Raw genomic sequence first — 55804 nt, 5'->3', positions numbered from 1 at the left:
AGCCGATTGACCAGACTTCGGTCGAGGAATCAGAGTGGGTGATCGATCTGAACTTCAAGGGAGTCTATTACGGCGTCAAGTATCAGGTTGAAGCCATGCTGCGCAGCGGCGGCGGCGCCATCGTCAACAACGCGTCGATCTTCGGCCTGCGCGGCATGAACGGGATCGCTCACTACGTTGCAAGCAAGCACGCGGTGGTCGGGCTGACCCGCGCCGTGGCGAAGGAGTACGCGGACCGCAACATCCGCGTCAACGCGGTGTGTCCGGGCGCGACCGAAACACCGAACTATATGCGATCGACCCATGGCGACGTTCACTTGCTCGACGACATGATTCCGATGCGCCGGATCGGCCAGCCTCACGAGGTGGCCGATGCGGTGCTCTGGCTACTTTCGGAGCAGGCGGCATACGTGACGGGCACCACGCTGTCTGTCGATGGCGGTATGACGATCTGATGCTGTCGCGTCAGGTTCACAGGACAAGAACATGAAATCCATTCTCGTAGCACGTTATATCGGTGGCGCGCTCGTCGCGCTGACCGCACTCACCGCCTATGCACAGGGCGGCAGCGAAGCGGCTTCAGCGCCGCTCGCGAGCGCCGCTCCAGGCTCGAGCGCGGCGCGGACCGCCAACCGGCAATTGCAGAAGCAGGTGCGTCGCGCACTGGCCCATACGAAAGGTCTGGCCACCTCGGGGATCGCCGTGCGTGCGCGCGACGGCGTGGTCACATTGCAGGGCTGGGTGCCGGCGCAGTCGCAGGTGGCGCTCGCGTTGAGCACGGCGCAAGGCGTGCCAGGTGTGACAGCGGTGAACAACCAGTTGATCGTGCGCCCCGTCGGCCAGTGATGCGTCGTCCGGGGCGGCGTCGTTCTGTATCGAAGGGCCACGCCCCGGCCAATCAGTCAGACGGTCCGTGCCCTCGGACACACTCGCCAATCCCGCGACGTCGCGGATCAGTGTGGATGATCGCGCAACGGTTGCGCTGCGCGAGCGGCAAAACCGCATCGCAGCGAAATCGTCATACGTATAAAGTCACGTGTCATAAAAGCACAACGAGAGTCTAGAAAATCTGGATCGCATCGCCTACGCTTAAACGAGCCGGCCTTTTGGGGACCAGTGCATCACCTCGTTCGCCTGTGCGGAGCCGACCCGTCCTGACAAAGCAATCAACGGTACTAAATCGTACGCTTTTGTTGTTTGAGAGGGTTGCGCCATCCTGCCTTTCCACGCCATCGGGCGCGTGAATGAATGTCGCACTCCTGCGCAGCGGTTCTTGAACAATAAGAAGCCAAGGAGACGCTCATGCCATTCAACCGTATCCCCGGTGTCGTTGGCCTGCCCCTGCTCGCCATCGCATTCGGCTTACCCGCCGCTTACGCCGCCGACGAAGTTCAAAACAGTTCGACGACGACGACCTCGCCAGTACCCTCGACGCTTCAACCCGTGAGCCAGGAACAACTCGACCGCGCCGCCACTGGGTCGGCCGACTGGCTGCATTCGAACGGCTCGTACGCGCAGACACGCTATTACCGCGGTGCACAAATCAACCGGACGAACGTGTCGAAGCTCAGACCGGCGTTCATATTCCAGACCGCCGTCAACGAGTCGATGGAAACGGCGCCGATCGTGACGAACGGTGTGATGTTCATCACCACGTCGTTCAACCATGTGTACGCGCTCGATGCCGCAACCGGCAAGGAGTTCTGGCATTACAAACATAAGATGGGTCCGGTCACGACGTTCTGTTGCGGGCCTAACAACCGCGGCGTGGCCATCTCGGGTGACCGGCTCTACATGGGCACCCTCGATTCGAAACTCGTCGCGCTCGACGCGAAAACCGGCAACGTGTTGTGGCAAAGCACGATCGCCGATCCCGATCAGGGCTACTCGGAAACGATGGCGCCGGCGGTCGTCGACGGCAAGGTACTGATCGGCACCAACGGTGGCGAATATGGCATTCGCGGTTTCGTCAAAGCGTTCGATGCGAATTCCGGCCAATTGCTGTGGACGTTCTATACCATTCCGGAAACCGGCCAGGAAGGCGTGTGGGCCACCAAGGACGCAACCGGCCGCGATGAAAAGCGCGACATCGATGCGGAGAAGAAGCAACTTGCCGCGAAGGGCGGCGACTTCTACAAGACGCTCGGCGGCGGTGTCTGGATGACGCCGGCAATCGACCGGCAAACGCATACGGTGTACTTCGTCGTGGGCAATCCGTCGCCGGACCTGTATGGCTCGATCCGTCCGGGAGACAATCTCTATACGGATTCGCTCGTCGCGATCGATCTGGACACCGGCAAATACAAATGGCACTACCAGTATGTGCCGCATGACGTCTGGGACCTGGACGCCGCGAGCCCGCCGATTCTGATCGACGTGCGCGACAACGACGGCAAGATGATTCCAGGCATCGTGCACGCCGGCAAGACCGGTCACGTGTACGTTCACGATCGCGCCACCGGACGGCTGATCCGCTATTCGCAGGCGATGATTCCGCAAGAGAACATGTGGACGTTGCCGACCGCCGCCGGCGCGCGCATGTTGCCGGGCGCGAACGGCGGGGTCGAGTGGTCGCCGATGGCGTTCGATCCGCAGACGCGCCTCGTCTACGCGGCCAATCTGCATCAGCCGATGACGTATCAGGTCGAGGAAGCGGCCTATCCGGGCGGCAGCAAGCTATGGCTGGGCGGCGCGTTCAAGGTGATTCCGTCCGAACAGCAATGGGGCAAGCTGTCCGCCGTGAACGTCGACACGGGTAAGGTCGCGTGGGACTACAAAACCGAACAACCGCTGATCGGCGGCGTGCTCGCGACGGCGGGCGGCCTCGTCTTCAACGGCGAAGGCAACGGCCTGTTCCGCGCGTTCGACGCCTCCACCGGCAAGAAGCTCTGGGAGTACCAGTGCGGCGCCGGCGTCAATGCGCCCGCTGTGTCGTACACGGTGCACGGCAAGCAGTACGTCGCGGTCGCGGCGGGCGGCAATACGCAACTCGACTTCAAGCGCGGCAACACCGTGCTCGTCTTCGCGTTGCCATGACGGTGCCGACGCTGCGGGCAGCGCCTCGTGCGCCGCGCCGCCGCACATGGGTAGCCCTGCTGTGCGGCTGGTTCACAGCCGCATGGCTGCCGCTGAACGCGCAAGCCGACGCCGAGGCGGGCAAGGCGAAAGCGCAAGTGTGCGTGGCCTGCCATGGGCCGATGGGCAATTCGACCAATCCGGACTATCCGATTCTTGCAGGTCAAACGGCGCGCTATATCTATCTGGAACTGAAGGACTTCAAGGAGGGACGGCGCAGCGATCCGCGCATGTCGCCGATGGCGGCCAACCTGTCGCGCGAGGACATGCAGGACCTCGCCGACTACTTTGCCGCGCAAACGCTGGTGCCCGTTCCGTTCAAATCGGATAGCGCGAGCATCGAGGCGGGAAGGAAGAAATCCGCCGAAGTGCTCTGCACGATGTGCCATCTGGGCGGCTTTTCAGGCCAGAACGAGATTCCGCGTGTGTCCAGTCAGCTGTATCCGTACATCGTCAAGCAATTGCGGGACTTCCGCTCGCACACGCGCACCAACGATGCGGGCAACATGGCCAGTGTGACGCGCAATCTGACCGACGAAGACATCCGCAATCTGGCCGCCTACGTCAACAATCTCCAGTAGCAGGAAGGAGACACACGATGAAAGAAACGCTCACCCGCTATATCGTCACTGCCGTTTTGCTTGCCGCTGCATCCGGCGTGTGCGCGCTCGCGCATGCGCAGGTCGACGCCGAGACGAACCGGCAACTGCTTGCCGCCGCAAAAGACGACGACCAGCAGTCGCTTCTGTCGGCACTCCAGCGCGGCGCAGCGGTGGACTCGATGAACCGCATCGGCGACACGGCGTTGATCACCGCGTGCAAGAAAGGCGATGCGGCGATGGCGCGCACGCTGATCGAACACGGCGCGAACGTCCAGCACGCGAGCGCGCCGGGCGTCACGCCGTTGATGGCGGCGGCATTCGGCGGCTTCGATGAAATCGTCGCGCTTCTGCTGGCGCATGGTGCGGATCTTCTCGCGACGGATCGCGTCGGCAAGACCGCGATGGAGTATGCGGCCGGCCAGGGACAAACGAAGGTTGTGAATCAGTTGCTCGATGCCGGGGTCGACGTGAATCGCATCTACAAGAACGATCTGACTGCACTGATGTGGGCCGCCGGATACGATCGCGCGGATACGGTCCAACTGCTGCTCGCACGCGGCGCGAACGGGTCGTTGAAGGACAATCGGGGAATGACGGCAAAAGATATCGCGGTGCAAACGAAATCGGAGCGGGTAACGGGTCTGCTGTCCGCGAGCTAGTCACGGCATTTAAAAAAAAGCCGGTACACGAGGTTCAAACCCGGCCGTTACTACGAGTGCGTCGTGAGCCGCCTCTGCGCAAGCATCGCCGGCAACGCTTCGAACGAGTCGATCAGCGCATCGCCGCGCAATGCGCCGGCGCCGCTCTCGCCGGCGTAACCATAGCTGACGATGAATACAGGCAGACCGGCTGCGCGTGCGGCCGCGACATCGACAGGCGAATCGCCAACCATAGCGCAGTGCCCGGGGTCGACATCGAGCAGGCGGCACGCGTGCCACAGGGGCTCGGGAGAGGGCTTCATGCTGGCTAGCGTATCGCCCGCGACCAGCACGTCCAGATAGTTGGCGAGGCCGGTTCTGGCGAGTAGCGATGCAGCCAGCGCCTGCGGTTTGTTGGTCACACAGGCGCTCCGATACCCTCTTAGCCGCAATTCGCGCAGACCGGCCGTCACGCCTGGAAACACCTGGCCCAACTGTCCGTTGGTATGGGCATAGTGCTGTTCAAACACGAGCTGGGCTCGCTCGATGTCGAAGCGCTTGTCGATGTCTGCCGTTTCCAGCGAGCGCCGCACGAGGTTGGTCACCCCGTTGCCGATAAATCCGGTCACCGTGTCGAACGGCAGCGGCGTTGCACCGAAGTCCTCCAGCATACGGTTGACGGCGGCGCCGATGTCCGGTGCTGTGTCGACCATCGTGCCGTCCAGATCGATCAGTACTGCGTTGCTGTGGCTGCCCGTTACCATGGCGAACTCGTTCATGATAGATCCGCGTTGAGCGCCACGAAGGGAGTCGGATCGACGCGCGACGCAGCGTTCCAGTGCCAGCGGCGCAGCGTCGCCAGATTCACCCAGCGATGCGGTTCGCCACGCACGGGCTGAAGGATCGGCGTCTGCGGATCGCCGAGGTGAGGCAGGACGGCCAGCGCGCCCTCGAAGCAGTCCTGCGATGTGTACCCCGTCGGCGTGACGACGGTCGGAACATTCGCGGCGCGGGCCGCAAGCAAACCGTTGCTGGAGTCCTCGAAGGCGAGACAAGCCTCTGGCTGCAGACCGAGCTGCGCAAGCACATGCTGATAGACGTCGGGGGCGGGCTTCTTCGCATGCGTGGTGCCGGCATCGCCAATCGCCGCGAAGCGCGTGCGCCAGGCTGCGCCAAAATGGACTTGCAGCAGTGCGTCCAGGTTGGCGGGTGTCGTGGTCGTCGCGATGGCCACACCAATGCCGGCCGCGTTCGCCTCCTCCATCAGACGCGCAATGCCGGGGCGCAGCGGCAAGCCACCGGCGCGCACCCGCTCGGTGTAGTGGCGGGTCTTGATCGCGTGGACTGCCTCGACGACTTCCAGCGCCTTCGCGCCCTCGGTCTCTTCGCGCTCGACAGTGCGCCAGTAATGCAGCAGGCGTTCCTTGCCGCCGGCCACCTTGAGAAGGCGTGCGTAGAGCGCCTCGTCCCAGAACCAGTCGAGCCCGGTCTCCGCGAAGGCGGCATTGAATGCGTGCAGATGAGCGGTCTCGGTGTCGGCGAGCGTGCCGTCGACGTCGAAGATAAGGGCTTGCATCGTCCGGTCCTCGCCAGGGTGATATGCCGTTCAGACACGCATCACGATAGCGGAGCCATAGGCCGATTTGAATTCAGAGATTCTTTCGCCTTCGATAAGCCACTCTTTAGGTGCTCACGTCGACAAGAACGTGCGAGGAGGCGCCGCGCTATTTCCTCGGCTGCGGGTTGGTCACGAAGCCGATCTTCGTCAGACCGCCTGTCTGCGCGGCCGACATCACATCGGCGACCCGTTCATAAGGCACTTTCCGGTCGGCACGCAGATGCAGTTCCGGTTGAGGCGTCGCATGGGCGGCCTGCGCGATCCGCGCGCGCAAGCTGTCGTCGGTGACAGCCTGACCGTCCCACAGAATCGAACCGTCCGCGTCTATTGCAACGTCCACGTGCGCGGGTTTGACTGCTTCCGGCTGACTGCTCGCCCGAGGCAGGTCGATCCTGACCGCATGCTGCATGGCGGGAATGGTGACGAGAAAAATGATCAGCAAGACCAGCATGACGTCCACCAGCGGCGTCATGTTGATCTCGTTCATCAGGCCTTGTTCGTCATCGTCGGAGAACGGGCTCATTGCCATCTGAAGGCTCCGTCATGGGTTGCGCTTTCGCTGCGCGGCACGGCGTGCATCTGCGGGCCGGCACTCGACGGCAATTGCGACCCGGTCAGGAAGTACGCGTGCAGTCCATGCGCGAAGCGCTTCAAGCGGGCGACGATCGTGCGGTTTGCGCGCGTCAGGCCGTTGTAGCCGAGCACGGCGGGAATCGCCACGAAAAGCCCGAAAGCCGTCATGATCAGCGACTCGCCGACCGGTCCCGCCACGTGGTCGATCGAGGTCTGGCCGGTCTCGCCGATCACGATCAGCGCATGATAGATGCCCCAGACGGTGCCGAAGAGCCCAACAAACGGCGCCGTGCTGCCGATCGACGCGAGGATCGCGAGGCCGCTTTGCAGGCGCGCGATCGTATCGTCCATCGTGTCCTGCAAGCGCCGCGTGATCCAGTCGGATACGTCGATACGGTCGTGCAGATGCTGCTGGGTCTGCCGATGGTGCGTCGCGGCTTCGTGGCCCGCGAGCGCGAGTGCGAGCAGAGGATTGTCGCGCGCTGTCGAGCCGGGATGACCGAGACTGCTCAACCCGTCTTCAAACCGGTCCGCGCTCCAGAAGCGTGTATCGCTCTGCCGGGTCACGCGCCTGAGCCGCATCACCTGCGATAGCTTGACGATGATCACCGTCCATGACATGACCGACATGATCAGCAACACGCTCAGAATGCAGCGCGTGACGACATCACCCGTTTCCCAGACATTCGCGAGTCCGTAATGCTGCATGGTCGTTTCCTTTGTCCTGTGACTCAGTGGCGGAATCAGTCGGTCAGTCCGAAGACGAACGACTGCGAATACGCGGCCCGAACCGGGGCGCCGTTTTCGCTATAGGGCTGGCAGACGCTCGCGTGAACGGCGGCGAGCGCGGCCTCGTCGAGCCGCGCATAGCCGCTGCTGGTTTGCAGTTGCACCGTTTCGATACGGCCGGTGAGGCCCACGACGAATCGCACGATGGCGGTGCCGTTCTCGCCACGCCGCTTCGAGATGTCGGGATAGTCCGGTTTCGGGATCGTGCAATCGACATGCGAGACGTTCTTCGGCGCAGTGGATGCGGGAGCCGAACGTTCGGCAGCGGGCGCGGATGCCGCCGTCATGGGCGCCGCAGGCGCAGGGAGCGCTGCAACGGGGGCCGGCTGCGTGGTGGCGGATGGCGCGGCGCTCTGGGGAGGGGTGACTGGTGCTGGCGTTGGTGCGCTGCGTGGCACGCGCGGCTGCGGTTGAGGCTGCGGCGCCGGCCTGACGCGAGCGACGGGATGCGCGACCGCCGGCGGTATCGGCGGTGTTGGAGCGACAGCAGCGGCGGGCGCGGTCGGTGCCACCGGTTCGGGCTCGGCGCTCAACAGCACGGCGGTGATGGTTCGCGGTTCGACAGGCCGCTCGACTGTTCTGTCGCGTGTCGCCAGTGTGGCGAACAGCAAAACCAGATGCGCGCCGATCACAGCGACCAGCACGATCACAACACGACGGTAACGCGTCGCGGGGATCATACGGTTTCCAGGGTTTGCTATCGCAAGTTGCAGCATCACTATCGCGGCCAGGCAAGGGCTCAATCGCCAGCATGATGCGCGGGATCCGTGCAGTTCGAAACCGATGGCCACCTCCGCAATCATTGTCCTCCCGCGCCCTGGGTTTTAGAACCGTTGGCAGCCGTGTCGAAGCAATTCGGGAAAATCTCCCGCCCGATGTTCGTTGTCAAACAAGCGCCCGGTGGGATACTTTGAACGGATGACGCGAGCTATCGCGGAGCAGCGATTTCACCACGGAGTACAAAACAATGCTGGAGACACGCAATCCCACCAGAAGACCACGCCGTTCCATCGCGCTGGCTGCCGCGCTCGCGCTGGCCGCGAGCGCCGCGCACGCCGCCGCGCCGCTTGCCTATGTGACGAGCGAGAAGGCCGGCGTCGGCGTGATCGATCTCGATCAGATGACGCTTGCCAAAACGTTTCCGGTCGGCGCGGACGGCCCGCGCGGCCTGAGCCTGAACGCGGACGGCACACGCCTTCTGGTCGCCAACAAGAACACGGGCGATCTGGCGGTGATCGACACGGCGTCGGGCGAGGTCGTCCAACGCGTGAAGATCGGCAAGAATCCCGAGTATGTGCGGGTGCACAACGGGTACGCCTACGTGACGTACGAACCCGGCGAAGATGGCGGGCCGCCGGGAGCCAAGGCGGGCGGCAAGCCGGATGGAAAGCCCGGAGCGGACGGCGACGACGCCAACAAACCGCCCGCGGAAATCGCGATCGTCGACATGAAAACGTGGCGCGTGATTCGCTCGGTGACGAGCGGTCACGAAACCGAAGGCATCGAATTCTCCCGCGACGGCCAGACGATGCTCGTCACCAACGAAGGCGACGATACCGTGTCGGTCTACCACGCGCGCACGGGTGCGCCGATCCGGACCGTGAAGCTTGCCGCCGGCGGCCGTCCGCGCGGCATCCGCCTGTCGCCCGACGGCAAGCACTATGTGGTCACGCTGGAGTCGCTCAGCAAGTTCGTCGTGATCGACGCGCACACTTTTCAGGTGCTCAACACCATCGATACCAAACTCGGACCGTATGGCGTAGCGTTCGGTCCGGACGGCCAGCGGCTTTTCGTTGCCGCGGCGCGCGACAAGACGGTGCAGGTTTTCGACGGCCACACCTACGAACATGTCGCCGATGTGCCGGTCGGGCAGCGCTGCTGGCACTTCAGCTTCACGCCTGACGGCGCGAAGCTGATGGTGGCGTGCGGGCGCTCCGATGCGGTCTATGTGCTCGACGCGAAGAGCTATCAGCCGATCAAGCAGATCGGCGAGTTACCGCTCGCGTGGGGCATCGTCACGTATCCACATAGCGACGGCTCGATCGAATCGCACTGAACGATTCGATCTTGCGCGGCGGCGCTATTTCCACGCATAGCGCAACCCCACCCATACGCCTCTCGGCGCACCCGGGCCGACGAATTGCTCGTTGACCGGGTTCGCGCCGTCGAAGGTGTGGTTGGGGCCGTTGAAGAAGTTGTGACCGAGCGCGCCGAAACTTGCGTAGCGCTTGTCGAGCAGGTTCGTCACGGATGCGAAGACCTTCAACTGCCTGGTCACCTGGTAGGACGAGTCCAGATCGATCAGCAGATAGCCGGAGATCCTGCCGTTCACGTCCTGGTTGTTTTCGTCACCTTGCGCGTAGATGCTGCCTCGCCATGTGAGGTTCGTGCCGATGTTCCATTTCGAGGTAGCCGAGTAGTCGAGCCGCAGCTTCACCGTAGTCGCCGGGATGCCCGGAATATGATTGCCCGGCTTGACGGTGATGTTGCCGGCGGCGTCGGCACTGGAGTTGCTTGGGCTGCTTTCGGTAAAGGTCGACTGATAGGTCGCGTCGACGTAGCTATAGCTCGCGCTTACGGCGAGCGGACCGAACTTGCTCTGGCCGGCCAGTTCGACACCTTGCCGGCGTGTGCGGCCGACGTTCTGGAAAAAGCCCAGCGAAGTCCCCGCACCATTGCTGCTGATGAACTCGATATCGTTGTCGAGCGTCGTGCTGTACGCGGCGGCGCTCCAGGTCGTGGCCGCGCCGACTTTGCCGCGCGCGCCTATTTCATAGGTCTTCGAGATCACAGGCTTGAGCGCCGGGTCGGAGATGAAGTCGTTCGGCAGCGAACACGGCGCGGCCGGATCGGCGCAGGCCAGCTCGATCGCGGTCGGTGAACGCATGCCCTCGTTGTAGGTCGCGTAGGCCGTCAAGGCCGGTGTCGGATTCCAGTTGATGCCGACGGCCGGGTTGAACCGCGAAAACATATGGTGGCCGTCGAGCTGCGGCTGCAAGCCGCTCGAATCGCCGATCGTGGCGTCCGCCCAGTTGTAGCGTCCCGCGAGCGTCAGCGACCAGTGCGGGGTCAGCGACAGCGTGTCCGACAGATAGATTCCGTAGTTGCTGTTGTGCGTTCGGGCGTCGGTCTGCTGCACGAAATCGCCGATACCGACCGTCGCGCGCGAATCCGTGAATGCCGCATCCTGCGACGCCTGGGTGAAGTGCGAACTGGCGATATCGGCGGCCACGCCGGCGATCAGCTGGTTCTCCATGCCGCCGAGTTTGCCGAGCAGCGTGAGTTGCAGGCTCGCGCCGTAGCCGTCGGTCGACACGGTCGACTTTTCGTTGGTCGCCTCCACCGTGTCGACATTGCCGTTCTCGTCCACCGTGCCGAAATCGTTGTTGACGTTGCTGCTGGTGTTGGTGTTGCGGAAGTGCCGGTAATACGCGTTGCCGCTCAGCTCGACATGGTCGTTGAAGTAATGCTCGCCCGCGAGCGTCACATAACCGACGCTGTTCTGATTCTGGTCGGGATAGGTGTAGGGCTGCTTGAAGTTGTTAAGGAACGAGCGCGGAATGGTTTGCGTGCCATGCAGATCGTTGTCCGCGCCGCCCGCGGACAACGACAGCGTCGTATCGGCGTCGGTATAGCGCAGTTTGCCGAACGCCTGCCGCACGCGGCTCGAGTTCTGCTCGGCCCAGCCGTTGTCGTTCGCGGCGTTGGCGGTGAAGTAGTAGTCGAGGTTGTGGCCGATGGTGCCGCCCTGTTCGATCTGCGCGGTCTTGCGGCCCCACGATCCGGCGGTCACTTCGGCCTCGCCGACGGGGTTGGTCTTGCCGTTTTTCGTGGTGATCGAGATCGCCCCGCCGAGCGTGTTGAATCCATAGGTCGGATTCGAGCCGGGAATCAACTGGATCGTGTCGATGGCCTGCTGCGGAATCAGGTCCCAGTTCACCACGTCGCCGAACGGTTCGTTCACCCGTACGCCGTCGACGAACACGGACAAACCTTGCGGCGTGCCCAAGAGCGGCGACGCGGTGAAGCCGCGATAGGTGAGGTTCATCTGATACGGATTGCCTTGCGCGTCAGCGATATCGACGCTCGGCAGATTCTTCGCCAGATAATCAGTGATCGTCGCGCGACGCTGCTGTTCGAGATCCGCTGCGTGGACTGTCTGCACATTGGCCGGCACTTGTGTGAGTGGCGTGCCGATGCCGAGCAGCGGCGTGGTGCCCACCACCACAATCGGCGCGAGCGTGGTTACCGGGGTAGCGCTGGCTGCGGCGGTATCGGACCCGGCAGGCGCTGCGGACGCTGCGGGAGCCGTGGGCGACGACGCCGCGACCGCCGGCTCGGCCTGCGCCCATGCAGCCGCGGACAGACTCGCGAGGGCGCCGCCGAAACAGAGGGTGATGCCAGCGCGTCGCTGAAGGCGGCGTCGGCGGCGTGCTTGTGAGCGCATGCTCATTGATTGTCTCCCGCCGGCTCGGCGCTTCCGCGCGTGGCGCCGCCGCGAACCGGCATCGGCGCGTAACGCGTTCTGTTGGTGTGTGTGTAAAGCTTCGCATACGCGGCTGTAAGCCGCGCGGGAGCTTTTCCCGATCTCTCAGGGAGACGTTCCCAAAAGCCCCGCAAAAGTCCACTGCGCGCGATTGCGCTGGGTAGAATGCAAACGTCATGTCAAGCGACCCGATCCACTCATCCTCCGCTGGCCGCCCACCGCCACATTCGACGATATGGCGCGATCTCGCGTGGGTGGTCGCCGTGACCGTACTGGCGGCGGTGTTCGGCGCCGCGTTCGATATCAGCGAACGGGCCTATCGGTTCACGCGCGGCCTGGAGCGCTTCCAGCTCGACGAATTGCCGGGCACGTTGTTCGTACTTTCCATCGGCCTTGCCTGGTTTGCGTGGCGCCGCTACCGCGACGCGCGCCGCGAGTTGGGCCATCGCCGCATGCTGGAAGAGCAGGCCGAACGGCTGTTGGCCGACAACCGGCGTCTCGCCAATCAGGCGCTGCAGGCGCAGGAACTCGAGCGCCGTCATCTGGCGCGCGAACTGCACGACGAACTGGGCCAGTATCTGAACGCCATCGGGCTCGATGCCGCGCGTATCCGCGACGTATCCAGTGGGCGCGAGCCGGAGATTCACCGGATCGCCGTCGGTCTGATTCAGAGTGCGAACCATGTCTACCGGCAGATCGGTGACATGATCCGCCGCCTGCGGCCCATCGGTCTGGACGAGTTCGGCTTGCCGAGCGCGCTCGAACATTGCGTTGATGGCTGGCGCGAGCGGCTGCCCGATGCTTCGTTCTCTTTGACGATCGAAGGGGATTTCAACGGCTTGAGCGATGCGCTGACCATCACGCTCTACCGGCTCGTGCAGGAAGGGCTGACCAACGTGTCGAAGTTTGCCCGCCGCTCACGCGTGGAAGTGTTCATGGTGCGCGCGCCGCGAGAAACGCACAGCGCGGACGCGGCTGGCGCGCCTATCGACGAAATCGTCGTGACCATGGCCGACGACGGGCCCGGCACGGATCTCACGCAGCCGCGCGCCGGACTCGGGCTGATCGGCATGCGCGAGCGGGTCGAGGCGCTCGGCGGCGAATTTCATGTGGCGAGCAAACCGCAGGGCGGTTTTCTGTTCTGCGCGCGCGTGCCGGCTCACGCGGGGCTGGCCGAACCCGTGAACTGAAGTCCGAGCCGGCTGGCCATCTGCGCGAGCTGCACGCCGTTGTCGGCGCCGAACTTCTGGCGGATCACCGATTGATGGTTGGCCACCGTCTTCTGACTCAGCCCCAGCTTCTCGGCGATGCTCGGCAGCGTATAACCCTGCACGAGCAGACGCAGCACCTCGAACTCGCGGGCCGACAACTGACGCCCGGGCGGCCCTTCGTTGAAGGCCGTGCGCATCGCGAGCGCCTGCGAGATATCCGGGCTCAGATAGCCCGCGCGTCTTGCGATGGAGCGCACCGCTTCCACCAGCACATCGGGCGCGCTGGCCTTGGTCACGTAACCGAGCGCGCCGGCATCGAGCGCACGGCGCACGAAGATCGATTCCTCATGCACGCTGAAGATCAGCACGCGGGCCTCGGGCTCGCGTGCGAGCATGCGCCGCATCGCTTCGATGCCGCTCGCACCCGGCAGCGAAACATCCATCACGACCACCTCGGGCCGCAATACGCAAAAGCGCTGGTAGGCCTGCGCGGCATCGCCGGCCTCGCCGCATACCTGTACGTCGGAGTTCAATTCGAGTAGACGCCGGTAGCCTTCGCGCACGACCGCATGGTCGTCGACGAGCAGGACAGAGATGGTTCCCGCAGTCATGGTTGTGCTCCGCTGCCGCTGGCGACGTCAGGGACATTCGGCTCGCGGGCGGCAGCCGCGAGCGTGCGCGAGTTGGCGTCGTTACGAAACAGGATCGGCTGCTCGCGCGGCCCGCTTGCGACGGTCGATGCCGATGCCGCGCGTTGCACGACCTTGACCACGCTTTCGTGAAACGGCGACTTGTCGCAAACGGGATCGGCATTGGCCGCGTCGCCCGTGAGCAGATACGCCTGGCAGCGGCAGCCTCCGAGGTCGCGTTCCTTTTCGTCGCAACTGCGGCAAGGTTCCTTGAGCCAGTGCAGACCGCGAAAGCGGTTGAACGCATCGCTGTCGTACCAGATCTCGCGCAACGGCGTCTCTCTCACGTTCGGCAGCGTCAGGCCCGGCAGGCCGCGCGCGGCGTGACAGGGCAGCGCGGCGCCGTCGGGCGCGATGCCGAGAAAGACCGCGCCCCAGCCATTCATGCAGCGCTTCGGACGGCGTTCGAAGTAGTCGGGAACGACGAAGAAAATCTTGCAGCGCTCGCCGTGCGTGCGGCGATAGCGCGCCACCACCGCTTCGGCTTCGTCAAGCTGCTCGCGCGTCGGCATCAACTGCGCCTCGTTCACGTGCGCCCAGCCGTAGTACTGCGTGTTGGCAAGTTCCAGGTATTCGGCGCCCATCGCCAGCGCCATCTCGATGATCTTGTCGACGTGCGGCAGGTTATAGCGATGCAGCACGCAGTTGAGCACCATCGGAAAGCCATGCCGTTTGATCGAAGCGGCGACGCGCTGTTTCAGATCGAAGGTGCGCGTGCTGCTCAGGAAGTCGTTCAACTGCTGCGTCGAATCCTGAAACGACAACTGGATGTGATCGAGACCGGCGGCCTTCAGATCGCCGAGCCGCTGGTCGGTGAGGCCGACGCCGGAGGTGATCAGATTGGTGTAGAAGCCGAGTTTGTGCGCCTCCTCCACCAGCGCTTCGAGGTCGTCGCGCACCAGCGGCTCGCCGCCTGAAAAGCCCAGTTGCACCGCGCCGAGCGCGCGCGCTTCACGCAGTACGTCGATCCATTGCGCGGTACTGAGCTCGCGGCTGTGATCCGTATAGTCGAGCGGGTTGTAGCAGAACGCGCAGTGCAGCGGACAGCGATAGGTCAGCTCCGCGAGCAGCCAGAGCGGCGGCGGCACGCCGTCGGCGCTGTCCTCGGGCTGCGCGCCGGCAGCGGGTTGCGAGCCGGGTTGCGAAAGATCGGTCATCGCGCTACTCCAGCCAGCCGCGCCCGTGCGCGTCGGCAATGAAGGCCCGCACCTCGGTGCCGAGCCCGGTGGTGTTGAACGCCTGCTCCAGATCGGCGATCAGCGTGTCCATGTCGCGTGTGCCGTCGCAGCGTTTGAGAATTTCCCCTGCGCTTTGATTGAGCTTCACCATCCCCTCGGGGTAGAGCAGCACATGCGCGTTCTGCACGGGTTCCCATTGCAGGCGAAACGGCTTGGCGATCGTCAGCGGAGTAGCGGCTTGCGTGGCGCGGCCGGCGCGTATCGGGTCGTTCATTGCGGAAAGGCCTTTTCGATCGAGTCCAGCATGGTCCACAGAATGTCGAGCTTGAACTGCAGAATCTCGAGCGCCCGTTCCTGCTGATCGCGCCGCGTGAAATGCGCCAGCGTGACTTCGAGTCCGTGCTGCACGTCGCGCTGTGCGAGCGAAATGCGCGAGCGGAAATACGCGAGGCCATCAGGTTCGATCCACGGATAATGTTCCGGCCAGCTCGCGAGGCGGTCGCGATGAACCTGCGGTGCGAACATCTCCGTCAGCGACGAGCAGACCGCTTCCTGCCACGGCGCGCGGCGCGCGAAATTCACATAGGCATCGACGGCGAAGCGCACGCCCGGCGTCACGTGTTCGAGTGACCAGAGCTCGTCGCGCGACAGGCCGACCGCGTCCGCGAGACGCGCCCATGTTTCGATGCCGCCTTGCGCGCCGTCGTAGCCGTCGTGGTCGAGAATGCGCAGCACCCAGCGGCGGCGCGTCTCGCGGTCCGGACAGTTCGACAGCACCGCCGCGTCCTTCAGCGGAATGTTGATCTGGTAGTAGAAGCGGTTGGCGACCCAGCCGCGAATCTGCTCGCGCGAGCAGCCACCGCTATTCATCTTCACGTTGAATGGGTGATGGATGTGATAGGCGGTGCCTTTCGCGCGCAACTGCGCTTCGAATTCGTCGCGGCTCCAGGCGGGCGCATCGGCGCCCGAGGTCCGGGTTGGGCCCGCGCCGCGCATCGGCGTCGTGTCATGGGTGTCTTTCGCGTTCATACCGTCTCCGTTTTTTGTCCTGCACAGCCGCGCCTTCCCACTGCACTTCAAAGTTCAAAGTTCGAATCTCATCCCGTCGTACGCCACCTCGATCCCGTGTTCGGTGAGGACGCGGCGCTCGGCGCCGTCCTCGACCAGGATCGGGTTGGTGTTGTTGATGTGGATGAGCACCTTGCGAATGCCGCCTGTTTTGCCGGCGCGCTCCGCGTCGAGCGAGTCCAGCGTTTCGATCATGCCGCCTGAACCGGTCTGCGGCAGATGCCCCATGTCGGCGGACGTCTTCTTCGACAGGCCGAGGCGGATCATTTCATCGCCGGTCCACAGCGTGCCGTCGACCAGCAGCAGGTCGGCCTCGCGCATTGCCGCGAGCACATGTGCTTCGATAGCGCCGAGTCCCGGCGCATAGAACACGCGCTTGCCCGATTGCAGGTTGGTAAAGACGAGCCCGATGTTGTCGCCCCGCTCGGGCGCATGGCGGTGCGGCGAGTAGGGCGGCGCCTTGCTCGACAGCGGCAGTGCGTCGATCCGCACGCCGTTCAATGCAGCGACGGCAAGCGGCGCGCCGTCGAGCGCAATGCGGTGATGCTCGACGCCGCAATAGTGCGAGAGGATCGGCGCGACCGGAAAGCCGGAGCGGAGGTCTTGCCACACCGCATCGGTGGCGTAGAGCGGCAGCGGCGTGTCGCGCTCGCGCAGCATCAGCAGGCCGGTGACATGGTCGATCTGCGCGTCGATCACGAGCACGGCGGCAATGCCGCTATCGCGCGTACGGCGGGCGGGCTGAAGCTCGGGGTTCGCCGCGATCTGCGCGAGCAGGTCGGGCGACGCATTGACGAGCAGCCAGTCTTCGCCGTTCGCGCTCACCGCGATCGACGACTGCGTGCGGCGCGTGGCCTTCAGCGTGCCGCGGCGCACGCCGTCGCAATTGCGGCAGTTGCAGTTCCACTGCGGAAAGCCGCCGCCAGCCGATGAGCCGAGTACCTTGATCTTCATGCCGCGCGGCGCAGGCTGCGCCCCTCCTGAACGGTTGAGATGAACATCGCGGCGAGCGCGTGTGCGACGCGTTCGTGCAGCGCCGGGTCGCTCGCCAGATGACCGGCGTTCACGCACTCGACATGCGCCGCGGGTACCGCGCGCGCCAGGCGCCGCAGATTCCCGGACGGACAGACCGGATCGCGCGAGCCATGTACCGCGGCAAGCGGCACGCCGGCCGACGCTGCGCGGCGCGCGAGCGACAGCAAACGGGCTTCGCCGAGCCAGCAGCGATGCGCGAGGTAGTGAGCCTGGATCCGGTATTTGCCGATCAGCTTGCGAGCGTGCCGTCGCGAGTCTCTTGCGGCTGGCTGTGCCGCGCCGGGCGGCGTGGCGCTCGCGAGCACCGCGTCCTCGTAGCCGCGCCATGCCAGCGCGAGCGCGCGTTGCCGCGTTTCGCTCGCGCCGTATTGCAGGGCGGCGGCGCAGCGGGCGGCCAACCCGGCAGGCCGCTTGCACTGAGCCGCGGCGCTCAGTCTGGCCCATGCGCGCGGCGCGCGTTTGCGGGACGCGATGCACAGACCGCGAATCTCGCGCGCGGACGTCAGGAACAGCCCGCGCAGCACGACGCCCGTGACCGATTGCGGACACTGCCCCGCATACGCGAGCGCCAGCGCCGCGCCCCACGATCCGCCGAGCACGCCCCAGCGATCGAAGCCGAGCCGCGTGCGGATCGCTTCGAGATCGGCGATCAGATAGTCGGTGCGGTTGTGGCGCACGCTGCCGTGTGGCGTCGATGCGCCGGTGCCGCGCTGATCGATCAGCACGACCCGGAAGCGGCTCAGATCGAAGAGCCGCAGCGCGCTTGGCTGACTGCCGCTGCCTGGGCCGCCGTGCAGGACGGCCACCGGCACGCCGTCGACCGCGCCGGCCACCGCGAACGACACGCGATGACCGTCGCGCGTGCGCAGCGTATCGGCTTCGAGCGGCGGTGGGGTTTGCCGTGAACGGCGCTTTGCGCTGAGCATCGTCATGGCAGCATCCTCGCGAGCAGGTTGTCGCGATCGATCCATTGATGCTTGAGCGCGCCCGCCACATGCAGCACGATCAGCGCGATCAGCATGTATCCCAGTGCCTGATGAATGCCGAAGAAAAGCTCGCGTAAATGCGCATCGTCCCAGCCCCACTTCGGCAGCGGGATGCCCCAGAAGCGCGTCCCATAGCGGTTGAACGACGAGCCGAGATAACCGGCCAGCGGCATCGCGACCATGCCGACATATAAAAGACCCTGCGTAGTGCGCGCGGCGGCGCGTTGCCACGTTCGCATCGGTGGCAGGGGCGGCCGGTGAAAGGCGGCCAGCGCCACGATGCGCAGAAGCACCAGCAGGAAAACCGTCAGTCCGAGCGACTTGTGCAAGTTGATCAACGTCGCTTTGACAGGCAAACCCTTCGGCAGCCCGACCATGTAGAGTCCGACTGCAAGCAGGCCGATGATGCCGAGCGCAATCAGCCAATGGAGCGCGATCAGCATGCCGGCATAGCGCGGCGCGCGGGCATTCGCGTTTGCGTCCGGGTTCGCGTCCGTCTTTGCGTCGATCCCTCGCTTCGCGTCCGGAGAATGCGCTGTCGTCATCCCTGTCTGCTCCTTTGTCGACCAGAGTTGGCGCTTTAGCGCCTACTCTGGTCCCATGCACCTGTGCGGTCGACCAGAGTTGGCGCTTTAGCTGCCGACCAGAGTTCGCGCTTCAGCGCGCTACTCTGGTCCCATGCAAAGCACCTACTCTGGTCCCATGCAACATGGTTGCCGGCTGGGTGTCTCTTGTCGAACACCGTTTCACTCCGATCAACGGGCCGCGCGGCCCTACCCGGCGATCAGTATTTCGCCTCGACCGTCGACCGCGAGGTCGCCCGAATAACGGGTCGGCAAGCGGTCCGCGCGCCACTGCGAAAAGGGGGCGATTTCATCCGCCAGACTGCGCACGAGCAGTGACCAGAATACGTCGAAACCGTGGCCGCCGCCGGTGAATGTCGCCGGCAGATGCGTGGGCTGTTGCGCGAGCAACAGCGTGCCGCGCCTCATCCCATAGGCATAATGCGGGCCTGGTCGGCCCGCGACGCCGACAGTGCCGGCCACCAGCCGCGAGACCGCGAATTCGCCCGCATTGCCGCCGACCAGCACGAGGCCACGGCGCATCCGGTCGGCCAGCCGCGCGCCCGCGTTGCCGTGGATCGTCAGCGTGCCGCCGCTCATGCCTTCCATGTCGCCAGTCAGCGCGCCGGCGGCGAAATCGCCACTGTCGCCGGTCACCGTCAGGCGGCCGCCGCGCATCTCGCAGCCGGTGAAATGCCCCGCGTTGCCGTCGATCTGCAGCTCGCCGCCTGTCATCCTGAAACCGCTGTAGTCGCCGACCGAACCGCGCACGACGAGGCGTCCGCCGTCCATCTGCGCGCCAAGCCGGTCGAGCCATGGCGCGGCGCCGTCGATGACCAGCGCGGCAGTGTCCTCATCGGTGACAGCCTGTGACACAACTGCTCCATCACGCAACACCTGAAACAGGTCGCCGACGGCGCAGCTATCATTGCCGGCCGGCAGAACGATGCGCTCGATCTCAGCAACGCTCATCCCCGCGAGCGACGCCGGCCGCAAAGCGGCGGCATCGACGCGAAAACCGGGCGGCGCCTTCACGCGCAAAGTCGTCGTGCTCATGCGCGGCTCCCGTCGAGACCTGCCGCAAGCGTATGCAAATGGAAGTGATACGGCCCGAGCTTGCCACCGTAGTTGCCCGCCGAAATCCGCAGCACGCCGGCCGCGAGGCCGAGCCCGGCGGCCGCACCGATGCCGGCTGTCATCGCCGCGCCGGCGCCGGCACGAGCGGCGTCGAATGCTTCGTCCTCCGAGCGGACGCTCGCGAGCAATGCGGTCATCGGTATTCTCCGGGAAGACTAGTGGTGTTCGGCAGCGGCGGGTTGGCCGCCGGACGCTTCGAGACTCGCCCGATGCCGCGCGACCGCGGCGACGAGCCACGCCCATGCCGTGCGCTCGTTGTCGCCGGCAGTCTTGTCGATCGCGATCTGCAGGTAAGCCATCTCGCGATCGACCTTGTCGGCCGGCAGCATGAAGAGCCGGCTCACCAGAATCGCGCCTTCGACCACCGCCGACTGCGCGCGGTTGTAGCCCGCGAACGGCGCGTGATTTTCGCGCTGCACGCATTTCATGAACAGCACCGGACGCTGCGCGTCGTCGCGCAATTGGTCGAGTTCGAGTTCGGCGTGCGCCAGCGATTCGGCCAGACGCACGCTGGCGACGCGGCTTGCGGCAACGGTCGGCCAGTCGGTCGCGCAGTGCGTGACGCAGCCCGCGAAGACGCGCACGTCGGTCGTGAAGTTCAGGACCGCCGCGCGCGACGCAACGATATTGTCGAGCGTGGTGGACGGACGAAAAGGGGCAAGGATGACATGCTCACCCTCGTACCGGGCCTCCATCGGGGCGACATGAGGACGGCCATCGCACGCTGCCGTGGTGACGATCGTTTCGTGGATCATGGATGGGAACGCGTGTCCTGACAACGCCGAAAGGCCGGCCGGTTAGCTAAAGACAAATACGATCCACAAAAGGGCCGCGGCGTGCGGCCCTTTTGCGGGTTTAACGCGTAGCGACATACATCACGATTTCAAAACCGAGACGCACATCGGTGTAGCTCGGAGTCGTCCATTGCATACGTGCTTCCTCCATGGGTTGACACTGCGTTGCGCCGTCGGCCCGGCGAAATGCCGGACTTCATCGGCATCCGGCATCACGCAAGCTTTATGCCCAAGCGCAATACCGAAGGAGTGCGCCGGCGTGCGTCCGACCGGTAATACAGCGCCTGCCGAATTACGCCGGTACTACGGCCACGCAGCCTGGCTGGCGAAGGCCGCCGCGCGGTGTGGCGAAAACGAAGCAAAGTGTTCCACGCGCTCTCGTGAACTCCATTGCGCTGTCACGTCGTCCTCGCATCGCCTTAGCGGACATTCTGCACCGAATCCCGGCGCGGGTCGCGAAAATCCGCTTCGCAATTTGCAATCGATAACGGATCGGTTAAGTCTGCCAAATAAAATCGTGAATTCCCCTTGGCGACGTCCGTGCCTACTCATGCATTGGCGCGACCGCTTTCTGTTTTCGATGGACGCGGTGAATCGCGCGCAAGCGGAAACCGGCGAGGTCAAGGGTCACTATCTGAACGTGACGGCCGGCACGATGGAGGACATGTATGACCGCGCCGCCGACGACGCTCCGCAGGTCCGCCTGGCACGCGCGACGGCACTGTCGAAAGCGGGCGCCTACGATACGGCGGCCAGGCTCTACGATGGCTTGATCCACGCCGACCGTCTCGACGATCTCGGCCGCGCAGCGCTGTTCGATCTCGGCAACATGTACCTGCGCGAGGGAAGGGGAGACGGCGCTGCGGGCACCGTCAAGTCGCTCGTGATGATCGGCGAGGCCAAAGCGCGCTACCGGACGTTGCTGCGCGCGGTGCCGGACGATTGGGACGCACGCTATAACCTCGAGCGGGCGCTTTGGCTCGCGCCTGAAACACATGGCGCGCTCGATGAGCCTGACGTGAAATCGCAGCACAACGTGAAAGTGCGGGATCCGCAGAGCAAGGACTTGCCGTGAACGCCGGGATCCGGGAGCGCGGCTTGCCCAGGCTGCGTCACTGGTTGACGCCGCTCGCGCTCCTCGCGTTGATCGCCGCGGTCGTGATGCCGGCGGTGACGCTGCCGCGCCATACGTTCAGCTACATCGTGACTTTCGATATCACGCAAAGCATGGACGTCGAGGACGTCAGTCTGAACGGCGTGCCGGTGAGCCGGCTGAAGTTCGCGCAGGCCGCGATGGGCGACGCGCTGGGGCAATTGCCTTGCGGCTCGAAGGTAGGCTGGAGCGTGTTTACGGGTCAGCGCACTTTGCTGTTGCTGGCGCCCGTCGAGGTGTGCAACAACTACGACGCGCTGCGGGTGTCGCTCGATGGTATCGACGGGCGCATGCGTTGGACCAACTGGAGCCGGATTGCCGAGGGCGGCGTTTATTCGGCGGTGCGCGTGGCGCAGGATGTCGGCCAGGGCGCGGCCGTCGTGTTCATCACCGATGGGCAAGAGGCGCCGCCTGTTCCGCCGTCGCGAGCGCTGATGCGCGATATCAACTCCGCGCGAATCAAGGGCTGGCTGATCGGCGTGGGGGGCGACCAACCCGCGGCCATTCCGAAGACCAACGGCGACGGCAATCAGGTTGGATACTGGCAGGCCGAGGACGTGATACAGGTGCCTGCTACGCCGGGGTCTGATAGGCCGGCTGAGACACATGAGGAGCTTTCCGAGTTGCGAGGCCAGTATCTGGGGTCCGTGGCTGAGCAAACCGGGCTTGGTTATCGTCGCCTTTGGACCACGACAGCGTTGGGCGATGCGATGGTGGATCAGCGCTTCGCTCACCGCGAACCGGTGCCGACCGACTTGCGCTGGTGTCCTGCGCTGTTCGCGTTGCTGCTGCTCGCAGGGCGGTTCGCGCCCGATGTTGTTTGGGAGTGGCTGCACGCGTGCCGGAAATTTATTCGAAGGCTTGTTCGGCGCGTTGTTCCTGCATCGGATGGGCGGCGGCCGCCGGCTGGGTTGTCTTAAGGCTGCAACGCATACGTTGAGAGCAGGAGAACCTGAATCGCTAACTACCTGGTTCGTCAAACACCGACACTCTGTTCCCACTCTGATTTCAACTCGCAGCAGAGGCATGCAGGCTCTGGAGTGCTGAACGGCGCCAATCCGCCGGGGTCATGCCCATATGCTGAGTGAAGACGCGCCTGAAGGCCGCCACGGATTGGTAGCCAACCGTCTCGGCCACGACCTCGGTTGAAACGCCCGGCTTTTTCAGTTCATCGGCGGCCAATGCCATTCGGACATCGGTCAGCAGGTCATTGGGCGAGCGCCCAACCTTGTCCTGGAAGTGACGAATCAAGGTCGCGCGCGACATGTTGCAGAGGTCCGCCAACTCCGACAGTGTCCACGGGTGTGCTGGATCATTGAATATGACGGTGAGCGCAGGGGCCAGACGCGGATGTCCAGCCAGTGCCAGTAGCCCCATCGGGGCCTCGTCGGACTCGCTGGCCATGCGCAGCGCCAGCGCGAAGAGAGCCGCCGATAGTGCGTTCATCATCGCGTAGCCGCCCAGCTTGCCCACATCGGACTCCCCTCGCATCAGCGCCACCAGGCCGCTTAGCTGGGCAGAGGTCTCGCCCTGACCGGAACTACCTGCGCTCGACGTTCGGACCACGAGTCGGGCGGGCAGATACGTACGGATAAAGCGGTCATGAGGCGGCGCCAAAACGAATCGCCCACAGAGCATGTCCAGACGCTGGCCGGTTCCCGCATTTTCGCTAATGGTCAGGTTCAAGCCCTCGCGCTGACGCGCGGGCTTCGCTCGAGCACCGCTGCCGTCATGAAGGCGGTGCGCGGAGCCGTGCGGCAACATGACGATATCGCCGGCGCAAAGATTCTGCGGTTTGCCGGTGCCGGGCGTCTCCAGGATGGCGGATCCGCTGAGCACCACGTGATAGGGCATCTCTCCCGCATCCGAATCGCCGTAGATGACTTGCCAGGGTGCTCCATACGAGCATCGAAGCTCTAGCTGGCCGCGCACCGTCAGCATGCCTAGCAGGCGGCTAAGCCAATCCAGTGGAGGGGTCATGGCAGGTCTCAGTTGATACGTATGAGCATGATATTGACAATATTGAGTCTCAACAAGCTCATTTCTCGACCTTAAAGTGGAGACTCCCAGCCACCACTGAATGAGGTCCATCATGAGTCGCTTCACCATCCCCGCTGTTACGACTGCCACTGGCGCTACCGCCGAGGTCTATGCTCAGGTGCGGAAAATCGCTGGCGGCGGCGTGCCTAACCTGTTCGCCGCGCTGGGCTATCTTGCGCCCGCCACCTTGAGCGCTGCGCTGAACGCCGAAGGCGCGCTGGCGTCCGGCAGCCTGAGCAAGCAGGATCTGGAAACTATCAAGCTCCTTGTCAGCGAACAGACCGGCTGCGACTACTGTGTAGCCGCGCACTTCATGCTGGGCAAAATGAGTGGCCTGTCGCCGGAAACACTCAAGCAGATTCGCGCGGGGCAGGCCACGGGCGATGTCAGGCGCGATGCACTGATTCATTTCGTGCTGAATCTGCAGAAGACCCGCGGCACGATCAACGAGAACGAATTCGCAGCCATTCGCGCTGCCGGTTACACCGACACGCAACTGGCCGAGATCTCGTTGGCCGTCGCCATGACTATCTTTACTAATACGTTCAACCGGATCAACGACACGGACGTCGATTTTCCGCCGGTCAAGTGAGATTGGCGTCGGCGAGCCGGTACGTCACGCAGTAACGTTTCGGCTCGCCAGGCACAGGTTATCCGGCAGAAGGCTGGCATATCGCCGCGCCGGCGTCGGATTCGCTAAACCCCTGGTTGAATTAGAGGATGTTATGTCTGAAGTCGAACATTTCGATACGTTGATCCTTGGCAGCGGCCAGGGCGGTAAGCTGCTCGCGTGGCACCTGGGGCGATCGGGGCAACGCGTGGCCGTGGTCGAGCGGCAGTGGGTCGGTGGCTCGTGTCCGGCTGTCGCCTGCCTTCCCAGCAAGAACGAGATCTGGAGCGCGCGTGTTGCGCATCTCGCGCGACATGCTGCGGAATTCGGCTCGGTTACCGGTCCGGTTGCCATCGACATGGCGAAGGTGCGCGACCGCAAGCGCGATATGGTCGAGCGAGAAGCAGCGTTCCACGTTCAGGCGTATGCGTCGAGCGGCGCCGAACTGATCATGGGCCGCGGCCGGTTCGTCGGGCCGAAGACGATCGAGGTCCGACTCAACGATGGCGGCACGCGGACGCTCAGCGGTGACCAGGTGGTTGTCAACGTCGGAACGCACGCCGCCATTCCGGATGTTCCGGGATTGCGCGCCGCCGAACCGCTCACCCATATCGGCGCGCTCGAACTCGACTATGCGCCGTCACATCTGATCGTGCTCGGGGGCGGTTATACCGGCATCGAGATGGCACAGGCTTATCGCCGCTTCGGCAGCCGGGTGACAATTATCGAGCACGGTGCCCGGCTAATGGGACGTGAAGACATGGACGTAGCCGAAGAGATGCTTCGCATGCTCTCTGCGGAAGGGATCGACGTTGTGCTGGCTGCCGAAACGATGAGCGTGGCAGGCCGCTCTGGCGCGCATGTTCGCATTGCCCTGCACACGCCTTCGGGAGAGCGGGTGATCGAGGGCAGCGACATTCTCGTCGCGGCAGGACGTATTCCAAACACGGCCGACATCGGGTTGGAAGAAGCTGGCATCGAACTCGACGAACGCGGCTACATTCGTGTGAACGACCGGTTGCAGGCATCGGCGCCTGATGTCTGGGCAATCGGCGAAGCGGCGGGCAGTCCGCAGTTCACCCATGTATCGGTCGACGACTTCAGGGTCGTGCGGGACAACCTGGCCGGCGGAAATAGCAGAATGAGCGACCGGTTGATTCCGTACACCTTGTTCACCGATCCGCCGCTCGCGCGTGTCGGGCTGAGCGAAAGCGAAGCGCAGCGTCAGCGGATCGCGGTTCGTGTCGCGACGCTGCCCATGAGCAATGTGCTGCGAACCGAAGCAACGGGTGAGACGCAGGGTTTCATGAAGGTTCTCGTCAGTGCGAACGATGATCGCATTCTTGGGTTCACGATGATCGGCTCCGAAGCTGGCGAGGTGATGGCCGCGATGCAAACGGCGATGCTCGCAGGTCTTCCCTATCAAAAGCTTCGCGATGCAGTGATCTCGCATCTGACATTTGCCGAGGGATTCGGCCCGCTGCTATCGAAGGTGCCTGCAAGGCCAGCGGAATAGGGGCTCGAGCGTATGCTCGCGCATTCCACTGGCTAGTCCGCCGATTCGCTTGCAACCCTGTCGGCAACGCTGACTCGACAGGGGGCAAGCGAACGGTCAGCGACTAGCGCCATGAGGCATTCACTCCTCGCATCGCACATCTTGCTTTGGCACAACGATAATCACCGGGTATGTCCCGTGATCGAGTTCCACGCGCGCGACCACGCTCATCGTCGCGCTGTCGATATCGTCGTACACGCTGACTCTTTCATGCCGAAGGCTCGTGATGCCCGTACAGGCAGATGCGCGACCTTCGTCGGAGACCTGGCATTGGATCGGGTTGTCCGCAAGGTAGCGGTATTTGTCCCGGTCGGGTGTCGCAAGGTATTCACGCATGCTCTGTGCCGATCCACCGACGCCGGTGACATACCCGATCGCGCACTGCTGTTTGGGTGTATTGCCGCCGCCGGGTGTTTGGGCATTCGCGGGCATGCTGGCGGCCGCGACGATCGCCGCGAATGTCGAGGCAAGAAGGCATTTCATTGCGCAAATCCCGGTTGTTGGATCAAAGTGCTGGATTGTAATGGCATCTTGCCCAGGAGGTCTGAACGCGAAAAAACGCAGGCTATCACTGCGCTTCGAAATGTGCACCCGCGTGCCCGAGATGTTCAGCTAGCTTCGGCACGGTACGTTGGACAGGGAAAAGACCGCCGGTGCTCAAGTCACGTTGATGACCAGAGGACCAAAGATTGGCAGTACGGGTCCATCGGTCAGCTAACTATCGACGGAATTTGGGTGATGCAAGTGAGAAAACGCCATGCGTCAAATCGGGCCGACGAGTCGCTGTTTGCCGGCTCAACGAAGGTCCGCTCGGTCATCGCCTGCCCACACGTGCCGTCGCCGGCTTCTGAGCCCGTCGAACAATCCTCAAGCCCAGCCAACCACGAAACCGAGCGTTTGAGCGGCCATGGCGGGGTCTTATTTGCCGCCGCCGTGCCGATGGTGCCGCCGCCTCTCGCGCTCCTTCATCAGATGCGGCATCAGTTCGTCGATGTACTGTCTCGCATCGCGACGCGTGGCTACCTGACTGAAGCGCTGGTGTGCCGCATCCTTGCCCACCAGCTCCATGTGTGCCTTGCGCAGTACGTGCAGCAGACCCATCAGCGTGCTGGAATCGGGCACGGGTTCGAGGTCGCGCTCATGTGCGGGCGTCGTCCCGGTGGTCATTTTCCTATCCTCTCCGGGCAGTCCTGGCGGCAGGTTTGGGTAATCAGCGACAGCACGTCGTTGGCGTTCCTGTCGCGTCCCGTCAGCGGTTGGAGACCGAACAGGCGTTCAAGGGTCGCGAGCACTGAGCTGTGATCATATGTCGTGTGATCGACCCGACCCTGTGCGACCCAAGGCGACACGATGATCGCGGGAACGCGCACGCCGTAGACGTCGAACCCGAATCCGTTCGCGTTCAACGTCGCGGCCGCGTCGTCGTCCGGAGGGATTGCCTTGCCGGGCAATGCCGAGTCGTAAAAACCGCCGTGCTCATCGTAGAGGATCATGAAGAGGCTCCTGTCCCACAACGGCGAGTTGCGGATCGCACCGTAGACGCGGGCGACGAGTTGATCGCCGCCGGCAAGGCCGTCCATCGGATGCTGCGAACTGCCGTTCTCGTAGGTGTCGTGCACGACGTCGCCGTAGCTCGGTTCGATGAACGTATAGCGGGCAGTGTAGCTAGCGGCGAGGTCCGCTTCGAAGTGCGACAGGTCGTCGACGTCGCAAAAGCTGATGCCCTTGATCGACGCGACCTGCGGTATGCGGCCGAGCGGATCGCCCAGGTGGTCCTGGTACAGGCGATAGTTTCCTTTGCCGAGCGCGTCGAAAATCGATCCTTTCGGATAGACGAAGCCATCCGGTCCTTCCCATTTGCATATCTCGGCCGAGGTCGGTGAATGATCGAGCCCGGCCGACGATGCGCCATGCAGGAAATAGCGGTTCGGCCAGGTCGGGCCGGGCAGCGACGAATGCCATCCGTCGCACAGCACGAATTGCGTCGCGAGCTGGTACAGCGCGGGGGACTGCGTACGGACGTCGACGCCCCGCATGATGTCGTCCACATCGCCGCTTTGCGGTGGGGCGCCTTCGGTGCGGGTGGTCGCGTAGTTCGAGACGAAGCCGGAGTTGTCGACTGGCGGATAGGGCTGGCCTCGCTGGAAGTGCGCGCGCGCGCCGCATAGCTGTTCGACCACGTCGATGAATTCATGCCCGGGGTCGGTGGGCATCTGGCCGGGCGCGCCGCCACTGAACGCGTAGGTGGCGCCGTTGTAGGTGTTCGCGTTTCCGTTGGTGGCGGCGACGATTCCGGGGATACCCGACAGCGCGAACAGATGGTCGAAGGACCGGTTTTCCAGCATCAGCACGAATACGTGCTGGATGATCTGGCTTAAACCGCCTGCGGCCGCTGCATTTGCGTTTGAATTTGCGTTTGCGTTTGCGTTCATGAGGCCTGCTCCTGTCGTTCGCTGGACGACCGACCTGTTGGTAAGACGCGCCGACTGCAATGGTTTTTCAGTGTATTGTCGTCGCCGACCCCACGCGCCCAAAAAAATGCCCGCCTCAAGAGGCGGGCTTTAATCCATATTCCTTGGAGGAGACATGGAGGAGACGGAATAAGTATAAACCCGAATCATCATCTATGTAGCGTGATTGAAACGATCCAATGCTGGCTGGCGAACGGTCCTTCGGTGGTTGCACGCGCCGAGTGCAACGTCCAGGTCAACCCTTTCCATCCGTCCTATGCGATCCTTCAGCTAGATGTTTGCGTTGCGGCACCTACCCATTGCTGGCAGAGTCCAGGACATGAAGCAATTGATCTGTCCAAGAATTAATAGTCAGGCATCCAGGCGGAGACATAAGATGACACGAGTTCGCGTTCAGAGCTTCACCATCTCGCTCGACGGGTACGGAGCAGGCCCAAATCAAGACATCAACCATCCGCTCGGCATTGGCGGGACGGATCTGCACCAGTGGGTATTTCCAACACGCACGTTCCAGCGGGCCTTGTTCGGGAAGGACGGCGGCACGACCGGGGTTGACGATGACTTCGCCGCTCGTGGCTTTGAGAATGTTGGGGCCTGGATTCTCGGCAGAAACATGTTCAGCCCCCTTCGTGGGCCTTGGCCGGACATGAACTGGAAAGGCTGGTGGGGAGACAATCCACCGTATCACGTTCCGGTCTTCATCATGACGCATCATGCACGTCCACTCATCGAGATGGAAGGCGACACGACGTTCCATTTCGTCACAGGCGGGATTCGCGACGCGCTCGAAAGGGCACGCGAGGCGGCCGGCGGAATGGACGTGCGCATCGGCGGTGGGCCGAACATCATCCAGCAGTATCTTCGCGAGAGCCTCATTGACGAACTGCACATTGCTATCGCCCCCGTCCTGCTCGGCGGAGGAGAACGGCTGTTCGAAGGGGTTGACTTGCGGGCTCTGGGATACGAGTGCGTCGAATTCGTAGCATCGGAGAAAGCCACGCACGTCGTCCTGCGGCACCACGGGCGCGCGGACGCCTGACTACCGGTTGCAGCGGCTGGTCGTGCGTTGGTTCTCGCACACGGCTAAGCCTGAATGGCCCCTATTGCGATTTCCAGGCCACTGCGTCGTGTGGGTACTGCAGACCGCACCGAGCCCGACAACGATCGACTCAGGCCGACCCACTTCGGTCGTTCGTCGACCACGGCCGCTAGTTGGCGCGGCAATGTCGCGCTGCCTTATGTCTGGCATGAGACCGTGACCCACTGAGGCTGTACGAAAACGCGTCTTGTCTCGTTGACGGAGTTGCGTAAGATGCAGGGAACACTTCGCGCTTAAGCGGCATGCGCTGCGCGTTTTATGTGTCACGAGCATCGGGCGGCTCGACTTGCTGCGTGGGACACGTTCACGAAAGTGCCACGCAATCCGTCGACCGTGTGATGAACGGTTAGGGCCACGCCCAACTTTTCTCTCTTTCCACTGCCGAGTTGACAGAACCCACGGGGGTAGCATGAACAAGAACGGTGCGAGCAGAAAATTCGGCGCGACGTTGGTTGCGCTCATCGCGAGTTGCGCGACCTATGCGAATGCTCAGACAGTGGCGAGCACACCGGCCGTCGCGGCCGCGCAAATGATGGCGGTCTCGACCTCACCACCGGGAAGCAGATCGGATGATGCGATTATTCTCGACGTTCGCCGTGCCCTCAGGCGCGTACCGGAGATGGATGATTCAGCGATTCACATCAGGGCGCACCGCGGTGTCGTTACGCTCACAGGATCGGTACCGGAGAGCTGGCAGATCTCGCGCGCTGGCAACGTAGCACGATCGGTGCGCGGAGTGAGGGGAGTGCAGAACAGATTGAAGGAGCGAAAGAAGGACGTGGCGGACTTTGAGCAACGTCTCGCGCCATCGGCCGGATAAGTGAGCAGGGCGCTGTCATTAAGGAAACCAGCGAGGCACTGTCGAAGCGCATGATCCAGGCAGGCATCTGAAGTCTCGCCGTTCACGATATTTCGACGCTCTAATGCAGTTGCCTGCTCCATGCGGCCGCCGCCTTGGACGTCGCAATCTGACGTTCGCGATGTAGCTATGCCACGGCACTTCGACCCTGAACGGACTCACGGGGGCTACCCTCGAATGACGTCTTCGGAATGTCCAACTACCGTTGCCCGTACCGTCCGACGCGACTGTCATTATCGGCGGACGGGTGGCCGGTATCCAGGATGAAGCCGACGTTTGAACGCCTGTGTGGAAGGCCGGACCAAAGTCCGCCAGTGGCCCATCAACAGCCTCTCGGCCAGCGATGAGGTCGGACATTCGAGGGTCCGCTTCACCCAGTCAAGAACCAGCGAGCAGGCTACAAGGTCGGCGGCCAGCGCAGCGTAGCCACCAAGGGCGTGGCCGACCACGAGCGTATCGAACCGAGCTTGGCTAAGCGCCATGAACGCCGGTGCGCCTATCTCATGGGCCCATACAAATCGCCCTGCGTTCAGCCTTCTTACAGCGCACCACACGCTGATCCACCGCGCACGGGCATCTTGATGCGCGTGCACGGTGTTAAGCGTTACGCTCCTACGACGTGATTCCCGCCAGCGTGAGCATAACCAGGAAGACGCTGAGCGGAGCAAGGTGGGAATGCTCACGGTGACGCAAGACGGTCAAAACCGCTGCGGAGATGATGACAGCGCCAAAGATCAGGCCCAACCCACGGGTGACGGGAAGTGCGATCAAGACGGCATTCGTCATCTCCAGCGTACCGGTGGCACGCTGCCACCAGCGGGGATACCCCCATCGGACAAAGTTGTCCTGCGTGGCGGGCGTGCCGATCGCGTTGAACAACCCCGCACCGAAAAAAGCGACAACGAGAAGCCAGATCGAAACTGTATGTAGCATTTAAGCGACTCTCAAGATTTGGGCGAGTGCGCGGGCTCGCGCACTGCGATGGAAACGTAGGAAAGCTGAATGACGCTTAATTCGTCACAAGCGACCCCGCGGCCCTTGGGCCTCGCAGCCAAGGGGCGGGCGCTTGAAGAGGCACCGCGTGCTTAGGCGGCCGCCGACGCGTAGGAACGCAACTCCTCGACGATCGAGCGTCGCGACGGACGCCAATCAAGCTCGCGTTTTGCCTTTTCCCCGGAGACGACCTGATCGCAGGTGATCGCGTCGGCGAATGCCCAGAGCGACTGGCGCGCCTCGTCGAGCGGCCATGGCTCTACGCGGCCCTCAGCGCCGGCGGCCTCGCTCGCCGCGCGCGCGATTTCGATAAGTGGTGTCGCCGTTCCGTGAACGCCGTTGAAGACCGAGCTAACGGGCGCCCGTTCAAGCGAGAGCGCATAGAGGTCGGCGAGGTCGTCAGCGTGCACCGTCGACCAGCGGTTTCGCCCGTCACCGACGTAGCGCGCTACGCCGTATTCCTTGGCCGCGCCGTACATCATCATTGCGGCGCCACCCCAGTTGCCGTAAACCCAAGCCGGCCGGATTACGCTCGGGTGAACGCCCGCGGTCGCAGCCGCGAGGACCTCGCCCTCAAGCTCCTGGCGCCAGCGCACGAGCTCGACTGGATTCAACGGGCTGTCTTCAGTTGCGGGTGCGTCGCCGGTCGATCCGTAGATCAGACAACCGCTTGTATAGACAAAACGCTTGCCCGTACCGCGCAGCGCTTCGATGATCGAGCGCGTCGCAGCTTTGTCATAAGTTGCCGTATTCCGGTCGCCCGGCGAGGCGGCATGTATAACGGCGTCAACGGCACGAGCGGCAGAAGCGACGCTCGCCGAGTCGGCAAGGTCGCCTTGCATCACCGCAAAGCCCTCGTCGGTCAGCTTGCTCGCACTCATTTCCGAACGGGCGAGTCCTACGACCTCATGGCCGCCCGCCATCAAGCGACGCGCTACAGCACCCCCGATCAACCCCGTTGCTCCCGTCACCAATACACGCATGTCCGTTGCCTCTTCCAAGTTCGATGAGGGCAATGATAGTGGGCTGCTATTTCAAATGGAAATCGCAAGTTCTGATGTACTGATATCGCTCGCGCCGATGACGTCAAGCCGAGGCGGCGACCTCGGCGATGACGTTTTGCAGCCAACGAGTGGCCGCGTGAGCGTCCGCACGTCGATGCCACATCATCGCAAGCGTCCAGCTGGGCAGTTCGATTGGCGGTTGATGTACGGAGATGCCGACCCCAGTCGCTGCGAACCGCCGAGCGACACGGGAGGCGAGCGTCGCGACGAGATCGGTCTCGGCGATCACGAAGGGTGCGACCAGAAATTGCGGCAAGCTCAGTACCACGCGCCGTCCGAGCCCCAGCTTGGCGAGCTCGTGATCGACCAGACTTGAGCGGTCGCCCTCGGGAGATATCAGGAGATGTGGTGCAGTCGTGAAGGCGTCGAGGCTGGCACCATGCGCAAACGCGGGGTGCTCAGGACGCGCTACGCACGCAAAGTCCTCCTGGAGCAGAGGGCGCTTGAGGATGCGTGCCGAAGCTTCGACCGGGAAGCCGATCGCGAGGCTTACTTCGCCGCTGTCGAGGAGTTCGAGCGCTTCATCCCGACCGAACGTTCCGTGCACGTGCACGTCGACGTGAGGCGCTTCGATGCTAAGGCGTGCCAGCAGCGGCGGCAGTAGAACGAAAGCGGCATAGTCGTTCATCGCGATCGTGAACGCGTCGCCAGCAGTCGCCGGATCGAAACCGTCGGCCCGTAACGCACCCCGTACAAGTTGGAGCGCGCTGGATATAGGACCAGCAAGATCGTGAGCCCGTGGGGTCGGCTGCATCCCCGACGGCGTCCGCAAGAACAGCTCATCCTCGAACAGCTCACGCAACCGGGTAAGGGCGCCGCTCATCGCCGACTGACTAAGACCGATACGCAGCCCGGCGCGCGTAACGTGACGCTCCGCATAAAGAGCGTCGAACGCCTTCAGTAGATTGAGATCAAAGCCACCGATATCCATATTGTCGATAATACCTGACTACGATCATCGAAGGCGGCGATCAACAGTCATTTCCAAGGCGCAGTGAATCCTCGAGTGTCCGTCCGAAGCGCATGCTAGCCATCCGCCCGAGATCGCAGAGGTCAAATTGCCCCTTGCGAATGCGATGCATCAGCTCGATGCCGGAAATCGTGGTCGCAGCACTCCTGAACCGTTTGAAACCGGACATCACATTCGTCCTGGACTTGATGTTTCGATGGTCCTGCTCGATCACGTTATTCAGATACTTCGAAGAGCGCACCTTCGTGTCCTCCGGCAGCAGGCCGTCGGCTTTCATCTCCCGCACGGCCCGGTGGAAAGCGGCATATCCGTCGAGCGTGATCGTCACCGGCGGCTGGCCCTGATGTCTGATTGCCTTGCTGATAAATGCTTTAGCCGCGGCTACGTCCCGCTTCGCCCTGAGCATGAAGTCCACGGTCTGGCCGGCACGATCTACCGCCCGGTACAGATAGACCCACTTGCCACGAATCTTCAGATAGGTCTCGTCAACGCGCCATGACCGCCCTGTGGGTATCCCAAAACGATTCCAGCGCTTGACGAACTCCGGTGTAAAGCGCTTTACCCAACGCATGATCGTGGTGTGAGCCAGCACCAGTCCACGCTCGGCCATCATCTCGACCAGATCGCGCAGACTAAGCTTGTAGCGAAGGTACTAGCGAACACACAGAATGATCACGTCATGGTCAAAGTGACGGCCTGCAAACAGTTCGTCCGGGCTCCCCAGCTTGCTCATCGTCGGCTCTAAACTCGTTCAGCCCCACACCTTAACCGATTAGCCCCGCGCTATTTACAACAGAGCCCTCGTCGTCGGGGCGCGAGCTTCTTGCGCACGAACTGACCCATGTCGTGCAACAGACTGGCGACGGCATTCGCCGCAAGATGAGCGTGAGCCAGCCGGGCGATCCGCATGAGGTCGAAGCGGACAAGATGGCGCACGCGGTAGTCCAGCAGGAACATGCGGGGACGACGGACCGGCAGGTGATCGACCGGGAAGATGCGCACAAGGACGACGACAAGGACAAGCATCTTGCGGCCAAACCGGCGGCCGAGGGCTTGCAGCGCCAGCCCGAAGCACCGAAGCCACTGGACGAGGAGGAGAAGAAGAAGGCGCATCTGAAGCGTGATTTGAGCACGCTTGCGCGTCAGAGCGAAGATGGGGCGGTGTCCATATAAGACTGTGTGAGGGCGACGACGCGATGCAGGCGCTGGATGAGGCTACCGGTTCGGCGCCGCATAAGCTTGTGGAGAGCAAACCTATGCCGTCGGAGTTTTGTGCCCGTCGCGCTCGCCGCGTTTCCGGAACTGGCGAAGAAGGCGCGTGCGTGGATCGACGGTAAGGTCAAGGCGGCGAGCGACGCGGTCAACCGGGCGGCTGACTGCCGAACGATTCTCCGCTAGTCGTCGCATGAGCGGCGCTGATCAGCAATGCGGTAACGGCCGCCGTCGCTGCCCGACGCATGGTTACGAGTCTCATGGCCTGCATGCGCTCGATTCGTCGCTGTCCAGCACTTTCCGTCAATCAAGGTCGGACGCCCGAAGTCAGCTGTTCGATCATGTTTCGGATCGCGCGCATCTGAACGCCTTGCTGGTCGGCGAAGTGACTGTCCGTGTAGCCCCACCAGTCCCAGCATCCATACGGGTTGATTCCGGGGATGGATACCGCCTGCGGAAACAGCACGACGATCCGGTTGTTGTCCGCCCACTGTGCGTAGCCCGCATGCCGGACGAACGTCGTGCCATAGAAGAGGCCACCTGGCGACGGGCTGAGCGGCAGGTAGTCCTGACCCTGCTCGCAGCCATGCAGCGCGACGTGCAACCGGCAAGACGCACCCGCATCACATGCGCCCGGTACATAGAGCCACCCGGTGGTGTCCATTCCCGTCATCCACGTGAAACTCGAAGGACGGCTTGCCGGCAGATAACGGCTCTGATCGAAGCGGACGAAACGACCCTTTTGCGTGGTAGCGCTGGGCGGCACGAGCGGATCGGGGCCGTAGATCCAGCCAAGTATCTGTTTCGCGCCATCGACACGGCATTTGCCGATGAAGGGCGATTCGCTCTTTGCGCATGCCACACCATAGTTCATGGTGGGCATGGTATGGCCCGCATCGGCCAGTTCGATCTTCGACACGTTTTGGGCCGGTACGCCGAGTGCGGCGTAGAACGCCTGCAACTGGTTGACCACGGGCGGCGGTACGGTTGCATCGGCCGCGCCGGAGATCGTGACGATGTGTTGCCCGGCAATATTCGCCACATCGTCGATCGCGTGGCTTGCTGACGATGCCTTCGTGAATGAGACAAGCTTCGGCACATCGGCGCTCGTGAGCGTGACCTGGCATGCGCTAGCCGGCTGGATAGTGCATGAGCATCTTGACGTTGCAATCAACAGGTCGTTTTGCGAGCAATAGTACGGACCGGCCGCGACGACGCCCACGCCCTTGATGATCGACGAATAGGCAACCGCTAGCTGCACCGCCATGAACCCGCCCGACGAAATACCGGAGACCGATGTCTGCGAGATATCGATGTTGAGCGCTGGTAATGGCTGAGGGGTGGACGGATCGCCGAAAGAGCCGGTCGACGGTGTCGATAGCGCGATGGCAAACAGGTACGGGATAACTTTCACCGGCTAGCCTCGCGCTGGTTGCATTGCTCACAGAAGCCTTGCGGAAGAAATTGCGCACGCTTCGGAACGGCCGAAGGACAGCACTCGAGTCGTGCTGCAAAGGCGAAATCAATTATGGCAGTGAAATTGCAACGCGAAATGCTCGTCGATAGAACGAAGAGCGGGGCGGCAATTTGAACACGCCGAGACTGGAGTCGGGGGAGGCCGTGTTGGCACCGCGAAACCTTGCAGTCTGGAGAGAGCGGACCGGCTGCTCGCTGCCTCCTTTGGATCGCTAACGGTTGACTGTCTGACCGCGATTAAAGGCGTTTCAATTTTGTCGGGAGATGCGAGGCAGCCCGCAGTATGTGCAGTCGGCACTTGAGTACCAAAGGGTGTTGAGGGTCGCGAGGCGCCTGATAGATTGATATCCCTTTGTCTCGTCCAGGTTTCAGGCGCTTAGCGGTTGTTGGAACGGCTGTGCGTCAGCTCGCCGACCTGGCGCGGATTCCGTTCGACGCTCGAGCGACGCCGTGCGCTTTTCTTCGGCGGTCGCAATGAAGTCGGACAGTTCGCGCTCCATGGCTGAATCTTTGGCACCCGGTTTCCACCTCGCAGCACCGTGCCGGCGGCGCGTGGCTCTAGCCAGTGCCAATGCCAGGATTGCGGCCTTCGCACATTCATATTCGACCTGACCGCAAAGGTCTATCGGCTCGCCGAACTCCCGAAATGCCTCCACGTACTCTCGGGCAGCGTGCACTGTAGCGGGGAACTCACGCAGCTCGGAGATAACCCGGCGGCTCAGGACGTGCCACTGCAGCTTGTCCGGGTAGGCAAAAGCAGGGATGGACACGCCCTTGCTGGCTTCGCGGCTGATAGGGCCGACCGGCTCCGCTGCCGCCCAAACGGCCCTATGCATCACTATCCGACAAGTTCGAGCGTAGCTTTCCAGCGATAACGCCACTTCCAGTGCAGTGTCGCGTTGCTGACGCCTGCGCTCCCGGGCATCTCGCGCCGAAATCCACGCTAGCGTTACAACAGAGCCGACTGCCGCTGACGCTAGCGCCAAAGTCAGCGGAGCGTTCCAGCTGAGTCGCTGGAGATATTCAACCGATTCCTGCAGCATACGAAGCGCCCTCGGAGAAAGAGGTGCACAGAGTATAAGCAATCGTTTGCGGGACTATTCAGCGAAAAAAATGCGGAGTGCGTTTTCGCCACAAACGGTTCGATTGGGTGACGTCCGTCTTGACAAATCGAGTCGAACTCGGGAACTCGTTCACCTGGCCTCCGCCATGGCAGACGGTCGTCAAAAGTTTGACGCTGCCTTACTTCTCAAGCGGACGGGGCGGTGGCATTGCTCCGAACAGCGGCAATGGGTCGGCCTGTCGCCGCTCAGGGCAAGAGCCGTTTGGTTGCAGAAGGCGAACGTTGCTTCATCGGCCATACCCGACGTTCGTGTATCGACGCTGATGTGCCTGCTCGCTGCAGAACGGTCGTTCGGCGAGGGCAACGGCGAACGACCGATGGCGGTTTTGGCGAATGGGTAGTTTTGTGCGGTGCTGGACAAGCTTTGATGCAACAGGACGACACCGATAGGCCGAACCATGAATGTCCGAAAGTAGCCGAGGGCGCGTAAAAACGCATTGATCGCCTAAACTGAATTAACGCACTCAGACCGGGTGACTCATGAAGCGATCGTTGAAGGCGATGACCGCAAGCAGGCGTTCGACATCAACCAGAAGGGCGAAGTCCACTTCAAGCCGGCTACATCGAACACAGAGGTGAAGGGCGACGCCGCCCAAATGACCGCGGCGGGAACAGCCACAGACAACCCCCCTCAAGGGGGAAGCCTTGTCGCTCAGACGGGGATTGTCGCCACAGACCAAAAGGGAGCCCAAGCCACAGCGCCAATTGTCGGGGTTACGAGCACCGTTGGTACCAGCAATAGCTTCTCTCGCGGCTATCGGGCTGATGTAACCGTCGAAAAGAAAGTGGGTATCGCCCAGGCCAGAACCCAGCCGGTTTATTACAAGGTCGGGAAGCACAAAATAATAGGCAGCAAAGACCCAGCTCAACCCGCCAACATAAAGCAGATTTACGACTTCTTGAATGCACTGCCCAAGGAAGTGCGAAAAGACCTCGAGGACGGAACGGGAGACAGAAAGGCGGCGATTGAAGTCCTTGCACAAGCAAGTGTCACTACGCCGCCACGGGCGGGCGCAGGTTTCAATGTGGAATTGACGGAGAAACGGAAGGACTCGGTAGTCCGGTTGTTGCAGGATTTTCTTGGAGCAGGAGCTAAAGTCAAGGCGAAGGCTGTGGGAGAGCTGGAGGCAACAGCGCCGGGCGAAGCCGATTATGAAAGGGTCGCAACGATAACCGTTTCGTGGCAGGATGATCCATGCGATGCGCAACCTGCCAAGACTCCGTAGAACGCGGAGCTAAGCTCTCGCGACTTGTATCGAGACACAGGTTGACGTTTTTGGGCGGCAGCTGGAGCGGATTCATTGCACGATCTTGTACCGAGCCATCTTTCGGTACAGGGTCATGCGCGACCACTGCAGCTTCGATGCCGCCTTGCTCTTGTTCCAGTTCGTAGCGGTCTGGGCCCGTAGCAATCGTCCGCGCTCGTCTTCCGGGGCGGACTTCAGTTCCGCGCTGAGCATGCGTGGTACGCCGAGCAGGGATAGCGATTGCCAACGCAGATGCGCTGATCGCGCGCGCAGTAAGCGGCGAACCGGTGCTCACGCAGGGAGGCATTGTCGGACTGCAATCAGTCGGCGCATTGGCCTGGCGCATCGCAAAATAGGTACGGCGTCCATCGCCTTGCCTCGCTGTCAACAAAGGTTGTGGCTCCAACGCGCGGTACGCCGGCCAAGTGACCGACAGCGTGCCTCGGTTGCCGGATGGGAGCCGCTGCGGAACTTGACGGGCACAAGACTTGACGGGCACAAGTCGACCGAGGCTGTGTGAAAACGCAAAAGTACTCGGTTTTCGGGTGTCGCTTTACCCTTCCCGAGTTGTTACTAAGCCAATACAGCGCGATCTGAAGGGTCGATTTTTTAGAAGACCACATTCAACACGTGTTTTCACACAGCCTCGACCCGTTGCTGCCATACGCGGAGTACAGCCGAATGACTGCTGGCGGTCCCACAAGGGAAATTCACGCACCAACGTCTACTGTCGCAGGCGGAGCGCAGCAGACTTTCCTGGATCCGGTGTTGCAGGAGCGGCCACATAGGATCCGGCTAGTCAGTCACCCGATCTCCCCCGGCATAGCTGCTAATTTCCGCCGCTAGTCCATTGTTCCGACATGCATGTCTTTACGAGCGGTACATTCGACATCACGCTGTCCGAGATGTCTCAAGGCAAGGCAGCGCCAGGTTTCAAGGGATGCAGCCGGGACATGTATCGACGCAACATGGCCGCAGCAGCTGGAGGGATAGCGTGTCGCTCATTTCCGCTACTTAGGGAAGATGCCGGTGCCGCTGCTGTGGAGGCGTCGACACGCGCGAGCAGGAACGCTCCGGTGTTTCCAGAGCCAATCATGTCCCCGTGGTTATTGATGTCAGCGATGAAGGACAGGTTCGCTCCCGAAGGCAGGTTCTCCACCAGATCGGCCACGTTTAACCGTACGCCAGGCTTGGGCACAAGATAGCTGTATTTAAGTTTTTCAGAATCGGGGGCCAACACAAACGAGATGACAATTTGATTGTGGCCATTGAAGACCAATCGATTGCTGATGGTTGGGAATTCCGGTGTGCCTTCGACGAAGTAAGTGTTGAACTGCGCGTCACGGTCCCATACCCCGACGCGTTCTCTCCCGCCACCCACAAAAGAGTAGCCGAGCACGTCTCCGCGATCGTTGATGCCAAGACCCCAAGCGTCCGGCTCTGTCGGGAGGGGGGTGAGCAGCGTCGCCTCGCGCGTTCGGGGGTCGAAGCGAAAGCCACGTGGTGCATTAAGCGGCTTGTTTTCTATTCCAGCGATGATTCCCTGATTGTTCATGCCCCTGGGATCGGGATTCGTGACCGTCGGGCCGAAGTCGAGTGGGGTCGCCCTGCCGTGGCTGTAGAGCACAAAGTGTAGCTGGCCTGAGGCGTTGGATGATGCCACGAGCGCCGTGCCCGGGTCGTTCAGCGCGATGACGTGGCTCGTGGACTCACCCGGCTGGCGCGGGATAAGCTCCACCGAATCGCCATGGAACAGCGCAGCTTGCTCTATGAAGTTGATGGGGTCGATCAATACACTCCCCCCAACGGTGCCCTCGTTATTAACCGCGTAGGTTATTCCGGGCTGAAGAGTGGTTAGGGTGCCGGCTGCATAGACAGCATTGGTAATGGCAAGGTAATCACAATTCGTGTTACCGCAAGAGTAAAGATTCCCGTAGACACGACCGCTGTCATTGATCACTATAGGATCAAAAAATAAAAAACTTGATGGAACTGCTGCATCCAAGGAAACGTAATGATAGACAAACTCCTTCGCGTGGACCGCGACGGCCCACAATGCCAGCACTAGGACCCAAACGAATCGACGTGGACAGAGGCGTAACATCGCAATTCTCCTTACGGTGGACCCGCAGATGACCGCTCTTGTCTGGCAGCATCATAAGCCTAAGGATGACCTTGACAAGTTGTACGCACAACATTAATAGAAAGGAAGAGCTGGCGCCTTCCAAAAAAACCAGGCTTTTGATGGACGTTGTAAAGGCCGTCCAAACGCAGAAATAGCGTGTCGGCTCAACTAACAATGTTGTGTTCATGCTCTCGGACGACAAAAAGCTCGACCATACAAGCCGCCGCCCCGCATATTTCGACGTGCAGGTTGAAGATAGGTGACTGAATAGGAAGAGGCAAGGAGTTTTCCGTACGTAGCGGGGCAGAATGTGCGGGAGCGAGCATTCAAATCCTTCCCGAAATGATCATTCGGTATTAGCGTCGGCGCCGCGAGCAGTTCTCCCTCGACTTGCCCCATCCAACGGATGACAGTCACCTTTTGAATAATCCAGGAACGAAACCGCAGTATTAGCGCGAATGCTTACATCGCAGTTGCGTTCAGATAACGGTAACCGACGCGCCGTTCTCGGCTCCCGGTCAGGGCAAATCAAAGGTGACCGGTACTCCCCGTGGCAAAACGATTAGAAGTTGGCCCCGCCCACATTTTCGCTACGAGCGTCTCGTTAAGGCTCTGCAACAGTCATTCAAATCGCGTTGATGATCGGCCGCTTGTGGCCGATACCACCAGTTCGCTGAGCCTTCTACAAGACGGACGTTGGAATCATCAACGGCAGCTTTCCGAATTAGTAAGCACCTTCCCAACCTTGGGCGGCATACCGGCTCGGTATGCCAGGACGGCTCACCCGGGCCATCCATGAAAAGGGGAACGTCATGGACAGATGCCGTGCGCGAGCAGCGCGACGGCCAAAGTCCACGGCTCGCGCCCGGGGGAATCAGCAACTCACCGGACAGGTCGGCCATCTGCAAATCCAAACGACCCATACCGGCGCGTGTCGACCACGCAGCACAGCGCAGCGCCGGGTCTGAGCCGCGTTAGCGCACGCCTGACAATCACGCGTGGCAAACGCAAGGCGCCTTTCTAGCTGCTCGCCGATAACAGCTCCATGCGCTTGCGCTGCAAAAACCGGCGCACGGCCGGATCGCGTTCGAGGCCGATCGCGAGATCGTACGCGCAGAACGCTTCGCCCATTGCGCCGGCACGCGCGAGCAGATCGGCGCGCGCGGCCCAGTACGGCTGGTAGTCGGCCAGCCGCGGATCGTTCGCATACGGCACGAGCGCGTCGAGCGCCGCCTGCGGGCCGTCCCGTTCCGCCAGCGCGAGCGCGCGGTTGACCGCGACCACCGGCGACGCGGCGATTGCGAGCAGTGCATCGTAGAGCTGCACGATCTCGTCCCAATTCGGGCGATGCGTCTGGCAGCGGTGCACGTGCGCCGACTGCAGCGCGGCCTCGAGCTGAAAGCGTCCGATTGCATTGAATGCGCTCGCGCGCCGCAGCAATGCGTTGGCGGCGTCGATCATCGGCGTGTTCCATGTCGCCGGATCCTGAGCCGACAGTGGCACGTAGTCGCCGGCCGCATCGCGTCGCGCGTCGCGCCGCGCCTGCGCATACAGCATCAGCGCGAGCAGACCGAGCGTCTCCGGCTCCTCGGGCAGCAGCTCGACGAGCAGTTGTGCAAGAAACAGCGCCTCGCCAGTGAGATCGCGCCGCACGGTATCGCCGCCGACCGGGTCGGTCCACCCTTCCGCATACGCCGCATAGACCGCTTCCAGCACCGCGGCGAGCCGGCCGGGCCACTCCTCGCGCTCGGGCACGCTGAACGGAATGCCCGCTTCGCGGATCTTGGTCTTCGCCCGCACGAGGCGCTTGCTCATCGCGGCGGGCGACATCAGGAACGCGGACGCAATAGTCTTCGCTTCGAGCCCCAGCACAACCTGCAGCATCAGCGGCGTGCGAATCGCGGCCTCGAGCGCCGGGTGCGTGCACGCGAACAGCAGCGCAAGCCGCCGGTCGGGCAACGCGCCTGCTTCACGTTCGTCGATCTCGTCGGCAAGAATCGTGAGCTGGTTCGCCACCTCGTCGCCGACACGGCGATGACGCGCGCTATCGATCGCCCGGCGGCGCGCAACCGTCATCAGCCACGCTTCGGGATTCGCTGGGCAGCCGCGCTCCGGCCAGTCGGCGAGCGCGGCCGCGAACGCATCGGCCAACGCGTCCTCGGCCGCGGCGACGTCGCGCGTGCGCATCGCCAGCAGCGCGACGAGCTTGCCGTAGCTGCGGCGGGCGACCGCCTCGGCAATCGAACGCGCGGCGCCGTCAGCGTCGCGCCCGCCGCCGGACGGACTCATGCGCCAGATCGCGCATCGTGCGGTGCGCTCCAGACCGGGCGCACTTCCATCGTGCCGTGCGCCGCGCCCGGACAACGCGACGCCCACGCGATCGCCGCGTCCAGGTTGGGCACGTCGATCAGGTAGTAGCCGGCGAGCTGCTCCTTCGAATCGGAATACGGTCCGTCCAGCACCTGCGGCTTGCCGTCGACGAGCCGCACCGTGGTGGCCGTGTCCGTTTGCTGCAGCCGGTTGGCGCCCACCAGCGCGCCCGCCTTATTCAACGATTCGGTGTACGCCTGATACACAGCGGCCCCTTGCTGCCGCTCGCTGTCGGTCATCTGGTTCCAGCGATTTTCTTCCGAATAGATCATCAACAGGTATTGCATGTGAGCCTCCGTCATGGGGTTGAGGCGGGTCAATTACATTTGGGCCGCCATCACAATGACGCGCGGGCCGCACGCTGGCGGACAGGCGGCGTTGAAAAAAACGCGAACGGCGCGCCTGCCTGATTCGTTCGCCTCCGTTCAGGACCCTGCGCGCGGTCGCTTCGGCTGAAGCAGCGCGTGAAATCGCACGGAGCATCGGCTCCTCTTGCGATATTCACGGCTGAAATCGGCGAGTACATCCCGGCGTCGCCTCGAAGGGTTAATACCCTTTCGTATAGAGCGTCAGGTGGTTACTCACCGACGTTACACCCGGCACGCCCTTCGCCACTTCGGCGGCCTGCTGGATCTGAGGACCGTCCGGCACGCTGCCGGATAATGTCACGACACCGCCGCGCGCCTTGACGAATACGTTCGACACGTTGAAGTTGGGCGTTTTCGATAACGCCTTGCGGACATCCCGAGCCAGCTTCTTGTCCGCCGGCGTCGCCTTGCCTGAACTTGCAGCCGGACTCGACGCCATCGGCATAGCGTCGCTGGCTTGCGCGTAGACGTTCGACGTCAGCGTCACGCACCCCACGACCACGAGCAGATTCACGACGTTGCATGCTTTCATGATTGCCTCTCTTATTTGGCCTGGAAGATCGTGAGTCAAAGATAGCCAACATTCGGCTTCTAACAAAGCTGCTTGCACGATTAAGGGGAAACCCGCATCCAGGCGCGCGCCCGCTGGCAGGCCGATCATCGGGCGGGTTCCAGAATGAGCAGCCGCAGTATCACTGGCGAGACCTCAACGCAGATCCGAACGCGTGACGCATTGGGAAGCGGCCGTTGCGGTCTGCCGCGTAAGCTGAAAGCGCCTGCGCACCCGGGTTGCAGCAACGGAATCGAGATCCCGCGTGTGATACAACACGACGAACCGTTTTATCGAATAGGACTTTGCTAAATTTCCTGCATAGATAAAGTTCAATGAACCAGCAGTGGGATTTACAGATCATCCGGTCACACCGGATCACATATGGAACCGTGCTGTCCACCGCACCTCAGGCAGCGCGAAGGGGCACTTCGTGAAAACTCTAGCCTTTGTCATCGGCGTGCTCATCGGCGCTTTCGGTGCTGTCGGCATCATCGCGCCTGCCGGCATGCGCTGGGTCGCCGAACACTCCGTCACCTCCAGCGTGTTCTACGTCGTCGCCGCCGTCCGGGTCACCTTCGGTTTCCTCCTGATTTCAGTGGCATCGGTTTCCCGCATGCCAAGGACGTTGAGTGTTTTGGGTTACCTCATCTTGATCCTCGGGATAGCGACGGCTCTGATGGGCTTGATGGCAATTGATGCCGGTGACGCGATGATCGAGTCGTGGTTGCGGCAGGGATCCGGCGTTATCCGTCTCACCGGTATTCCTCTGGTGGTTCTGGGGGGCTTTGTCGCATACGCCTGCGCGCCCACCCAACACTCTGCCTGACAAGGCCCGCGACAGGTCTTTGCCGACTCGATATCAGGTGGTCGCCGTCTCCGGTGAGTGCTGCAGGGTGTGCTGCCGCTTTATACTCCCGTCACATGCGGCCCGGCGGACCTGGCCGCGACATTACGCGAACCAGGGGAGCGATCACCATGGCCGTCAGTACCACGCGCGAAGCGCTGTCTCGCATTTTCTACCAGCGCTGTTTCTGGCTGTTTGTCGTGCTGCTCACGCTCATCGGCGCGGTGTCGTTTGTCCCGGGAAACGACAGCGGCCGCCTCATCCTGAACGTCGTAAATATGTTCCTCCTGATAGCGACCGTGTCAGCAGTCGGCCGCACGACCCTGTCGTTCGTGATCGCGCTGTTACTTGCCATTCCGGCCATGTGGTTCCAGTACCTCGGCCTGTGGCACGACGACGATAGCAGCCTCGCTATATCCTGGATGTTCAGCGCTGTACTCTATTTCATTACTGTTGCGTATCTTCTCCGCTACGTTTTCCAGCCCAGGATCATGACACCGGACAAGCTATTTGGTGCCGCGGCAGCGTATCTGTTGATCGGTGTTCTCTGGGCGTACGTCTACGCGAGCATCGGATTCTTCTATCCGCAGTCGTACATGATCGTCGGACAGCCGGGTCGGCTCGTTTATGCCGACGCGCTTTACTTCAGCATAACCGTCCTCACGAGCACAGGCTTCGGCGACATCACGCCAGTCACGCGCCCGGCACGCGGCATGTGCATGGTGGAACAGATCACCGGCAGCTTGTTCGTCGCGATCCTGATCGCCCGTCTCGCCGGCGTTTACCCTCCGCGAGAGAGTTATACCGACGACAAATCCTAGGGCGATAGGAAGCTCTGTCAACCGACCTTCATGGCGTTCAGCGTGGACCTGCTTCACCGGTCAGCTGGTTGGCGCGGGCGATGTTCATCTCGATGATCGTCACGAATACTGCAAGGCCACCACCATTACCTGAGCCATAAGCGGCCAGCGCACGGTTGCTCTCTGCATCGCGGAATGTGCGGAAGGCACGCTCTGCCTGGCCAAAAGCGCGTACGGGATGCGTTGCGCGGCTCCCCTCACTGATCTTTTCCAGTTCCACCATACCGGCGCGCACTTTTTTCTCGGCGGCCGCGAGCTCGATTTCTGAGTGCCTGACCACTGCGGGATAACAGTCTCGCTGCTCGGCGGCCGAGGGTTTATCACGGCACAGTTTGTAGACGGTCGCGGCAGGTTCGTCAGGTAGTGCCGACTGCATCATCATGTAGAGCAGCACTCCGCTAACGAGCGCCACGCTTCGCGACAGGGTCGACATGAGGCGGTCGCGTCAGGCAGCAGTCAGCCGGGTTTGCCTGAGGTGAAGCCTTTGGCCGTCGGCGCGGATGGCAAGTGCGGTGAGCATCTGACAAAATCTCTGGAAGAATACCAACGATGGAGGCAGCTTGCGGACAGTCGAATACCGCTTTTCCACCATTTGGCGCATCGATGCGCCAGTGCAGGAAGTTTGGGCGGCAATCCACGATTCGGCGCGATGGCCCGAGTGGTGGAATAACGTCGAGCGGGTGGACCAGCTAGAGGCGGGGTCCGATCAGGGCGTGGGTGTCGTACAGCGCTATACCTGGAAAGGCTGGTTGCCCTATCGCCTCGTGTTCGACATGCGGGTGACGCGCGTCGACCCGTTGGTCGCGTTGGAAGGGGTAGCCAGCGGCGACGTCGAAGGCGCCGGCCGGTGGAGCTTTTCGACCGACGGGGGCAACCTTACCGTGGTCCGTTACGATTGGTGGGTGCATACGAACCGCGTATGGATGAATGCCTTGGCGCCGTTGTTGCGACCGATTTTCCAATGGAACCACGATGCAGTGATGCGCGAGGGCGGCGAGGCCCTGGCGCGGCGACTGGACGCGCGGCTGCTTGGCATCGAGCATGGATGATGACGCCAGCGCGGCGATGGATTGAACACCTTCCTTGACATGGCATGAGGCATGCAGAAGAGCGGTCGAAGCATATATGCGCTTGCAGAAAGCACAGCGCCACGGAATTGCGGCCTGAGCGGTGTCGAGTCGCTGTGCATCGATGTCTACGCCTTGGACGGCAGTCCGCACTCCGTCGAAACTTTGACCGATGTCGGCGGTAACGCGCCGATGGAGCCTGCTCGTCAACGGCCGGGGCCGTCGAACAAAAAAAATTCCGCGCCGTTGTCACATGACGCGGGCGTCTAACGTCTTGAGAGAGCGCGATCATTTGCGGGTCGCGGCGAGATTGCACGCCGTCATTCGTGCTGCCACTTTCTTATTGAACGCCAGACACTCAACATGCACCTTGGCAAATCCTATCCACGCGTCTGGGAGAGCATGAGCAAGCGCTTCAATGCCGAATACCGCCGTCACTATCACGTGCCGGAGTGGGAAACTCCGATTGGCGATGTGCTGCCGAACTACCTGCCTGCGGCGGAAATCGAACGGACGCTGGCTTCTCCATCGGCCACCACAGCCGTACTGAGTATTCAGAGCGATTCGCTCAAAACACTGCATCAAGCCGGGCAGCTGAATTTATCGTGCTATCTTGAGCTTCAGCGCGCCATCGGCGATTGCATCGCGCTGCAGGCGAAGGCGGAGCGGTTGAAAAACTTTCCCTATCCGCGTCGATATGCAACTATCAGCGCGCTGTTCGTCAGGTTTTTCTGCTTCCTGTTTCCGTTTGGCTTGCTTCAGGAATTTGACACACTCAACGACAGCGTAAGCGGGCCCATGCACGGCAATATGATCTGGCTCGTCGTGGCTTGCAGTGTCATGGTGTCGTGGATGTACACCTCGCTGGCGCAGGTCGGCGAAAGCACCGAAAATCCCTTCGAAAGAAGGGCGAACGACGTTCCTGTCTCGATGCTATGCGCCGTGATAGAGCGCGATCTCCGCTGGATGCTGGGCGAACCGGTCGAGGTCGCCGCCATGGAGACTATTGCGTTATAGAGCCATGCGTTGCACTGCAATCGTTAAACGCGCTTTGCTGCATCGGGGAATCGGCGAGCGCATCGAAAAAGGTCAGCGATGAACCGAGCCGTTTCTTCGACGTCTGCTCCTCAGGACCATCTCGACGATCCGACGCACGCGTTCAAAACGCTGCGGCCGCGTCTGCATGGCATCGCCTATCGCATGCTCGCATCGGTCGCGGAGGCGGAGGACGTGGTGCAGGACGCATGGTTGCGCTGGAACGCGGCAAATCACGCGCACATCGACAATGGCGAAGCGTGGCTCGTCGCCGTCACTACGCGCCTGTCGATCGATCGGCTGCGCGCGGCCAAGGCGCGGCGCGAACGCTATACCGGCATCTGGCTGCCTGAGCCGCATATGATCGATTCGCCCGTGACGCCCGAAGAAATCAGGGAGCGCGCGGACGACGTTTCCGTCGCCTTCCTGATGCTGCTCGAACGTCTCACGCCGGAGGCGCGCGCCGCGTTTCTGCTGCGGGAAGTGTTCGACGTCGATTACGACGAAGTCGCGAACACGCTTGGCAAGACCGAAGCGGCGTGCCGTCAGCTGGTCAGCCGCGCCAGAACGCAACTGCGCGATGGCCGCGCGCGCCTGACCGTGCCGCGCGAGATTCATCTGCGCTTACTGGGCAAGTTCGCGCAAGCGCTCGAACAGGGCGACTTCGCGGCCATTCATGAACTGCTCGCCGATGACGCGGTGCTGGTCGGCGACGGCGGCGGCCGCGTGCCCAGCTTTCCCAAGCCGATGGAAGGCGGCCGACGCATCGCACAACTCTTCTATGCCGCGAAGCTGCGCTTCAAGAATGAACTGCGCATCGAGCTTGCGGTGCTCAACGGGCAATGGGCGCTGTTGCGTTTCATCGAAGGCAAGCTCGAATCCGCACAATCGTACGAGACCGACGGGGAGCGCATTGTACGCATTCTGGTGCAGCGCAATCCCGACAAACTCGTGCGACTCGCTGCTGCGTTCGGTGGCTGCTGAACGTTGTCGGTGCCCGCGTTGTGACATGCGCATTGGTGCGGCGCGAACAACAGTGTGAGCCCCGCCGTGTGTCTTCCGGCCTTCAGCGTTGATGACTACGATCAGTTGCGTACGGCATAGCGCCGACACCGATGTGCTTCTTCGGCGCACCGGTCTCATCAACGCCTGGAGCAATCATGACTCAACGCATCAACTACATTCAACAATCGCCGGAGCTGTTCAGGAAGTTCGTCGCATTCGGCATCGCGGTGAAGGAAAGCAGTGTCGAGACATCGATCTGCGAGCTGGTCTCGCTGCGCGCGTCGCAAATGAACGGCTGCGGCTTTTGTGTCGACATGCATGTCAAGCAGGCCAAAATCGACGGAGAGCGCGAATTGCGCCTGCATCACGTTGCGGTCTGGCGCGAGTCAACGTTGTTCTCGCCGCGCGAGCGTGCCGCGCTCGCCTGGACGGAGGTTCTGACGAAGCTGCCGGAAGACGGCGTTCCCGATGCAATATTCGAGCGCGTTCGAACGCAATTCTCGGAGAAGGAACTGTCGGACCTGACCTTCCATGTCATGGCGATCAATGGCTGGAACCGCGCCAACGTCGCGTTCCGGACCGTGCCGGGGTCGTCGGACGCGGCTTTCGGGCTTCAGAATGCCAATCTGGCCTGAGCGGTGACCGGCAGCCGTCATTCGGAGAATGCGCCATGCGCTTAATCAGGAAATGCTTGATGGTCGGCGCGGCGTGTTTCGCGCAATCCGTTCTTGCCGCGCCCGACGCGGTCGTGACACCGCTGATGGAGAAGCCTCTTGCCGACTACCCCGGCAAGGAAGCGTTGATGATCACGGTCGTCTATCCACCCGGCGGCGCCGATCCGGTGCATGTGCATCGCGCGCACGGTTTCATTTACGTGCTCGAAGGCTCGATCGTGATGGGCGTGAAGGGTGGCAAGGAGGTCACGCTCACACCGGGCCAGACCTTCTATGAAGGCCCGAACGACGTGCATACGGTCGGCCGTAACGCGAGCGGGACGCAACCCGCGAAATTTCTGGTGTTGCTGCTCAAGAACCAGAATGCGCCTGTGTTCGTGCCGGTGAAATGATGCATGCGTAGCAAGCGGTCCGCCAATCGAAACAATGCGGCGGGCCGCGTCACAAGCGCTTGGGGTGGAACGTCTTGGGGATGTGCTTCACTTCGACCCGAGCCATCATGTCCGACACGCAGACTTTCCATCCCGACGGCGGCGAGGATTCGCTCGCCAGCAGCTTTGCCACGAGTTATGCAGGCGTGCTCGCGTTTCTTGCGGTAGCGAGCGAAGGCAGTTTCGCGAGAGCCGGCGACCGGCTGGGCATCGGCCGCTCGGCCGTGAGCCGCAGCGTCCAGAAGCTCGAAGCGCAACTCGACGCGCGGCTTTTTTTGCGCACCACGCGCAGCATATCGCTCACGCGCGAAGGCGAGCTCTTCTACGAAAACTGTCATCCCGGCGTTGAACGCATCGTTCAGGCGCTGGAGGAAATGCGCGAGCTGCGCAACGGGCCGCCGCGCGGGCACTTGCGCATCTGTTCGACGACGGGATTCGGCCGTGCCATTGTTGCGCCGCTGCTGCCCGGCTTCAATGAAGCCTATCCCGACATCACGCTCGAACTGTTGCTGAACGATTCTCCGGCCAACTTCACGACAGACCGGATCGACGTTTCGTTTCGCGATGGCCGCGTGGAAGACAGCCAGGTCATCGCGAAGCAGCTCATTCCGATGCAGATGCTCGTCTGCGCGTCGCCGGACTATGCGCGCGTGCATGGCGTGCCGCGCAACGTGTCGGAGCTGCTCGCGCATCGCTGCATCAACTTGCGCACGGCGTCTGGGCGCATCGCCGAATGGGAGTTCAAGGTGGACGGCCACCCGCACAAGCTGATGCCGGGCGGGCATCATACGTTCAATTGTCCCGAGCTGGCGCTACAGGCGGTTCATGCCGGGCAGGGCATCGCGCAACTCGCGGCCTATCAGGTCTGCGAGGCGCTGCGCGAAGGAAGGCTCATTGCATGCCTGACGCAATATGCGCCGAACGACCGTGGACACTATCTCTGTTATCTCAGCCGCAAGCAACTGCCCGCGCGCATTCGCGTGTTCGTCGATTACATGACCGGGCACATCCGCGCGCTCGACCTCGATTGCCTCACCGCGCTGCCGCTAGATCTCATGCTGTCTACGAAAGACGCGCGCTGATTGATGACTTTGCGACAACAGTGCGCGTCCGCGCCTGGGGCTTGCGGGTGCGCAGCGCGGCGCCTACGATTCGTTCCGTACGGTGGCTATTTGAGAAACGACCCATGGCCAGTCCGACAGACAAGCGCGGCGCGCATCGCCCGATGCACGCCGGAGGTCGCGGCCCCGGCGCCGCCCGAAGCCCCTTGAGGAAATATCATGAAGATCGTCGTCATTGGCGGTAGCGGACTCATCGGCGGAAAAGTCGTCAACCATCTGCGGGCGCGCGGACATGAAGCTATCGCTGCATCGCCCTCGTCGGGTGTGAATACCCTCACGGGCGAGGGTCTCGCCGAAGCGCTGAAAGGCGCACAAGTCGTCGTCGACGTCGCGAATTCGCCGTCGTTCGAAGACAAGGCCGTACTCGAATTCTTCGAAACGTCGGGACGGAATCTGTTCGCCGCCGAAGTCCAGGCGGGTATCGCCCATCACGTCGCGCTGTCGGTGGTCGGCACCGATCGTCTCGCGCAGCAGAGCGGCTACTTCCGCGGCAAGGTTGCACAGGAGAAGCTGATACGCGAATCGGGCGTGCCGTACACGATCGTCCAGTCCACGCAGTTCTTCGAGTTTGTCAGCGCAATTGCGCACTCGGGCGCCGAGGGCGACACCGTGCGGCTCTCGCCGGCCTATATCCAGCCGATCGCGTCGGACGACGTCGCGCTCGCGGTGACGGACTACGCGCTCGGCGCGCCGCTGAACGGCGTCGTGGAAATCGCGGGCCCGCAGCGCATGCGCCTCGCCGAACTCGTACAGCGCTATCTCGCCAGCACAGGCGACCCGCGTAAAGCGGTCGAGGATGCGCACGCGCGTTATTTCGGTGCCGAGTTGCACGACGACACGCTCGTTCCCGGTGCCAACGCGCGCGTCGGCGTGGTCGATTTCGATGCGTGGTTCAGCCAGCAACGCGCAGTCCCGCGTTGAGGCAACGCCAGAGTGAGCAACTATTCGCGGCGAGCTATGCCGCGTGTCTGCACGGCGCACGTCATTGCTGATTTGACGCTCGATGTCGGCGAGGTGACGCACGACTATCTCGCGTCTACCGAGCCGATGAAACTCGCAGTCAACCTCTGATTGCACGTTGGCGCAGCCCGGTCTGCACCGCGCTGCGCCAACAGATACCGGCATCGGTCTTCAGAGGGTCTTCACAATGGCGACCATCGGAAACACCACCGTTGCCGCTTGCCCGCCATCGTCAAAAGCGGAACGAGTCGAACAGGTCGCCGATCGCAGGCGCGTTGACTGGGACATAGGGGTTGGACGGTTGCTGCACCGGGTTAGGCAGATTGTCGCGACTGCGCTGCGTAATCGGACCCAGCGCCCAGTTCCGTTCAATGAACTTGACGATCGACACGTGATCCGAGTATTCATGCACGACCCGTCCGCCGCGCGAGTACGGCGAAACGACGATCAACGGAATACGCGCACCATCGCCGAAGAAGTCGACGGGCTGGATGTAGCCTGAGTCGTAGTAGCCACCGCCTTCATCGGTTGTAATGAGAATCGCGGTCGATGCCCACAGCGACGGATTCCTTTGGACCCTGTCGATGAGCTTGTGCACAAAGCCCTCATAGAGCCCAAACTTCGACGATTCCGGATGCCCGTCGAGCAGACTACCTGGCTTGACGAACGATACAGCAGGCAAGGTACCGTTTGCGATATCCGCATACAGGTCGGTCGTATCCTGCAGGTGCGCCTTGACCAAAGCAGGATTGGTCATGATCGCCGTTTCATACAGGAACGGATTGCAGATATTGCAGTAGACGCTCGTCGACGGCTTCGTGACGAACGTGTTCCAGCCTTCGCCGTAATACTTCCACGAGATGTTCTTCGCGAGCAGGGAATCGGCGATCGTGCGCACCGGCGATGGCGGAATCGTGAAATCGCTCGTATTCACGGTGCCATCGCCGTTGTAGCCCGGGTTGTAGTTATTCAGCAGGTAGTAGGTGTTCGCCGCGCAATTTGCGTTCGGGTGATAGGGGAGCGTATCGAGGTAGTGGCGCACGGAACCCACGCCCGGTTGCGACGTGTCCGAGCAGTTGCTATACGATCCTCCCTTATAGCCATCCTGCGCATACCAGTTGTTGGTATGCGGCTGCGGGCGAGGATCCTCGATCTGGTTGGTCGGCGGCCTCGACGCATGACCGTTGCCGTCGGTGTGGTAAAGCGCGTCAGCCGTGCCGATCATGATGCTGTTCGCGCCTGTGCCACCCATCACAGGCTGGTGATAGTTGTCGCTGATCGTGTAATGCCGCGCCAGCTCGTTAAAGTACGGCATGTCGCCGGTATTGACGTTGTAATAGCCAAGCGCCGTTGAGCCTTCACTGGTTGTCTGATCCGTAAAGTTGGCGGGTTGCGGCTTGCCGTTCGTACCCGCGCCAACCGACGTCTCCACCCACACGAACAGATCCATCTTGCAGCCGCTCGGGTTGTCGGGCGTGGCGTGCGAAAGCTCGCAATCCAACTGCTGCCAGTTCTGATAGAAGCGGTGCACCGGGCTATTCATGTACTGGTCATAGTTCGGACCCACGCGAGAAATCTGGTAGGGCCCATTCGGGAGATTGAATGTGTTTGCGCCAAAGCGCGTGTCCGGTACCTGCTGCGGCAGACCGGAGGCGCCCGTCGTCAGGTGCACGATGTCCTGCGGCTCGAGCGCGTTGCCCTCGGCCGCCTGCGCTGCCGCGAGCGTCGCTAATGGCGGCGGATTCGTGTCACTGGCACTCGTACTCACGAAACCCGTGTTCGGCGCTGGCAAGACGGAGTACGGTTCCTTGTCCCCTGGATTCATCTCGAAGCGGCGGGGGTTGCTGGCTTTGGCGGTGTACTGCGCCGCGCTTGCAAAGTTCGGACCGGGTTTGCCATCGTCGGTGATGATGCCCTTCGACAGCAGGTTCGATATGGTCTGCCCCGCGCGCGGCTTGTACGCGCCGAAGACGTGATCGAACGTCCGGTTTTCACCGACGATAACAATCACGTGCTTGATGGGCGACGTCGTCGGTGCATTTGCCATGGCAAGTTGCGTCTGGCTTGCGGAGAGCGACGGGTAAACAACGCCGGCGGCCGCAGTTGCGATCGCGGCAAGGGTCAGGCAGCTTCGTAAGACCGGTGCTTCGAAAACCTTTTTAACGCGCTTCATGGAATTCTCCGTCAACGAGTTCATGCGGGTCACTATCGGAACGTTGCTGTCTATTCGGACAAGCGGTTTCTTGCCAGTCCTTACCAACGATTACTACGCGTTACAACGGGGACAAGGTAGGCTCCAAGCGTGACGAACAGACGAAGGAAAGGTGTCCGCGACGTGCTTGTCATGTGACGCAGCCGACGTAATGCTTAAGTCGTACCTTCGATTTCATGACGGCAATGAGAGAGAGGGCCGATTCTTTTTTGTTTGCGAAAGCGATACGCATGAAGCGGGTCGACCGGGAAGGTAGTGTCAAATGAAGCATGTGCGTTCGAAGGAACACGCGACGCGTGAGGACAGCGGACTCGCGCGGCGATGCCTCCGATGTGATGCGGATTGCCAGGGCGCGCTCTCACACCGCCCAAAACGCGATGCGCGCATCAGTCGTCCATGGCGTCAGCCAAAGCGGGCACGAGGCTCAAAGACTTGATCAATTCGCCCGGCATGCGCTGCAATGGGGGCAGTGCCGGAAACACGCGCAACAACCTCGGCACGGCGGTCACAGCGTCTCCAACGGCAACACGCAGATCGCGCCAGGCTTCACGGTCGAGTTCAGCTTCGAGCACGGTGCCTTCGCGGCCTTCGAGCTCGACGCGCACCGAGCCGCCCAAGGTCACCACGCGCCGCACATCGACGACGATGCCATCGCGATGGCGGTCGGCCTGCGGATACAGTTGCAGATCGTGCGGCCGCACATACGCAAACGCCGGACCTTCGAAGCCCGCGTCGATCGGCACCGGCAGCGCGGCCCCCTCGACCACGAAACCGCTGCGATCCACCTTGCCGCGCAGACGGTTGGCCGCGCCGAGGAATTCATAGACGAACGACGTCTGCGGATGGTCGTACACATCCTGCGGGCTGCCGACCTGCTCTACGTGTCCGCGATTCAGCACGACGATACGGTCGGCGACTTCCAGCGCCTCTTCCTGATCGTGCGTGACGAAGATCGTCGAGATATGCAGGTCGTCGTGCAGACGCCGCAGCCAGCTGCGCAGTTCCCTGCGGACCTTTGCATCGAGCGCGCCGAACGGTTCGTCGAGCAGCAGCACCTTCGGCTCGACGGCAAGCGCGCGGGCCAGCGCGATGCGCTGCCGCTGGCCGCCCGACAGCTCCGACGGAAAGCGTTGCGCGAAACAGTCGAGCTGCACGAGCTTCAGCAGCTCATGCACCTTTTCGCGGATCACCGCTTCCGAAGGCCGCTCCTTGCGCGGCTTCACGCGCAGGCCAAACGCGATGTTCTCGAACACCGTCATATGACGGAACAGCGCGTAGTGCTGGAACACGAAGCCCACCTGCCGCTCACGCGCCCCGACTTCGGCGACATCCTGGCCCTGCAGCACGACCTGGCCGGCGTCCGCATATTCAAGGCCCGCAATCACGCGCAGGAGGGTCGTCTTGCCGCAACCGGAAGGTCCGAGCAGCGCAACGAGTTCGCCCGGCGGAAAGTCGAGCGACACGTTATCGAGCGCGGTGAAATCGCCAAAGCGCTTTTGCAGGTGACGAACGGTGATGCCCATGGACTGCTCTCCTTACTGAACCGGCTGGCCCGCCGCCCGCGACGGCGCCGACGGCTGGGTGACGGGACCGGCATGCACGGGAATATCCCGTGCGCTGGCCAGTTCCGCCGACATCTGGCGTTCCGCGAGCAGCTTGAGTGCGAGCGTGACAAGCGCAAGCAGCGCCAGCACGGAGGCCACCGCAAACGCCGCGGAAAAGTTGTATTCGTTGTAGAGAATCTCGACGTGCAGCGGCATCGTGTCGGTCTGGCCGCGAATATGGCCCGACACCACCGACACCGCGCCGAACTCGCCCATCGCCCGCGCATTGCACAGAATCACGCCGTACAGCAGGCCCCACCT

General features: G+C 62.4%; 56 protein-coding genes and 5 pseudogenes (1 of these 61 cut by a window edge). 25 read left to right on the top strand and 36 right to left on the bottom strand.

What is annotated here, in order from left to right; genetic code table 11:
• From HV744_RS24900 to HV744_RS24880, 5 genes are all read left to right on the top strand, one after another.
• Positions 1–455 carry the 3' portion of an SDR family NAD(P)-dependent oxidoreductase gene (locus tag HV744_RS24900; protein WP_175152038.1) on the top strand. It extends 289 nt beyond the left edge of the window, so 455 of the gene's 744 nt are visible here — the last part of the coding sequence; its start codon lies beyond the left edge, outside the window; its stop codon occupies positions 453–455.
• 31 nt (positions 456–486) lie between these two features.
• Positions 487–846, top strand: coding sequence for a BON domain-containing protein (locus tag HV744_RS24895; protein ID WP_175152037.1), 360 nt, complete (start codon positions 487–489; stop codon positions 844–846).
• 456 nt (positions 847–1302) lie between these two features.
• Positions 1303–3036, top strand: a complete 1734-nt coding sequence (locus HV744_RS24890) for a pyrroloquinoline quinone-dependent dehydrogenase (protein WP_175152036.1) — start codon at positions 1303–1305, stop codon at positions 3034–3036.
• Positions 3033–3656, top strand: coding sequence for a c-type cytochrome (locus HV744_RS24885; protein ID WP_175152035.1), 624 nt, complete (start codon positions 3033–3035; stop codon positions 3654–3656). Before HV744_RS24890 ends, HV744_RS24885 begins: the two co-directional genes overlap by 4 nt.
• Before the next feature lie 17 nt (positions 3657–3673).
• Positions 3674–4336 (top strand): ankyrin repeat domain-containing protein, encoded by a 663-nt coding sequence (locus HV744_RS24880; RefSeq protein ID WP_175152034.1) that lies wholly within the window; start codon positions 3674–3676, stop codon positions 4334–4336.
• 50 nt (positions 4337–4386) lie between these two features.
• Here the strand turns inward: HV744_RS24880 and gph are convergent, their stop codons facing one another.
• From gph to HV744_RS24855, 5 genes are all read right to left on the bottom strand, one after another.
• Positions 4387–5094: a phosphoglycolate phosphatase gene (gene gph / locus HV744_RS24875; RefSeq protein WP_246279186.1), complete on the bottom strand. Its 708-nt coding sequence runs from the start codon at positions 5092–5094 to the stop codon at positions 4387–4389.
• The gene (locus tag HV744_RS24870) at positions 5091–5891 is read right to left on the bottom strand and encodes an HAD family hydrolase (protein ID WP_175152033.1); all 801 of its coding nucleotides are present in this window, start codon (positions 5889–5891) and stop codon (positions 5091–5093) included. Before HV744_RS24870 ends, gph begins: the two co-directional genes overlap by 4 nt.
• A 148-nt stretch (positions 5892–6039) precedes the next feature.
• Positions 6040–6462: an ExbD/TolR family protein gene (locus HV744_RS24865; protein WP_175152032.1), complete on the bottom strand. Its 423-nt coding sequence runs from the start codon at positions 6460–6462 to the stop codon at positions 6040–6042.
• Positions 6453–7214 (bottom strand): MotA/TolQ/ExbB proton channel family protein, encoded by a 762-nt coding sequence (locus HV744_RS24860; RefSeq protein WP_175152031.1) that lies wholly within the window; start codon positions 7212–7214, stop codon positions 6453–6455. The genes HV744_RS24865 and HV744_RS24860 overlap by 10 nt, the downstream gene beginning before the upstream one ends.
• 35 nt (positions 7215–7249) lie before the next feature.
• On the bottom strand, positions 7250–7975 hold the full coding sequence (locus HV744_RS24855) for an energy transducer TonB (RefSeq protein ID WP_246279185.1): 726 nt from the start codon (positions 7973–7975) through the stop codon (positions 7250–7252).
• Positions 7976–8262: 287 nt separating this feature from the next.
• Here HV744_RS24855 and HV744_RS24850 point away from each other — a divergent pair, with 287 nt between their 5' ends.
• A complete protein-coding gene (locus HV744_RS24850; protein ID WP_175152030.1) occupies positions 8263–9351 on the top strand; it encodes a YVTN family beta-propeller repeat protein in 1089 nt (362 codons plus the stop codon).
• 24 nt (positions 9352–9375) lie between these two features.
• On the opposite strand, the gene HV744_RS24845 is transcribed toward HV744_RS24850, so the two are convergent.
• Complete coding sequence (locus tag HV744_RS24845) at positions 9376–11748, bottom strand: TonB-dependent receptor (RefSeq protein ID WP_175152029.1); 2373 nt, start codon at positions 11746–11748, stop codon at positions 9376–9378.
• A 209-nt stretch (positions 11749–11957) separates the two neighbouring features.
• Between HV744_RS24845 and HV744_RS24840 the strand changes: the two genes are divergently transcribed.
• Positions 11958–12971, top strand: a complete 1014-nt coding sequence (locus HV744_RS24840) for a histidine kinase (RefSeq protein WP_175152028.1) — start codon at positions 11958–11960, stop codon at positions 12969–12971.
• Here HV744_RS24840 and HV744_RS24835 read toward each other — a convergent pair.
• From HV744_RS24835 to pqqA, 11 genes and pseudogenes are all read right to left on the bottom strand, one after another.
• Positions 12941–13603 carry a response regulator gene (locus HV744_RS24835; protein WP_175152027.1) on the bottom strand — a complete coding sequence of 221 codons (663 nt, stop codon included), beginning with the start codon at positions 13601–13603 and terminating at the stop codon, positions 12941–12943. The two genes, HV744_RS24840 and HV744_RS24835, sit on opposite strands and share 31 nt — an antisense overlap.
• Complete coding sequence (gene pqqE / locus HV744_RS24830; protein WP_175152026.1) at positions 13600–14838, bottom strand: pyrroloquinoline quinone biosynthesis protein PqqE; 1239 nt, start codon at positions 14836–14838, stop codon at positions 13600–13602. Before pqqE ends, HV744_RS24835 begins: the two co-directional genes overlap by 4 nt.
• Positions 14839–14842: 4 nt before the next feature.
• On the bottom strand, positions 14843–15133 hold the full coding sequence (pqqD, locus tag HV744_RS24825; RefSeq protein WP_175152025.1) for a pyrroloquinoline quinone biosynthesis peptide chaperone PqqD: 291 nt from the start codon (positions 15131–15133) through the stop codon (positions 14843–14845).
• Complete coding sequence (gene pqqC, locus HV744_RS24820; RefSeq protein WP_175152024.1) at positions 15130–15888, bottom strand: pyrroloquinoline-quinone synthase PqqC; 759 nt, start codon at positions 15886–15888, stop codon at positions 15130–15132. Before pqqC ends, pqqD begins: the two co-directional genes overlap by 4 nt.
• 54 nt (positions 15889–15942) lie before the next feature.
• Positions 15943–16881 (bottom strand): pyrroloquinoline quinone biosynthesis protein PqqB, encoded by a 939-nt coding sequence (gene pqqB, locus HV744_RS24815; RefSeq protein WP_175152023.1) that lies wholly within the window; start codon positions 16879–16881, stop codon positions 15943–15945.
• The gene (locus HV744_RS24810; RefSeq protein WP_425497823.1) at positions 16878–17894 is read right to left on the bottom strand and encodes an alpha/beta fold hydrolase; all 1017 of its coding nucleotides are present in this window, start codon (positions 17892–17894) and stop codon (positions 16878–16880) included. Before HV744_RS24810 ends, pqqB begins: the two co-directional genes overlap by 4 nt.
• Positions 17891–18493, bottom strand: a complete 603-nt coding sequence (locus HV744_RS24805) for a cytochrome b (RefSeq protein WP_175152022.1) — start codon at positions 18491–18493, stop codon at positions 17891–17893. Before HV744_RS24805 ends, HV744_RS24810 begins: the two co-directional genes overlap by 4 nt.
• A gap of 228 nt (positions 18494–18721) precedes the next feature.
• Positions 18722–19567, bottom strand: coding sequence for a formylmethanofuran dehydrogenase subunit C (locus tag HV744_RS24800; protein WP_175152021.1), 846 nt, complete (start codon positions 19565–19567; stop codon positions 18722–18724).
• Positions 19564–19728, bottom strand: a pseudogene (locus HV744_RS24795) (formylmethanofuran--tetrahydromethanopterin N-formyltransferase); the annotation flags it as partial. The gene HV744_RS24800 and the pseudogene HV744_RS24795, both read right to left, overlap by 4 nt.
• A 75-nt stretch (positions 19729–19803) precedes the next feature.
• Positions 19804–20403: a DUF447 domain-containing protein gene (locus HV744_RS24790; protein WP_175152020.1), complete on the bottom strand. Its 600-nt coding sequence runs from the start codon at positions 20401–20403 to the stop codon at positions 19804–19806.
• Between the two features lie 100 nt (positions 20404–20503).
• Complete coding sequence (gene pqqA / locus HV744_RS24785) at positions 20504–20578, bottom strand: pyrroloquinoline quinone precursor peptide PqqA (protein ID WP_113062024.1); 75 nt, start codon at positions 20576–20578, stop codon at positions 20504–20506.
• A 414-nt stretch (positions 20579–20992) separates the two neighbouring features.
• On the opposite strand from pqqA, the gene HV744_RS24775 reads away from it, so the two are divergent.
• Together HV744_RS24775 and HV744_RS24770 are read left to right on the top strand one after the other, a co-directional pair.
• Entirely contained in the window at positions 20993–21517 is a 525-nt protein-coding gene (locus HV744_RS24775) for a RuBisCO large subunit C-terminal-like domain-containing protein (protein WP_246279184.1), read from the top strand.
• The gene (locus tag HV744_RS24770) at positions 21514–22515 is read left to right on the top strand and encodes a vWA domain-containing protein (RefSeq protein ID WP_175152019.1); all 1002 of its coding nucleotides are present in this window, start codon (positions 21514–21516) and stop codon (positions 22513–22515) included. Before HV744_RS24775 ends, HV744_RS24770 begins: the two co-directional genes overlap by 4 nt.
• Before the next feature lie 88 nt (positions 22516–22603).
• Here HV744_RS24770 and HV744_RS24765 read toward each other — a convergent pair whose 3' ends face one another.
• The gene (locus HV744_RS24765) at positions 22604–23575 is read right to left on the bottom strand and encodes a cupin domain-containing protein (RefSeq protein ID WP_175152018.1); all 972 of its coding nucleotides are present in this window, start codon (positions 23573–23575) and stop codon (positions 22604–22606) included.
• Between the two features lie 112 nt (positions 23576–23687).
• Here HV744_RS24765 and HV744_RS24760 point away from each other — a divergent pair, with 112 nt between their 5' ends.
• Complete coding sequence (locus tag HV744_RS24760; protein ID WP_175152017.1) at positions 23688–24227, top strand: carboxymuconolactone decarboxylase family protein; 540 nt, start codon at positions 23688–23690, stop codon at positions 24225–24227.
• Positions 24228–24360: 133 nt separating this feature from the next.
• A complete protein-coding gene (locus HV744_RS24755; RefSeq protein WP_175152016.1) occupies positions 24361–25761 on the top strand; it encodes an FAD-dependent oxidoreductase in 1401 nt (466 codons plus the stop codon).
• 120 nt (positions 25762–25881) lie between these two features.
• Here HV744_RS24755 and HV744_RS24750 read toward each other — a convergent pair whose 3' ends face one another.
• The 3 genes from HV744_RS24750 to HV744_RS24740 all read right to left on the bottom strand — a co-directional run bounded on the left by HV744_RS24750 (position 25882) and on the right by HV744_RS24740 (position 28232).
• Positions 25882–26283 (bottom strand): hypothetical protein, encoded by a 402-nt coding sequence (locus HV744_RS24750; protein WP_175152081.1) that lies wholly within the window; start codon positions 26281–26283, stop codon positions 25882–25884.
• Positions 26284–26718: 435 nt separating this feature from the next.
• Positions 26719–26967: a hypothetical protein gene (locus HV744_RS24745; RefSeq protein ID WP_175152015.1), complete on the bottom strand. Its 249-nt coding sequence runs from the start codon at positions 26965–26967 to the stop codon at positions 26719–26721.
• Positions 26964–28232 carry an alkaline phosphatase family protein gene (locus tag HV744_RS24740; RefSeq protein WP_175152014.1) on the bottom strand — a complete coding sequence of 423 codons (1269 nt, stop codon included), beginning with the start codon at positions 28230–28232 and terminating at the stop codon, positions 26964–26966. Before HV744_RS24740 ends, HV744_RS24745 begins: the two co-directional genes overlap by 4 nt.
• Positions 28233–28647: 415 nt before the next feature.
• Between HV744_RS24740 and HV744_RS24735 the strand changes: the two genes are divergently transcribed.
• Complete coding sequence (locus HV744_RS24735) at positions 28648–29310, top strand: dihydrofolate reductase family protein (RefSeq protein ID WP_175152013.1); 663 nt, start codon at positions 28648–28650, stop codon at positions 29308–29310.
• Between the two features lie 469 nt (positions 29311–29779).
• On the top strand, positions 29780–30190 hold the full coding sequence (locus HV744_RS24730) for a BON domain-containing protein (protein ID WP_175152012.1): 411 nt from the start codon (positions 29780–29782) through the stop codon (positions 30188–30190).
• Positions 30191–30841: 651 nt separating this feature from the next.
• Here the strand turns inward: HV744_RS24730 and HV744_RS24725 are convergent.
• The 4 genes and pseudogenes from HV744_RS24725 to HV744_RS24710 form a co-directional block, all read right to left on the bottom strand.
• Entirely contained in the window at positions 30842–31162 is a 321-nt protein-coding gene (locus tag HV744_RS24725; RefSeq protein WP_175152011.1) for a DoxX family protein, read from the bottom strand.
• Between the two features lie 152 nt (positions 31163–31314).
• Positions 31315–32205, bottom strand: a complete 891-nt coding sequence (locus HV744_RS24720; protein ID WP_175152010.1) for an NAD-dependent epimerase/dehydratase family protein — start codon at positions 32203–32205, stop codon at positions 31315–31317.
• A gap of 103 nt (positions 32206–32308) precedes the next feature.
• Positions 32309–33217 carry a LysR family transcriptional regulator gene (locus HV744_RS24715; protein ID WP_175152009.1) on the bottom strand — a complete coding sequence of 303 codons (909 nt, stop codon included), beginning with the start codon at positions 33215–33217 and terminating at the stop codon, positions 32309–32311.
• A 40-nt stretch (positions 33218–33257) separates the two neighbouring features.
• Positions 33258–33989: pseudogene (locus HV744_RS24710) on the bottom strand (IS6 family transposase).
• A gap of 38 nt (positions 33990–34027) precedes the next feature.
• Here HV744_RS24710 and HV744_RS24705 point away from each other — a divergent pair.
• Complete coding sequence (locus tag HV744_RS24705; RefSeq protein WP_175152080.1) at positions 34028–34429, top strand: eCIS core domain-containing protein; 402 nt, start codon at positions 34028–34030, stop codon at positions 34427–34429.
• 346 nt (positions 34430–34775) lie between these two features.
• On the opposite strand, the gene HV744_RS24700 is transcribed toward HV744_RS24705, so the two are convergent.
• Together HV744_RS24700 and HV744_RS24695 are read right to left on the bottom strand one after the other, a co-directional pair.
• The gene (locus HV744_RS24700; protein ID WP_246279182.1) at positions 34776–35882 is read right to left on the bottom strand and encodes an extracellular catalytic domain type 2 short-chain-length polyhydroxyalkanoate depolymerase; all 1107 of its coding nucleotides are present in this window, start codon (positions 35880–35882) and stop codon (positions 34776–34778) included.
• 430 nt (positions 35883–36312) lie between these two features.
• On the bottom strand, positions 36313–36987 hold the full coding sequence (locus HV744_RS24695) for a hypothetical protein (protein WP_175152008.1): 675 nt from the start codon (positions 36985–36987) through the stop codon (positions 36313–36315).
• Between the two features lie 553 nt (positions 36988–37540).
• On the opposite strand from HV744_RS24695, the gene HV744_RS24690 reads away from it, so the two are divergent.
• Positions 37541–38293, top strand: a complete 753-nt coding sequence (locus HV744_RS24690) for a hypothetical protein (RefSeq protein WP_175152007.1) — start codon at positions 37541–37543, stop codon at positions 38291–38293.
• Positions 38294–38365: 72 nt separating this feature from the next.
• Here HV744_RS24690 and HV744_RS38540 read toward each other — a convergent pair whose 3' ends face one another.
• The 5 genes from HV744_RS38540 to HV744_RS24665 all read right to left on the bottom strand — a co-directional run bounded on the left by HV744_RS38540 (position 38366) and on the right by HV744_RS24665 (position 43709).
• A complete protein-coding gene (locus HV744_RS38540; protein WP_175152006.1) occupies positions 38366–38527 on the bottom strand; it encodes a helix-turn-helix domain-containing protein in 162 nt (53 codons plus the stop codon).
• A gap of 697 nt (positions 38528–39224) precedes the next feature.
• Positions 39225–40418: a hypothetical protein gene (locus tag HV744_RS24680; protein WP_175152005.1), complete on the bottom strand. Its 1194-nt coding sequence runs from the start codon at positions 40416–40418 to the stop codon at positions 39225–39227.
• Between the two features lie 1041 nt (positions 40419–41459).
• Entirely contained in the window at positions 41460–42728 is a 1269-nt protein-coding gene (locus tag HV744_RS24675; RefSeq protein ID WP_175152004.1) for an RNA polymerase sigma factor, read from the bottom strand.
• Positions 42725–43096 carry a YciI family protein gene (locus HV744_RS24670; RefSeq protein ID WP_175152003.1) on the bottom strand — a complete coding sequence of 124 codons (372 nt, stop codon included), beginning with the start codon at positions 43094–43096 and terminating at the stop codon, positions 42725–42727. The genes HV744_RS24675 and HV744_RS24670 overlap by 4 nt, the downstream gene beginning before the upstream one ends.
• 259 nt (positions 43097–43355) lie before the next feature.
• Positions 43356–43709, bottom strand: coding sequence for a BON domain-containing protein (locus HV744_RS24665; protein ID WP_175152002.1), 354 nt, complete (start codon positions 43707–43709; stop codon positions 43356–43358).
• A gap of 451 nt (positions 43710–44160) precedes the next feature.
• On the opposite strand from HV744_RS24665, the gene HV744_RS24660 reads away from it, so the two are divergent.
• Both HV744_RS24660 and HV744_RS24655 read left to right on the top strand, forming a co-directional pair.
• The gene (locus tag HV744_RS24660) at positions 44161–44556 is read left to right on the top strand and encodes a hypothetical protein (protein WP_175152001.1); all 396 of its coding nucleotides are present in this window, start codon (positions 44161–44163) and stop codon (positions 44554–44556) included.
• 149 nt (positions 44557–44705) lie between these two features.
• The gene (locus HV744_RS24655) at positions 44706–45395 is read left to right on the top strand and encodes a potassium channel family protein (RefSeq protein WP_175152000.1); all 690 of its coding nucleotides are present in this window, start codon (positions 44706–44708) and stop codon (positions 45393–45395) included.
• Positions 45396–45432: 37 nt separating this feature from the next.
• On the opposite strand, the gene HV744_RS24650 is transcribed toward HV744_RS24655, so the two are convergent.
• Entirely contained in the window at positions 45433–45867 is a 435-nt protein-coding gene (locus HV744_RS24650; RefSeq protein WP_175151999.1) for a lysozyme inhibitor LprI family protein, read from the bottom strand.
• A 127-nt stretch (positions 45868–45994) separates the two neighbouring features.
• Here HV744_RS24650 and HV744_RS24645 point away from each other — a divergent pair, with 127 nt between their 5' ends.
• The 8 genes and pseudogenes from HV744_RS24645 (at position 45995) to HV744_RS24610 (ending at position 51838) form a co-directional block, all read left to right on the top strand.
• Positions 45995–46483 (top strand): SRPBCC family protein, encoded by a 489-nt coding sequence (locus HV744_RS24645; RefSeq protein WP_175151998.1) that lies wholly within the window; start codon positions 45995–45997, stop codon positions 46481–46483.
• A gap of 402 nt (positions 46484–46885) precedes the next feature.
• Positions 46886–47518: pseudogene (locus HV744_RS24640) on the top strand (bestrophin family protein); the annotation flags it as partial.
• A 78-nt stretch (positions 47519–47596) separates the two neighbouring features.
• The gene (locus tag HV744_RS24635; RefSeq protein WP_175151997.1) at positions 47597–48520 is read left to right on the top strand and encodes an RNA polymerase sigma-70 factor; all 924 of its coding nucleotides are present in this window, start codon (positions 47597–47599) and stop codon (positions 48518–48520) included.
• Between the two features lie 176 nt (positions 48521–48696).
• Positions 48697–49176, top strand: a complete 480-nt coding sequence (locus HV744_RS24630) for a carboxymuconolactone decarboxylase family protein (RefSeq protein WP_175151996.1) — start codon at positions 48697–48699, stop codon at positions 49174–49176.
• A 59-nt stretch (positions 49177–49235) separates the two neighbouring features.
• Positions 49236–49607, top strand: coding sequence for a cupin domain-containing protein (locus HV744_RS24625; protein WP_246279191.1), 372 nt, complete (start codon positions 49236–49238; stop codon positions 49605–49607).
• Positions 49608–49714: 107 nt separating this feature from the next.
• A complete protein-coding gene (locus HV744_RS24620; protein ID WP_175151994.1) occupies positions 49715–50728 on the top strand; it encodes a LysR family transcriptional regulator in 1014 nt (337 codons plus the stop codon).
• Positions 50729–50926: 198 nt separating this feature from the next.
• A complete protein-coding gene (locus tag HV744_RS24615; RefSeq protein WP_175151993.1) occupies positions 50927–51688 on the top strand; it encodes an SDR family oxidoreductase in 762 nt (253 codons plus the stop codon).
• Positions 51689–51700: 12 nt separating this feature from the next.
• A complete protein-coding gene (locus HV744_RS24610) occupies positions 51701–51838 on the top strand; it encodes a hypothetical protein (RefSeq protein WP_246279181.1) in 138 nt (45 codons plus the stop codon).
• A gap of 121 nt (positions 51839–51959) precedes the next feature.
• Here HV744_RS24610 and HV744_RS24605 read toward each other — a convergent pair whose 3' ends face one another.
• From HV744_RS24605 to HV744_RS24595, 3 genes and pseudogenes are all read right to left on the bottom strand, one after another.
• Positions 51960–53774, bottom strand: a complete 1815-nt coding sequence (locus tag HV744_RS24605) for an alkaline phosphatase family protein (RefSeq protein WP_246279180.1) — start codon at positions 53772–53774, stop codon at positions 51960–51962.
• 635 nt (positions 53775–54409) lie between these two features.
• Positions 54410–55462 (bottom strand): annotated as a pseudogene (locus HV744_RS24600) (sulfate/molybdate ABC transporter ATP-binding protein); the annotation flags it as partial.
• A gap of 12 nt (positions 55463–55474) precedes the next feature.
• Positions 55475–55804, bottom strand: a pseudogene (locus HV744_RS24595) (sulfate ABC transporter permease subunit CysW); the annotation flags it as partial.

The organism is Paraburkholderia ultramafica (assembly GCF_902859915.1).
In the GTDB taxonomy this organism is placed as follows: Bacteria; Pseudomonadota; Gammaproteobacteria; order Burkholderiales; family Burkholderiaceae; genus Paraburkholderia; species Paraburkholderia ultramafica.
This window is presented reverse-complemented; position numbering and strand designations above follow the sequence as displayed.

Coding starts and splice junctions, on each gene's coding strand:
- HV744_RS24895 (WP_175152037.1), top strand. CDS start 487: ATGAAATCCATTCTCGTAGCACGTTATATCGGTGGCGCGCTCGTCGCG.
- HV744_RS24890 (WP_175152036.1), top strand. CDS start 1,303: ATGCCATTCAACCGTATCCCCGGTGTCGTTGGCCTGCCCCTGCTCGCC.
- HV744_RS24885 (WP_175152035.1), top strand. CDS start 3,033: ATGACGGTGCCGACGCTGCGGGCAGCGCCTCGTGCGCCGCGCCGCCGC.
- HV744_RS24880 (WP_175152034.1), top strand. CDS start 3,674: ATGAAAGAAACGCTCACCCGCTATATCGTCACTGCCGTTTTGCTTGCC.
- gph (WP_246279186.1), bottom strand. CDS start 5,094: ATGAACGAGTTCGCCATGGTAACGGGCAGCCACAGCAACGCAGTACTG.
- HV744_RS24870 (WP_175152033.1), bottom strand. CDS start 5,891: ATGCAAGCCCTTATCTTCGACGTCGACGGCACGCTCGCCGACACCGAG.
- HV744_RS24865 (WP_175152032.1), bottom strand. CDS start 6,462: ATGGCAATGAGCCCGTTCTCCGACGATGACGAACAAGGCCTGATGAAC.
- HV744_RS24860 (WP_175152031.1), bottom strand. CDS start 7,214: ATGCAGCATTACGGACTCGCGAATGTCTGGGAAACGGGTGATGTCGTC.
- HV744_RS24855 (WP_246279185.1), bottom strand. CDS start 7,975: ATGATCCCCGCGACGCGTTACCGTCGTGTTGTGATCGTGCTGGTCGCT.
- HV744_RS24850 (WP_175152030.1), top strand. CDS start 8,263: ATGCTGGAGACACGCAATCCCACCAGAAGACCACGCCGTTCCATCGCG.
- HV744_RS24845 (WP_175152029.1), bottom strand. CDS start 11,748: ATGAGCATGCGCTCACAAGCACGCCGCCGACGCCGCCTTCAGCGACGC.
- HV744_RS24840 (WP_175152028.1), top strand. CDS start 11,958: ATGTCAAGCGACCCGATCCACTCATCCTCCGCTGGCCGCCCACCGCCA.
- HV744_RS24835 (WP_175152027.1), bottom strand. CDS start 13,603: ATGACTGCGGGAACCATCTCTGTCCTGCTCGTCGACGACCATGCGGTC.
- pqqE (WP_175152026.1), bottom strand. CDS start 14,838: ATGACCGATCTTTCGCAACCCGGCTCGCAACCCGCTGCCGGCGCGCAG.
- pqqD (WP_175152025.1), bottom strand. CDS start 15,133: ATGAACGACCCGATACGCGCCGGCCGCGCCACGCAAGCCGCTACTCCG.
- pqqC (WP_175152024.1), bottom strand. CDS start 15,888: ATGAACGCGAAAGACACCCATGACACGACGCCGATGCGCGGCGCGGGC.
- pqqB (WP_175152023.1), bottom strand. CDS start 16,881: ATGAAGATCAAGGTACTCGGCTCATCGGCTGGCGGCGGCTTTCCGCAG.
- HV744_RS24810 (WP_425497823.1), bottom strand. CDS start 17,894: ATGACGATGCTCAGCGCAAAGCGCCGTTCACGGCAAACCCCACCGCCG.
- HV744_RS24805 (WP_175152022.1), bottom strand. CDS start 18,493: ATGACGACAGCGCATTCTCCGGACGCGAAGCGAGGGATCGACGCAAAG.
- HV744_RS24800 (WP_175152021.1), bottom strand. CDS start 19,567: ATGAGCACGACGACTTTGCGCGTGAAGGCGCCGCCCGGTTTTCGCGTC.
- HV744_RS24790 (WP_175152020.1), bottom strand. CDS start 20,403: ATGATCCACGAAACGATCGTCACCACGGCAGCGTGCGATGGCCGTCCT.
- HV744_RS24775 (WP_246279184.1), top strand. CDS start 20,993: ATGCATTGGCGCGACCGCTTTCTGTTTTCGATGGACGCGGTGAATCGC.
- HV744_RS24765 (WP_175152018.1), bottom strand. CDS start 23,575: ATGACCCCTCCACTGGATTGGCTTAGCCGCCTGCTAGGCATGCTGACG.
- HV744_RS24760 (WP_175152017.1), top strand. CDS start 23,688: ATGAGTCGCTTCACCATCCCCGCTGTTACGACTGCCACTGGCGCTACC.
- HV744_RS24755 (WP_175152016.1), top strand. CDS start 24,361: ATGTCTGAAGTCGAACATTTCGATACGTTGATCCTTGGCAGCGGCCAG.
- HV744_RS24750 (WP_175152081.1), bottom strand. CDS start 26,283: ATGAAATGCCTTCTTGCCTCGACATTCGCGGCGATCGTCGCGGCCGCC.
- HV744_RS24745 (WP_175152015.1), bottom strand. CDS start 26,967: ATGACCACCGGGACGACGCCCGCACATGAGCGCGACCTCGAACCCGTG.
- HV744_RS24740 (WP_175152014.1), bottom strand. CDS start 28,232: ATGAACGCAAACGCAAACGCAAATTCAAACGCAAATGCAGCGGCCGCA.
- HV744_RS24735 (WP_175152013.1), top strand. CDS start 28,648: ATGACACGAGTTCGCGTTCAGAGCTTCACCATCTCGCTCGACGGGTAC.
- HV744_RS24730 (WP_175152012.1), top strand. CDS start 29,780: ATGAACAAGAACGGTGCGAGCAGAAAATTCGGCGCGACGTTGGTTGCG.
- HV744_RS24725 (WP_175152011.1), bottom strand. CDS start 31,162: ATGCTACATACAGTTTCGATCTGGCTTCTCGTTGTCGCTTTTTTCGGT.
- HV744_RS24720 (WP_175152010.1), bottom strand. CDS start 32,205: ATGCGTGTATTGGTGACGGGAGCAACGGGGTTGATCGGGGGTGCTGTA.
- HV744_RS24715 (WP_175152009.1), bottom strand. CDS start 33,217: ATGGATATCGGTGGCTTTGATCTCAATCTACTGAAGGCGTTCGACGCT.
- HV744_RS24695 (WP_175152008.1), bottom strand. CDS start 36,987: ATGCTGCAGGAATCGGTTGAATATCTCCAGCGACTCAGCTGGAACGCT.
- HV744_RS38540 (WP_175152006.1), bottom strand. CDS start 38,527: ATGCTCAGCGCGGAACTGAAGTCCGCCCCGGAAGACGAGCGCGGACGA.
- HV744_RS24680 (WP_175152005.1), bottom strand. CDS start 40,418: ATGTTACGCCTCTGTCCACGTCGATTCGTTTGGGTCCTAGTGCTGGCA.
- HV744_RS24675 (WP_175152004.1), bottom strand. CDS start 42,728: ATGAGTCCGTCCGGCGGCGGGCGCGACGCTGACGGCGCCGCGCGTTCG.
- HV744_RS24670 (WP_175152003.1), bottom strand. CDS start 43,096: ATGCAATACCTGTTGATGATCTATTCGGAAGAAAATCGCTGGAACCAG.
- HV744_RS24665 (WP_175152002.1), bottom strand. CDS start 43,709: ATGAAAGCATGCAACGTCGTGAATCTGCTCGTGGTCGTGGGGTGCGTG.
- HV744_RS24655 (WP_175152000.1), top strand. CDS start 44,706: ATGGCCGTCAGTACCACGCGCGAAGCGCTGTCTCGCATTTTCTACCAG.
- HV744_RS24650 (WP_175151999.1), bottom strand. CDS start 45,867: ATGTCGACCCTGTCGCGAAGCGTGGCGCTCGTTAGCGGAGTGCTGCTC.
- HV744_RS24635 (WP_175151997.1), top strand. CDS start 47,597: ATGAACCGAGCCGTTTCTTCGACGTCTGCTCCTCAGGACCATCTCGAC.
- HV744_RS24630 (WP_175151996.1), top strand. CDS start 48,697: ATGACTCAACGCATCAACTACATTCAACAATCGCCGGAGCTGTTCAGG.
- HV744_RS24625 (WP_246279191.1), top strand. CDS start 49,236: ATGGTCGGCGCGGCGTGTTTCGCGCAATCCGTTCTTGCCGCGCCCGAC.
- HV744_RS24620 (WP_175151994.1), top strand. CDS start 49,715: ATGTCCGACACGCAGACTTTCCATCCCGACGGCGGCGAGGATTCGCTC.
- HV744_RS24615 (WP_175151993.1), top strand. CDS start 50,927: ATGAAGATCGTCGTCATTGGCGGTAGCGGACTCATCGGCGGAAAAGTC.
- HV744_RS24605 (WP_246279180.1), bottom strand. CDS start 53,774: ATGGCAAATGCACCGACGACGTCGCCCATCAAGCACGTGATTGTTATC.